This window comes from Sphingomonas sp. P3_C5 (genome assembly GCF_056402635.1).
Map to the genome: position 1 here is coordinate 1 of NZ_JBFUHA010000010.1, position 55,997 is coordinate 55,997.

Below are 55,997 nucleotides of genomic sequence, written 5' to 3' on the forward strand. Positions count from 1 at the left end.
ATCGTCCGCCGCAACGACGTGCTTCGACATCTTCTCCCCGCCACCCGGCGACAGGCTCGTCACCAGCCATTTCGAGCGCGACAGTTCCAACGACACGAAAATTGCGCCAAGATCATAACGGATAGTGGTCGCCGGCTCGGCCCGGCATTCTGCTCGCTGCATGATCGCCTCCAGAGATTGGTCTGCAACCTCACTCTGGCAGAGCGGCGGTCGCTATCCACTCCCCATGGGATCTTGTTCCGGCATCCACCGTTCCGCAAACCCTCAGCGATCCGATTTGCGGAATGGTGGACCGCGGGAACAAATCCGGGGTGACGCCTTGCTTTAGATGGCCCCCATCCGCGCTTCGAGGTTTACGCGGACCTGTTCGAAGAACTGTTCGGTCGTCATCCAGGGCTGATCAGGGCCGATCAGGATCGCGAGGTCCTTGGTCATGTGGCCGCTCTCGACCGTGTCGACGCAGACTTTTTCGAGCAGTTCGGCGAACTCGGTCACCTCAGGCGTGCCGTCGAACTTGCCGCGATATTTCAGGCCGCCAGTCCAGGCGAAGATCGAGGCGATCGGGTTGGTCGAGGTTGCCTTGCCCTGCTCGTGCATGCGGAAGTGGCGGGTCACGGTGCCGTGCGCCGCCTCAGCTTCGACCGTCTTGCCGTCGGGGGTGAGCAGCACCGAGGTCATCAGGCCGAGCGAGCCGAAGCCCTGCGCGACCTGGTCCGACTGGACGTCGCCGTCGTAATTCTTGCAGGCCCAGACGAATTCGCCATGCCATTTGAGCGCGCTCGCGACCATGTCGTCGATCAGGCGATGCTCATAGACAATGCCTGCTTCCTTGAATTTGTCCTTGAATTCGCTCTCGAAAACTTCCTGAAACAGGTCCTTGAAGCGGCCGTCATAGGCCTTGAGAATGGTGTTCTTGGTCGAGAGATAGACCGGCCATTTCAGGTTCAGGCCATAATGCATCGAGGCGCGGGCGAAATCGCGGATCGAATCGTCGAGATTGTACATCGCCATCGCGACGCCGGCGCTCGGGAACTGGAACACCTCCTCGTCGATCACGGTGCCGTCATCGCCTTCGAACACCAGGCGGAGCTTGCCGGGGCCGGGGACGCGGTAATCGGTTGCGCGGTACTGGTCGCCGAATGCGTGGCGGCCGACGACGATCGGGTGAGTCCAGCCAGGGATCAGGCGGGGAACGTTCTTCATCACAATCGGCTCGCGGAAGACGACGCCGCCAAGGATGTTGCGGATCGTGCCGTTGGGCGACTTCCACATCTTCTTGAGGCCGAATTCCTCGACGCGCGCCTCGTCGGGCGTGATCGTCGCGCATTTCACGCCGACGCCATATTTCTGGATCGCCTTGGCGCTGTCGACGGTGATCTTGTCGTCAGTCTCGTCGCGCTTGGCGATGCCGAGATCATAATAATCGAGATCGATGTCGAGATAAGGGAGGATGAGGCGCTCGCGAATCCACTGCCAGATGATCCGCGTCATCTCGTCGCCGTCGATCTCCACGACGGGCGTCTTCACCTTGATCTTCGCCATTGATATTCCGCTTTCCGAAAGGGAGGTTTGGCGACGCGTCTAGGAGGAAGATTTGCAGGGATCAACATGGCGCGGGAAGATTGATCTCGCCGCTTCGACGCCTGCCGACATTGTCTTGGCCGTGCGCAGGGGATAGACGGCGGCGATGGCTTCACTCGATCCGCCGCCGATCGGCATTCCAACTATCAAATGGCGCGTTCCGGACATGCACCCTGAGGGGCGCAAATATGTCTTCATCTCGGGCGTCATCACGGTGGTCGCCTATTTTTTGTGGACCAGCTGGTTCCTTACCTGGCCGTTGATCGGGCTGACGCTCTGGATAGCCTTGTTCTTCCGCGATCCGATCCGGGTCACGCCGCAGGGCGAGGGGCTGGTCGTCGCCCCGGCCGACGGTTTGATCACGATGATTGAACGTGTGCCCGTGCCGCGCGAGCTGGCCGGGCCGGACGGGCTCGGCGATGCGCCACTCGTTCGCGTCTCGATTTTCATGTCGGTGTTCGACGTCCATATCAACCGCACGCCGATTGCGGGGACAATCAGGCAGGTGGTCTATATCTCGGGCAAGTTTCTGAGCGCCGATCTCGATAAGGCGAGCGAGGAGAATGAGCGCCAGCATATCGTCGTCGAGGGCAGAAACGGGCGCCGGGTCGGCTTCACCCAGATTGCCGGCCTCGTCGCGCGGCGGATCGTGCCGTTCGTCAAGCCGGGCGACATGGTCGCGGCCGGTCAGCGCATCGGGCTGATCCGCTTCGGCAGCCGAGTCGATGTCTATCTTCCGGACGATATCGCCCCGCAGGTCACGCTCGGCCAGCGCAGCGTCGCCGGCGAAACGGTGCTTGGCCGGCCGGACGTGGGTGCGGTGACCGGTGTCGCCCAATAATGGCGGAGATTCGATGAGACGACCGCTCCCCCAACGAGCGCAACGCGGCCTTCCGCTCCGCGCTGTCGCCCCCAATGCCGTCACCGCGCTCGCTTTGTGCTTTGGCTTGACCGGCATCCGCTATGCCATCTCGGCGAGCAGCGGCCTGGCCGGAACGGCCGGCGACTGGGAAATAGCGGTAACGATGATCATGATCGCCGGCGTGCTCGATGGCCTCGATGGCACCGTCGCCCGGCTGGTCCGCGGCGAGAGCCGTTTCGGGGCTGAGCTCGATTCGCTGTCGGATGCGATCTCGTTTGGCGTTTCGCCGGCGCTGATCGTCTATCTCTGGTCGCTCAAGGGAATTCCGCGCCTGGGGTGGCTCATAGCCCTTGTGTTCGCTGTGTTCTGTGCGCTGCGGCTCGCGCGCTTCAACGCCAATATCGATGTCAGCGAGCAGCCGCATAAATCTGCCGGGTTCCTCACCGGCATTCCGGCACCAGCCGGGGCCGGGCTGGCGATGCTGCCGCTCTATCTGTCGTTCGTGACCGCAGCACCCGTCTTGCGTTCGCCCTGGCTGGTCGCGCCGTGGATGGCCTTCATCGCCTCATTGATGGTTTCCAGCGTTGCGACTTTCAGCTGGTCGTCGCTGAAGCTCCGCCACAATATCCGCTTCGAGGCGATTGTCGTTGTAGTCCTGCTGGGCGCCGCGCTGATTTCGGCGCCATGGTATGCGCTGTCGGCGATCTGCATCACCTATCTCGCGCTGATCCCCTTCAGCATCCGCAGCTATCGCCGGGTCAGGCGGCTGCGCGGAGCGGTTGGTGGCGCAACGGCAGAGGCTGGGGCCGAGGCGCCACTCCTCGCATCGCAATCGGACGCAACCCCGTCCGAATCCGAGTCCGAACCTGGCGATCGCTGAGGATCAGCGCCGGCCGGATGATGTGAGCGGGATCGCCTTCGCCACGGAGCAGGGCGGCGATTCGCGGAAGGGCGGGCACCAGGGTGAAAGCGAATACCCCAACCACCGCGGCGAAGGCGGCAGCGAAAACCAGGCTTTCCAACATTGCCAACATGCCCAACTCCTTGATCCGATAGGCAGAAGTGGAACCGTTAAAACCCGAAAGGGTCAGGTTCCGTTCCATAATCCCGTTAAGGACACTATATGTTCTCTTGGTGTTCCAGTTGTCAACGCCTGATTTGCCGGACTGTCGCGCGGCTTGATTTTGCGGAACACGTCCGCTAGAGGGCGCGCCTTCACACCGCATGGGAAGCACACATAGCCGGTGTCGGGGCTCGTCTCCGATTACTCGCTTCCCAGAGGCACAACCGGAAAGGAACTATCTTATGGCGGCTCCAGTCGTCACCATGCAGCAATTGCTCGAAACGGGCGCGCATTTCGGCCACCAGACTCACCGCTGGAACCCGAAGATGAAGCCCTACATCTTTGGCGACCGCAACGGCGTCCATATCCTCGATCTCTCGCAGACCGTGCCGCTGTTCGCGCGCGCTCTCGAATTCGTGAATGCTAGCGTAGCGGCCGGTGGCAAGGTGCTGTTCGTCGGCACCAAGCGCCAGGCGCAGGAGCCAGTCGCTGACGCGGCCCGCCGTTCAGGCCAGCATTTCGTCAACCATCGCTGGCTGGGCGGCATGCTCACCAACTGGAAGACCATCTCGAACTCGATCAAGCGCCTCAAGACGCTTGAAGAGCAGCTTTCGGGCGACACGCACGGCCTCACCAAGAAGGAAGTGCTCCAGCTCACCCGCGAGAAGGACAAGCTTGAGCTCTCGCTCGGCGGCATCCGCGACATGGGCGGCATCCCGGACGTGATGTTCGTGATCGACGCCAACAAGGAAGAGCTGGCGATCAAGGAAGCCAACACGCTCGGTATTCCGGTCGTCGCGATCCTCGATTCGAACGTCTCGCCGGACGGCATCGCTTTCCCGGTGCCCGCCAATGACGACGCCAGCCGCGCCATCCGCCTCTATTGCGAAGCGATCGCGATCGCAGCGACCCGTGGCGGCAACGAGCAGATGGCTCGCCGCGTCGATGTCGGCGCGATGGAAGCGCCGCCCGTCGAGGAAGCGCTGACCGTCGAGCCGGCACCTGCCGCTGCCGAGCCGGTCGAGGCAATCGACTTCACGCCGGCGGCTGAAGCTGCCGCTCCTGAAGCTGCCCCGGCAGCTGACGAAGCCGTCGCTCCCGAAGCGGCCGCCGAGGAAGAGCGTCAGCTCGACGCCTGAGCGTCGCTGAACTGAAATACGGACGGGGTAGGGCGAAGGCCTTCCCCCGTCCGCAACCATATCCGAAGCACAAGAGGACTAGAGACATGGCCGAGATCACGGCAGCAGCGGTGAAGGACCTGCGCGAGCAGAGCGGCGCCGGCATGATGGATTGCAAGAAGGCACTGACCGAGACCGGTGGCGACATGACCGCTGCGATCGATTGGCTGCGCACCAAGGGCCTCGCGGCCGCCGCCAAGAAGTCCAGCCGTACCGCAGCCGAGGGCCTGGTCGGCATCGAGGTTTCCGGCACGAAGGGCGCCGCCGTCGAGGTCAATTCCGAGACCGATTTCGTCGCGAAGAACATTCAGTTCCAGACTTTTGTCCGTGACGTGACCTCGGTCGCGCTCGAGCTCGGCGATTCAATCGAGACGATCAAGGGCGCCGCGCTCGGCGGCAAGACCGTCGAGGAAGTGCTGACCAACAACATCGCCACGATCGGCGAGAACCAGACGATTCGTCGCGCCAAGCGCCTCGAAGTGACCTCGGGCGCGATCGTGCCTTATGTCCACAACGCGGCGGCCCCCGGCCTCGGCAAGATCGGCGTGCTGGTCGCGCTCGAAAGCGATGCCGGCGCTGACGTGCTCGAGCCGCTCGGCAAGCAGATCGCGATGCACATCGCTGCCGCTTTCCCGCTGGCGCTGAACGAGGATGGCCTCGACCCAGAGATCGTCGCCCGCGAGCGCGCGATCGCGACGGAAAAGGCTGCGGAATCCGGCAAGCCCGCCGATATCGTCGCCAAGATGGTTGATGGCGCGATCGCCAAGTACCGCAAGGAAAACGCCCTGGTCAGCCAGCTGCTGGTGATGGACGGCAAGACCAAGATCTCGGACGTCGTCGCCAACGCAGCCAAGGCGGCCGGCAAGACGATCGTGCTGAAGGACTATGTCCGCTTCCAGCTCGGTGAAGGCATCGAGAAGGAAGTCTCGGACTTTGCTGCGGAAGTTGCCGCGGCAGCCGGCGTCTGAGCTTATCTCCCTCTTCCCTTCGGGGGAGAGGGAAGGGGCCCATCGCGTAGCGTTGGGAAGGGTGAGGGAGACACTTGTTGAGTGTCGCGAACCTCACTTCCCCTCATCATTCCGTCGCTTCGCTCCTCCCTCCTTCTCCCCTGGAGGGAGAAGGATTATCGGTGCTCGCATTTTCTCGGCGGCTGGACCACGAAATCTGCACGGTTTCCGCGCTTCCAATCGCTCACCGCGCCTACTAAGGTCCGCGCCGCCCCGCCCTCAGCTTGTCGGAACCATGATCATTCCACGCTTCAAACGCATTCTGCTGAAATTGTCGGGCGAGGTCCTGATGGGGCCGGGCCAGTTCGGCATCGATCCTGCAACCGTTGACCGGGTCGCGGGTGAGGTCGCAGCGGCCAAGGCAGCGGGGCACGAGCTGTGCCTCGTCGTCGGCGGCGGCAATATCTTCCGCGGGCTTTCAGCCGCAGCGGCGGGTTTCGACCGCACCAGCGCTGATTATATGGGCATGCTCGCCACGGTAATGAACGCGCTGGCGGTCCAGAATGCGCTCGAGAAGCTCGATGTCGAGACCCGGGTCCAGTCGGCCATCCCGATGTCCAGCGTCTGCGAGCCCTATATCAGGCGCCGCGCTGAACGGCATATCGAGAAGGGCCGGATCGTGATCTTCGCGGCAGGCACAGGCAATCCGTTCTTCACCACCGATACCGCGGCGGCACTTCGCGCGGCCGAGATGAATTGCGACGCCCTGCTCAAGGGCACCAGCGTCGATGGCGTCTATGATGCCGATCCGAAAAAAGTGCCGGGCGCCACGCGCTATCAGAGCCTGAGCTACGACCGCGTCCTTGCCGACAATCTCAAGGTGATGGATGCAGCAGCCATCGCCTTATGCCGTGATAATGACATTCCCATCGTGGTGTTCAATATTCGCGGCGAGGGCAATCTCGCAGCGGTCCTGCGCGGCGAGGGCACCTCGACGACCGTTACGAACAGAGAAATGGAGGAGCAGCATGGCCGCATATGACAAGGCCGATCTCGAACGCCGCATGGCCGGCAGTGTCGAGGCGCTCAAGCATGATCTTGGCGGGCTTCGCACCGGCCGCGCATCGACCTCACTGCTCGATCCGGTGACGGTCGAGGTTTATGGCGCGCATATGCCGCTCAACCAGATCGCCACCGTCTCCGCGCCCGAGCCGCGGATGCTTTCCGTGCAGGTGTGGGACAAATCGAATGTCGGCCCGGCCGACAAGGCGATCCGGTCGGCAGGGCTCGGCCTCAACCCGATCGTCGATGGTACCACGCTGCGCCTGCCGATCCCGGACTTGACCGAGGAGCGCCGCAAGGAACTCGCCAAGCTGGCCGGGCAATATGCGGAAAAAGCCCGCATCGCCGCGCGCAATGTGCGTCGCGACGGCATGGACAGCCTCAAGACCGACGAGAAAAAGGGTCTGTTCGGCGAAGACGAGCGCAAGCGTCACGAAACCGAGGTGCAGAAGCTGACTGACAGCACGATCGCCGATATCGATGCGACAGCCAGCGCCAAGGAAAAGGAAATCCTGGGCAAGTGAGCTCGCGGCCCGCCACGGCACCTGTTTCGGCCGGCGGCGCGGCGCTGTTGCCGCGCCATGTCGCCATCATCATGGACGGCAATGGCCGCTGGGCGAAGAAGCGGCATCTCCCGCGCGTCGCCGGGCACCGCCAGGGTGTGGAGGCGGTTCGCCGCGTCACCCGCGCCGCGCGTGCGATGGGGATCGAGGCGCTGACGCTCTACGCCTTCTCCTCGGAGAACTGGCGCCGCCCGCAGGACGAAGTCAGTGATCTGATGGGCCTGTTGCGGCTGTTCATCCGCACCGACCTCGACGAACTGGTTCGCGAAAATGTGCGGTTGCGCGTGATCGGCGATTTTCGGCGCTTCTCGCCCGATCTCGTCGCGCTGGTCGAGGATGCGATCGCCCGCACCGCGGCCAATGACGGGCCGATCCTGGTGATCGCGCTCAACTACGGCGCCCAGGCGGAAATCGCCGCGGCGGCACGGCGCCTTGCCGAAAAGGCGCGCGATGGCACGCTCGATCCCGCAACGATCGACGAGGCCGCGATCGAGGCCGAGCTCGACACCAGCGATTTGCCGCCGCTCGACCTGCTGATCCGGACGTCGGGCGAGGTCCGGCTTTCCAATTTCCTGCTCTGGCAGGCAGCCTATGCCGAGTTGTTATTCGTCGACACTTTGTGGCCCGATTTCGATGCGGCTACTTTCGCTGAGGCAGTCTCGACCTTCGCCAGCCGTCAGCGCCGCTTCGGGGGCCTGTGAGCAGCGACTCACCGCCGAAGCGTTCGTCCGATCTGGCAGTCCGATCGGTCGCTGGGATCGGTATGGTCGTGGTCGCGGTAGCGACCTTGTGGTCGGGCGGAATCGTCTTCTGGATGTTCTGCACAACCCTCGGGCTGTTGATGATCGGCGAATGGGCTGATCTCCACGGCGTACCGGCGGCGCAAAAGCGGCTGGCGCGCTTCGCCCTCGTCGTGCCGCTCGCGATCATGGCGCCGGCACCGCTCGCAGCCGGGCCTGGTTTCCTGGCGCTCGGCCTGGTTGCCGCGGCGGGCTTCTTCACCGTCATCATCACGAAGCGGCCGATGCTGGCGGCGGGTGCCGTCTATATCGGTCTGCCGATCCTCTCCCTGCTGCTGATCCGCCACCAGAAGGAGGGCGTTGTCTTCACCCTCTGGGCGCTCGCTTTGGTATGGGCGTGCGATATCGGCGCCTATTTCGCCGGCCGCACGATCGGCGGCCCCAAGCTTGCGCCGGCGATCAGCCCCAACAAGACCTGGGCCGGGCTGATCGGCGGTGTCGTGGCGGCAAGCGCATTCGGCGCGCTGATGCATTCGGCTTATGGCCTGCCCTGGCGCCTCACGCTCGCCACACCGTTTCTCGCTGTGCTGGCGCAAGGCGGCGACCTGTTCGAAAGCTGGCTGAAACGCCAGGCCGGGGTTAAAGACAGCGGCAATATCCTGCCGGGACATGGCGGCATTCTGGACCGGCTCGACGGGCTGGTTCCGGTGGCGCCGGTAGCGGCTTTCCTCGTGGTCTTGCCCTCGCTCATAACACTGCCGAAGATCCTGCCATGAAGACGATCACCATCCTCGGCGCGACCGGCTCAGTCGGTAGTTCAACCCTCGATCTGGTCGAGCGCGAGCCGGAACGCTTCCAGGTGCTGGCGCTCACCGCCAATTGCGATGCCGACAAGCTCGCAAAGGCAGCGATCCGCACCAACGCGAAGCGCGCGGTGGTGGCGGACGAAGCCTGCCTTGGCGATCTGCGTGCGGCACTTGCCGGCACTGGAATCGAGGCGGCGGGCGGACGCTCTGCGCTGCTCGAGGCAGCGGCGATGGGTGCCGACTGGACGATGGCGGCGATCGTCGGTTGTGCCGGGCTCGAGCCGGTGATGGCCGCGGTCGCCGAGGGCGGCACAGTCGTGCTGGCCAACAAGGAGCCGCTGGTGTCAGCGGGCGACGTCGTCCTCGCTGCGGCGGCGCGGCACGGCGCGACGTTGCTGCCCGCCGATTCCGAACACAATGCGATCTTCCAGTGCTTCGATCCGGCACGGGTCGAGCGGGTGCGCAGGATCATCCTGACGGCGAGCGGCGGGCCTTTTCGCGACTGGCCAACCGAAAAGATGCGGGCCGTCACTGTCGAACAGGCGGTGGCGCATCCCAACTGGTCGATGGGCGCCAAGATCTCGGTCGATTCGGCGACCATGATGAACAAGGGCCTCGAGCTGATCGAGGCGGCCCGGCTGTTTCCGGTTCCGCATGACCGAATCGAGATCATCCTGCACCGCCAGTCAGTGATCCATTCGATGGTCGAATATGTGGACGGATCAGTGCTTGCCCAGCTTGGCCCGCCGGACATGCGCACCCCGATCGCGCATTGCCTCGCCTGGCCCGACCGGATGGAGACGCCGATGGCGCCGCTCGATCTGGTGGCGATCGGCCGGCTCGATTTCGAGGCGCCCGATCCGGTGCGCTTCCCCGCACTGGCACTTGCACGCCGGGCGCTGGACGCGGGCGGCGCACGCCCCGCCATCCTCAACGCGGCGAACGAGATTGCGGTCGCCGCTTTCCTTGAGCGGCGCATCGGCTTCCTCGAAATTGCCGCAATCGTCGCCGATACCCTTGATCGCTACGACCCACCCGCTCCAGTGACACTTGATGACGTCCTTCTGGTGGACGCTGAAACGCGGAGGCTGGCGGGCGAGCGTGTAAAGGACTGCCTCGTTTGATCCATAGCCCCGGCCTGCTGCTCACCATCCTCGCCTTTGCGCTCGTCATCGGGCCGCTCGTGTTCCTGCACGAACTCGGCCATTATCTGGCCGGCCGCCTGTTCGGCGTGAAGGCCGAGGTGTTTTCGATCGGCTTCGGCAAGGAGCTGTTCGGCGTCACCGACAAGCGCGGCACGCGCTGGAAATTCTGCGCGCTGCCACTTGGCGGCTATGTGAAATTTGCCGGCGACATGAACGCGGCGAGCCAGCCCGATGCCGAATGGCTGATGCTGCCGCCCGAACAACGCGCGCAAGCCTTTCCTGGGAAGCCGGTCTGGCAACGCGCGATCATCGTCGCGGCAGGGCCGGTGATGAACTTCGTCGTCGCGATCACGATACTCGCTGGGTTCGCCGTCCTTTACGGCGAAAATCGCACCCCAACGGTGGTCGGGTCGGTCGTGGCCGGCAGTGCCGCCGCCTCTGCGGGTCTCGCACCGGGGGATGTGATCACGGCGCTCGGCGGACAGCAGGTCGAAACCTTTCCCGATATGATCATGTTCGTCCAGCCGCGAAGCGGTGAGCATCTACGGGTCGATTTCCTCCACGCCGGCAAGGCGCAGAGCCGCGATGTCGTGATCGGCGAACAGGTGCTCAAGGACAAGTTCGGCAATGTCGAGAAGGTCGGCCTGCTCGGCATCGGGCCGAGCGCACCGATCGTCGCGCCGGTCTCGATCCTTCGGGCCCCTGGCGTCGCGGTTCGCCAGACTCGCGACATTTTGCGCTTCATGGTCGAGTCGATCCGAAAGATCGTGGTTGGCGAGCGGCCGCTCAAAGATCTTCACGGTCCACTCGGAACCGCCAAGATTGCCGGGGAGCGGCTTGTCCTGGGACCAGTCGAGTTCGTATTCCTGATCGCGCTGGTCTCCATTAATCTGGGATTCATCAACTTGTTGCCAGTCCCTATGCTGGATGGCGGTCATTTGTTTTTCTACGCAATCGAGGCGGTGCGGCGTAAGCCTGTCGAACCGCAGGTCCAGGAATGGGCGTTCCGTGGCGGACTCGCGGCGTTGCTCGCGCTGATGCTGCTGGTTACGTTCAACGATCTGGGTTCGTTTGGCCTATGGAACAGCTTGACCGGCTTGATCGGCTGACGTGGTTGAGGCAGGGCAGGCGCGTAATAGCGGCCCGCATAAAATTCTCCGATTTGGGGTGGGATAGTGACAGCGATCAAGGTTAACAATTTCGGCGCCCGCGCCACCGCCCTGCTCCTCGCGGGAACGATGCTGTCGGGTGTGCCGGTTGCCGTGAGTGCCCAGACCGCGCCCGCAGCCAATACGCCTGCGCCTGCCGCGACTCCGGCGGCTGCAGCGCCCCAGGCGGCAGCGCCTGTGGCCGCGCCTGTCGCTCGGACGATCAAGAGCCTGCGTGTCGAGGGCTCGCAGCGCATCGAAGCCGATACCGTGCTTTCCTACACCAAGCTGCGCGTCGGCCAGGCCTATTCCAACGAGACGCTCGATCAGGCGATCAAGGACCTCTACGCGAGCGACCTGTTTGCCGATGTCAGCATCAGCGGTGCCGAATCGGGCGATATCGTCCTGCGTATCCGCGAGAACCCGGTGATCAACCGCGTGCTGTATGAGGGCAACAAGCGGCTGAAGGAAGACAAGCTCAGGAAGGAAGTGAAGCTCGCGCCACGGCAGATCTTCACCCGCACCGCGGTCCGCCAGGATGTCGCTCGAATCATCGAGCTCTATCGCCGGCAGGGCCGCTTCGCCGCTTCGGTCGAGCCGAAGATGGTCGCTCTCGACCAGAACCGCGTCGACGTCGTGTTCGAGGTCACCGAGGGCCCGAAATCCAAAGTCCGTCAGATCAACATCCTCGGCAACGAGGTATATTCCGACAACAAGCTGCGCGGAGAGATGGCGACCAAGCAGGCGCGCCTGACGACGATGCTGAGCTCGAACACGAGCTACGATCAGGACCGCATGGCCTATGACCAGCAGAAGCTGCGCCAATTCTACCTGACGAACGGCTATGCCGACTTCCGGGTGACCTCGGCGGTGGCGGAGCTGACGCCCGACAAGAAGGACTTCATCATCACCTATGTGGTGGAGGAGGGCCCCCGCTATAAGTTCGGTGAGGTCACGGTCGACAGCGATATCCGCGATTTCGACAACAAGAAGCTGGCCCAGACGCTGCCGATGCATCCGGGCGACTGGTACAACGCCAAGCAGGTCGAAGACTCGGTCGATAGCCTGAGCGAATCGACCGGCCTGTTCGGCTATGCCTTTACCGACGTGAATCCCGAATTCGACCGCGACAAAGAAAAGCTGACGATGGGGATCAACTTCCACATCGCCCAGGCCCAGCGCACCTATGTCGAGCGGGTCGAGATCAACGGCAACACCCAGACCCAGGAAAAGGTGATCCGGCGCGAGATCCGCCTGTCAGAGGGCGATGCGTTCAACAGCTTCCAGGTCAAGCGCTCGCAAGACCGCATCAACTCGCTCGGCTTCTTCCAGGAGAAGTTCGAGATCAAGAAGAACCAGGGCTCGGCGCCCGACCGGGTGGTGCTCGAAGCCAATCTGGAAGAGAAATCGACCGGCGAGCTCTCGCTGTCGGCTGGCTATTCGAGTCTTGAAAAGTTCATCATCCAGGCGTCGGTCAAGCAGCGCAATTTCCGCGGCAAGGGCCAGGAGCTGCGCGCCAGCGTCAACTGGTCGAGCTATTCCAAGTCGGTCGAGCTTGGCTTCACCGAGCCTTATCTGTTCGACAAGAATATCGCCATTGGCGGTGATATCTTCCGCCGCGATTACAATGCGTTCAACTATATCGGCGACCAGCGCCAAACGACCTATACACAGGTGTCGACCGGCTTCCAGGTTCGCGCAGGTGTGCCGCTGACGGAATATTGGTCGCTCTCAGGCCGCTACGGCCTGTCCTATGAACAGGTCGGGCTCGACAAGGCGTCCTATTTCACGGGCAGTGTTTGCGACCCACTCAAGGCTGGCCGTTACCTCTGCGACGCCATCGGCAACCGCGTGACCTCGTCGGTCGGCTATTCGCTGGTTTATGACAGCCTGAACAACCGCCTGCGCCCGACCCGCGGCCAACGCGGCGTGTTCAGCCAGGATTTCGCCGGCCTTGGCGGTGACGTCCGCTATATCCGCACCCGTTTCGAGGGCGCGAAATATTGGGGCCTTGGCCATAGCGGCTTCGTTCTCTCGGCGAATGCGGAGGGCGGCTATATCATGTCGCTTGAAAAGAGCCGCGGTGCGGGCATCGACAGGGTGCGCATTACCGATCGCTTCTATCTGGGCGAGCCCGATTTCCGCGGCTTCGACATCCGCGGCGTTGGCCCGCGCGTGCAGCGTATTCAGTATCAGGGCGGGCTCGGGAACCAGACGCTCGTTACCGATCGCACGCAGTTCGTCGATGATGCGCTGGGTGGCCGCGCTTATTACCTGGGGCGGCTGGAGCTCGAGATTCCGCTCGGCGCAGGCGTGCGTGAGCTTGGCCTGAGGCCGTCTATCTACATTCAGGCCGGCGCGCTGTTCGGCATTACGCACCCGGTCATAAACGCCACGCCGTTCCCGGTGTATGAGGATCCGATCACACACGTGAAAACGGTCCTGCCTCTGACGACCCAGGCGCTCGATGGCAGTGGCAACAAGCTATATACCGTCGCGGGAACCGATGCGGCGCATGCCCAGGCTCTCACAACCTGCTCGGTCGGCTATTCCGCCACACTGGGGGGAACCTGTGCCGGCAGCTCGATCAACGACCCGTATCTGACATCGACAGCACCGTTCAAGGAGTTCTTCGGCGGCGATTCGCCGAGGCCGCGCCTCTCGGTCGGGGCCGGCTTCAACTGGAATTCGCCCTTTGGCCCGCTTCGCATCGACGTTGCCTATGCGCTGCTCAAGGATCCGAGTGACGACACCAAATTAGTTACATTCAACGTAGGGACACAGTTCTAATGAAGACGTTCACCAAGTTTCTGCTCGCTTCGACGCTCGCACCGGCGGCGTTCGTGGCAGCGCAGGCTAATGCCCAGGTCGCCGGCCTCGCCGTCAGCGACACGACGGGTGCGATCCTCAATGCGAAGGCGCTCGGCGTCGCGCACGACCAGATCGTGACTGCCCACAAGGTCGAGCTCGACCAGATCGGGCCCAAGATCACGGCACTTCAGGCCCAGGTCGATGCCCTGACCGCGCCGCTCGCCAAGGGTGCCAACCATAAGGTGACGCCGGCTGAATTCAACGCTGCGGTCGCGGCGAAGAACCCGATCGTCGACAAGGTGCGCGCGGTGCAGCAGACTGCCCAGACCGAAGTTGCCAAGCTGAACGAACCGACGTTCATGGCGCAGGCATGGGCGATCCAGCAGGTCGCGGCGAAATATGACGAAGCCGTCAGGTCAGTAGCGACCGCCAAGGGCATCAATTTGGTGATGACGGCGGAATCACTGCAATATTCCAAACCCGAGGCTGACATCACCTCGGCGGTGACGGCACAGCTCAATATCTCCGTACCGACGGTCACGATCACGCCGCAGCAGGGATGGCAACCTTCGCAGTCGATCCTGCAGCTGACCCAGGTCTATTTCGAGGCGCTGCAGCGCCAGGGTGCAGCCGCCGCTCAGGCCGGCCCCGCACCTGCCGCCGGCCCCGCGCCTGCCGCCGGCACGCCGCCGAAGAAGCCGACCGGTCGGTGAACGACACGGTGACGACGGGGGCGCTCGGCCCGCTCGATATCGGGCGGGTCATGGCGGCGCTCCCCCATCGTTACCCGATGCTGCTGGTCGATCGTGTCGAGGAGCTTATCCTCGACCGGTCGATCGCTGCGATCAAGGCGGTGACGATCAACGAGGGCTTTTTCCAGGGGCATTTCCCCGGGCGGCCGATCATGCCCGGCGTGCTGATCGTCGAGGCAATGGCACAGGCCGCGGGGATTCTCGCAGTCGAATCGCTTGGACTCGCCGGCTCGGGCAAGCTCGTCTATTTCATGTCGATCGATGAGGTTAAGTTCCGCAAGCCGGTCGAACCCGGCGTGCTGCTCCGCCTCGAGGTCGAGATCGTCCAGAAGAGCGCGCGCGCCACGAAATTCGCCGGCCGCGCGACGGTGGATGGCAAGCTGGCCGCTGAAGCCAAGTTCATGGCGATGATCAGCGATCCACCAAAGGCCTGAGCGGCTCGCTTGCATATCGGGCGTGCGGCGTGTAGTGCGCCGCCCTTCGCTGCTGGTCGGAAACCAGCGGCTTTTCCGGAGATAGAAGACGTGAAGAAAGACACTCATCCCGATTATCACACCATCAAGGTGCAGATGACCGACGGCACGCAGTTCGAGACGCGTTCGACCTGGGGCAAGGAAGGCGATCTGATGACGCTCGACATCGATCCGCTCGCGCATCCGGCATGGACCGGGGGTCGCGGCACGATGCTCGACTCAGGTGGCCAGGTTGCGCGCTTCAACAAGCGCTTCGGTGGGTTGACCCTCAACAAGAAATAAGGCGCCGACGCGCCGCTGCGGGCGGCGCTTCAGCGATCAGAGGCCGGACATTCCCTTTGCCGCTTGCGGGAAAAGGGGTGCGCCGGCTTTTCTGTCTTAACCCCTTAAATATCCTGAAAAAGTGGTTCACCACCACCATTTGCCTGCCGTGCGATTCACGGGCAGGTAGTGCGAACTCGCGGGGGGCGACGACGCAATGGGGTGGCTTTCACGCGCAACGGGATGCGTATTCCTGCTGACGGTGCCGGCACAGGCCAGTGCCGGCACGCGGATCGCCTATCCGACGCCGAGCCAGATGTACGCCCTCCTCGGCAGCGATGTTGGGGTGACTTTCGGCTCGGTGCTGCCGAACGCCCCGATCCCCGAGCCGTCCACCGACACAAAAGAAGCCATGCCGGTGCTGATACCATCGCGTTACGGCTTTCCCTCCACGGAAGCGGGCTTTGCGCCGAGCGTTCGGGATTATGGCATGTCGCCGCTGGATGCCGCCGCGCCCTTGCCGGAGCTGGACGCGCGGATCGACGGTTTCTGGAACATCCGGCAAAATATATTTCCGGAGCAACAGCGCACCAGGCTGCATTCGCCGACGGACACGATGCTGACTCTTTCCATCGGCGGATCGCAAGCCCCCAATGCAAGCCTCAACATCGACGGCGGCGTCGCCGGAGCGCTATGGACGATAGCGCAGCGCCAACAGGCGAAATAGCGGCCCCGTCAATAAGGAGCGGGGTCAATAAGGAAGGGGGTCAATAAGGAGCGGGCGATGACGGTCTCGGTCTTCATCGGCGTCAGCGTCGACGGTTTCATCGCGCGCGGCGATGGCGGGCTCGACTGGCTGCCGGAAGGCGGCGGCGAGCCGCATGGCTATGTCGAGTTCATGGCGAGCGTCGATGCGCTGGTGATCGGCCGCAACACCTTTGAGATCGTGCTCGGCTTCGACGCATGGCCCTATGGCGACAAACGCGTGGTGGTCCTGGCGAGCAAGCCAGTCGATCTTTCGGCAGTGAAAGGCGGGAGAGTCGAGCAGATGGCGGGGACGCCCGCCGAGATCGTGGCGCGGCTGGCGGCGAGCGGGGCGCACCACCTCTATGTCGATGGCGGGATCACGATCCAGCGTTTCCTCAGCGCCGGCCTGATCGACCACCTGATTATCACCCGCGTACCGGTGCTTATCGGCGAGGGCATCCCGCTGTTCGGTGCGCTGCCGCATGATGTGCGGCTCGAGCATGTCGCGACTCACTCCTATCCGAGTGGCCTCGTGCAGAGCGAGTATCGGGTGGAACGCGCGCCCTGAGGCGCGTTGGCGGAGAGGGTGGGATTCGAACCCACGGTGAGCTTGCACCCACGGCGGTTTTCAAGACCGCTGCCTTAAACCACTCGGCCACCTCTCCGCGCGATTTGCGCCTAGAGCAGTCACGATCATTTGTGCAAGCCTTGCGACTATTGGGGTTCATGTCGCCGGGTCGCTGTGCCAAAGTCCGGTGATGCGGGGATTTTGGAAAGCATCGCCAGGAATAGCGCGTTTCGCGGTGACAATGGCGGCGTGCCTTGCGCTCGGCACCTCAGCCGGGGCGCAGGATGAGGCCGGCTTCCAGAGCTATCTCGGCACGTTGCGAGCGCAGGCACAGGCGGAAGGCGTCTCGCGCGCAACGCTCGACGCGGTGATCCCGACCCTCACGCTCAACACCCGCGTCATCGAACTCGATCGCGCCCAGCCGGGCGGCGACCCCAATGCCGCACCGCCGCCGTTCGCACCCTATCGGATCCAGCATGTCGATGCGGCGCGGATCAGCCGGGGGCGGCAGGCCTATCAGGCACAGCGCTGGCGGTTGCAGAAGATCGAGCAGCAGACGGGCGTGCCCGAATCGATCATGGTCGCGATCTGGGGCAATGAGACCAATTACGGCAAGGTGATGGGCGGCTTCGATCTGCCCCGCGCGCTTGCGACGCTTGCCTATGAGGGGCGGCGGCGCGACCTGTTCGCCGATGAATTCATCGCCTCGCTCAAGATGATGGATCGCGGCGTTTCGAGGTCGCAGCTGGTGGGGAGCTGGGCAGGGGCGACCGGCGGGCCGCAATTTCTGCCCTCAATCTATCTGCGCCTCGCCCGTGATGGCGACGGCGATGGCCGTGCCGATATCTGGACGAGCGAGGCTGACACGCTTGCCTCGATCGGCGCCTATTTCGCCAATGCCGGCTGGCGACCGGGCCAGCCCTGGGGGCTGGCGGTGAGCGTGCCGACGGTGTTCGATCGCAGCCAGATCACCAACCGGACACTTTCGCCACGCTGCCCAAGGGTGTTCGCGCGGCACAGCGGCTGGAAGACCATGGCTGAATGGCGCGCGATGGGGCTGGTGCCGCAATCGCGCCGCTGGCCGGGCGACGATGTGCTGGCGACGCTGCTCGAGCCCGATGGCCCGGGCAAGACTGCCTATCTGCTGACCGGCAATTACCGGGTGATCCTCGATTATAACTGCTCCAATTTCTACGCGCTTTCGGTGGGATTGCTGGCCGATGCGGTTGAACAATAAGGTGCTGGTGCTGGCAGTGCTGCTTGCAGGGAGCGGCGGTGGACACGCTTTTGCGCATGCGCCTCAGCCGATCGACGCGCAGCGGCAATCGCCGGGGTCAGCCAATGGACCGATGATCCGCGGCATCGAATCTCCGCGCGCGCAGATGCCCGTCTGGTCGATCGACCAGAATGCGCCTGCCGATCTGCCCCAGGGCTCCGGCCCGCGCGGGACTTCCGGGGAGCTGCGTTACGACACGGTCGGCTATGCGAGTGTCCTGGATTACCGCCCGACCGGTGCCTTTGCCGCGGCTACGATCACGATCGCCCATTCGACGCTGCCCGTGGGCAGCTTTGTCGAGCTGACGTCGCTCGACAGCGGGCGGACGATCGTCGCGGTGGTCGGCGCGCAAAGCTATGATGGGGCGGCTTTCACGCTTTCGCCCGGTGCTGCCCAATTGCTTGGGGTCGGCGATCATGCGGCCGTGCGCGTGCGGCTGGTCACGCCGTCGGGGCCTGACCAGATGGCGCTGCGATCGGGGCGCTCCGCCTCGCCGCGGATCGATGCGCCCGAAGGCCTGCTGAAGGCGCTCCGCAAGCGCCTGCCCGACGAAATGGTGCTTACACCGCCGCCACCGCGACGCATGCCGCCTGTAATGCGGCGCCCTCCGGTTCCCCGCCCAGTGCCGGCGCCGGAGCCCGGTGCCCGCTACGTGCCGCCACCGGAGACCGTCGTCGCACGCGGCGGTCGCTTCATGGTGCAGGTGGCGGCCTTTTCGACACGCGACCGGGCGCAGATCGCGGCGCGGCAGGTCGGGGGCAGGATCGTCGTCGCGGGTAGCGTGTTTCGCGTTCAGCTCGGCCCGTTCCCTGACACCATCAGCGCCAAGCGGGCGCGTGACGAGGCTGCCCGGCATGGCTATGGCGATGCCCGTGTGATCCATATCGAGTAACCCCAAGCGTACGGATTCGTGACATGAAGAAACTCCTCGCCGCCTCCGCCCTTGCGATCGTCGCATCATGGCCAGCTGCCGCCGCAGCTCCCGATTTCCAGACGCCGGCGCCGATCGCCTATATGATCGATATGTCATCGGGCGCGGTGCTCTATTCCAAGGATCCGGATCGCCGCATGCCGCCCGCCTCGATGGCGAAGATGATGACGGTCTATGTCGCCTTCGGCCTGCTCAAGAGCGGGCAGATCAAGGCGAACCAGCTGTTCGACGTGCGGCCCGAGACCTGGCAGCAATGGCACGGCCCCAAAGCGGGTTCGACGATGTTCCTCTCAACCGGTGAGAAGGTGAGCGTCGACAATCTGCTGAAGGGAATCGTCACGCTTTCGGGCAATGACGCCTGCGTCGTGCTCGCCGAGGGCATTTCCGGCACCGAGCAGGGCTTCGCGAGCCTGATGAACCAGCAGGCGGCGAAGATCGGCCTGACCAACAGCCATTTCGGCAATTCGAACGGTTGGCCCGACAATGGCGTGACCTATGTGACGGCGCGCGATCTGGCCAAGCTCGCCCAGGCGACAATCCGCGACTATCCGGACCTCTACAAGCGCTATTATTCGCTGCCGCACTTCACCTGGGGCAAGACGCTCGGTGCTGGGGAGGACATCACTCAGGCCAATCGCGATCCCCTGCTTGGTCATGTCGCCGGCGCCGATGGCCTCAAGACCGGGCATACCGATGAAGCGGGCTATGGCTTTACCGGCTCGGCGATCCAGAACGGGCGTCGGCTGGTGATGGTGCTGGCGGGGCTCGACACCTATAATCACCGCGCCGAGGAATCGATCAAGTTCATGGACTGGGGCTTCCGCGCCTGGCAGGCCAAGCCGATCGTCTCCAAGGGCCGCAAGGTCGAGACGGCTGAGGTCCAGCTCGGCAGCGCGAACAGCGTCGGGCTGGTTGCGCCGAGCGACCTGACCGCGACCCTGCCTGCGGGCGCCGCGCCCGACCTGCAGCTCCGCGTCGTCTATAACGGGCCGATCAAGGCCCCGATCAAGGCCGGCCAGCATATCGCCGACCTCGAGGTGATCAGCCCGGACATGCCAAAGCAGATCCTGCCGCTGGTTGCCGAGACCGATGTGGCCGAGGCCGGCTTTTTCGGGCGCGCCTGGGCCGGGCTCAAAGGCCTGTTCGGCGGGTGATCGGCAGGTTCATCTCGCTCGAGGGCGGGGAGGGCGCCGGAAAATCGACTCAGGCAACCCGGCTGGCTGAAGCGCTGGCCGCGCGCGGCGTGGAGACGCTCGTCACCCGCGAACCCGGCGGGAGCGAGGGCGCCGAGGCCATACGGGGCCTGCTGATGCAAGGCTCAGTCTCGCGCTGGAGCCCGCATAGCGAGGCGCTGCTGTTCGCCGCCGCCCGCGCCGACCATGTCGAGAAGCGCATCCGGCCGGCGATCGGTGCCGGGACCTGGGTGATCTGCGATCGCTTCATCGACTCCAGCCGCGCCTATCAGGGCGTGGCTGGCGGGATCGACGATGCGGCAGTGCTGGCGCTGCACGCCTTCGGTTCGCGCGGACTACTGCCTGACCGGACCTTCGTGCTCGAAGTGCCCGCCGACCAGGGCCGCGCCCGGGCCGAGGTCCGCGATGGGGCGGCGGCCGATCGCTTCGCGGCGCGTGGCGATGCTTTCCATGCTGACGTCGCGGCCGCCTTTCGCCGCTTCGCCGAGCATGAGCCCGAGCGGGTACGGCTGATCGATGCCTCAGGATCGCCAGAAGCAGTGACGGGCAAGCTGCTGGCTGAGCTGGCCGATCTGCTGCCATGAGCCTGCCGGTCGGCAACGAGACCGCGCATGCTGCCTTTGCTTCGGCAATGGAAAGCGGGGCGCTTCACCATGCCTGGCTGTTCGCCGGCCCCGAAGGGGTGGGCAAGGCGAGCTTCGCGCGGGCGGCTGCCCTGAGGCTGCTCGCCGAGGGTGCATCGCCGGGCACGCTGCAGCCCGGCTTCGACGTGCCTGAAGGCGACCGCACAAGGTCGCTGATCGCGGCCGGATCGCACCCCGATTATCGCGAACTGACCCGCCAGCCAAAGGATGCCGACAAGCCCGGTGTGGATCTCGCGCGGAGCATACCGATCGCGCAGGTCCGAGCGCTCCAGCCGATGTTCATGACGACGCCCTCGATGTCGTCGCGCCGCGTCGTGCTGATCGACGCGATCGACGATCTCGAGCGGGGCGGCGCCAACGCCTTGCTCAAGAACCTCGAAGAGCCGCCGGCGGGCACGATCTTCCTGCTGATCAGCCATGCGCCGGGCCGTCTCCTGCCGACGATCAGGTCGCGCTGCCGGCTGCTGCGCTTCGATCCGCTCGATGATGCGGCGATGACAGGCGTGCTCCGCGACGCGCTGCCCGAATGCGACGCCGCCGAGATCGCGGCGCTGGTAAAGGCAGGGCAGGGGTCCCCCGGCCGCGCGCTTGGCTTTGCCGGTCTTGAACTCGCCAAGCTCGATGAGGCAATGGCGGCAATCGCCCGTGATGGCGACCCCGGCAATGCGCGGCGATCGAAGCTCGCCAAACTGCTCGCCCCCAAGGCAGCGCAACCGCGCTACGAGGCGTTCCTGGATCGCGCGCCCGCCTTCATCGCCGCCGCCGCGCCGGCCCGCCAGGGGGAAAGGTTGCGAACTGCGCTCGACAGCTATGATGCAGCCCGATCGCTGGCGGCAAGCGCGCGCGGCCTGTCGCTCGATTCACAGGCGACGGTGTACGAGATGGCCGGGCTGGTGGCCAAGCTGGCGGAGGCTTAGCGAGAGGGGCAGCAGACACAGTGCGGGACGGGACGGACGGCCGCGCAGCGTACGCTCACTATACTTAATCTGCGGCGTCGTATTCGCCTTGCGGTTTTAGCGGTTCCCAGCGGTATTAACTGGCCCAACAGGAGTCATTACCGCCCTAATTTCTACAGTCTTTATTACGCTGCCTCCCGGACTGTCGCCTCCTTCTTGGCGTTGCAAAAGTAAATCCGTAAGACGCTTATAATGACGTAGGGATTCATCATCACCAGCTATCGACATCGGACCGCTTTTAATCGCACTCTTGTCTACAATCTCGATTGGCGAGCCTTGATCGAGAGCGGCACTGCGAATGGCCAAGGCCATATTTTCATTCACGGAATCTCCAGCGGTCGATACGTGAACGTCAGCGACTCCTCGTGTTGGCCGCGGCTGCCGGCTAGGTGCGCCGGGCGCTTTCGCAACCTCTACCTTGCGAATCTTGAAGCTGTACCCGTAACTATTCTCAAGACGCTGCAGACGTTGATCCAACTTTGTAAGGTCGTGCGGTGAATAGGCTAGAACAGCCAACAGGATTAGCGCTGCCCGTGTATCGCTCCCCTTTCCTCCCCAAGTGGCAAGCGGCTCGCTTCGAACGATTTTGAAACGTATAGGCGAGTGCTGAAGAGTTTGCAGATTGCGAGCTGTCGCGGAGATAGACGCCGCGTCCGTCGTCCATGTATCGTTCGCCACCCCAGCAACCGGCGCAGTTTTTGTTCCCATCAAGGGTGCAAATGACTGCTTCTTAGCCGCAACCTGCACGTTAACCGCGCCTATCGAATCGTACCGATTTGGAAATTGTGCTTGGACCGATAGCGCTGCTAGCACGCTAAGTGCGGCAAAACAGGCGATATAAGATTCGGTTCGTCCACGCCTTGCCCAACTATATGTGGCAACAACTGGCGTAAAGAAAGTCCTCACCGCGTCGGTAATCTCTTGTGCGATGAATTCGGATGTGGCTCGAGTGGCTCGGACTCGTTTAGTCATCATCCAGATCCTTTCGATCTTTCCATATCTGACGACAGAAGCGATAGCTAGCAATGCCTACCAGGAAGGTAAAGCACACGCCGTCCGCCAAAATCAGCATGAGCTCGATGCCTCGCATCGGGATACCCAAAATAGCAGGCAGATTCCAATAGCTCACAAGCTCGCCAGTACCGATATAAATTCCTGCCCCCATGATGGCGAGGAGACTGAAAAGCGCTCCGGCCACTAGGACATGAAGCGCAAAGGTAACCGACGCGCGAAGCAATGGGTCGCTATCTCTGCTCAATTAAATCCCCCCAAAAGGCGCACGGTCACAAGCAGCTAACGCGGAGGCCGAACCAGGCGGACTCGCTTTGCCGCCAGCCTCATGGTGTGGCCAATCAAACTATTAGTTCCCCCACTTCTTCGGTTTTCCTGTCGAAGAAGCAATGTGACATTTCATGCACATCTTCTGGTCCAGTGCAATACACTAGGGCGCGAAAGGTTTAATAGGTTAGGGTGGACCCTTCGAAACACACACCGCTTCGGTTCTATCTCTGGATTTCATCACTAGCTCAAAATCGAAAGCGAAGTCTGTAGCGCTTTGAGAAAAACTCCTCAGGTGATCAATTGCCCCGCGCAATCTCAGCGAGTTCAACAACGCGATGGCCGCGATCGCCCGCGACGGTGATTGCTCGCCCCCAAGCAGCGCAGCTGTGCTATGAGGTGTTCTTGGACGGCGCGCGCGGAACCAGCCCGAAATGGGGAGCAGCTACGGACAGCGCTTGTCAGCTATGACGTAGGCCGATCGCGAGGGCCGTCGCTAAATTCGCAGGCGACGGTGTATGAAATGGCCGGGCTGGTGGCCAAGCTGGGCGAGTAGCAAAAAGCTGGCTGTTCCTGGCTGTTTTTTCGGATTATTTTTTGCTGGCTGTTAATTTTAGCTCGATTTGACACTATATTGTTGTTTTACAAACAGATACATTCCATTCCTCTGTTGGAAATAACAGCCAGCTAACAGCCAGCTTCCACCGCCGAACAGCCAGGAACAGCCAGCTTGGCCGTACCGACGCGAATGGCGGCCAGCGGATCGATCAATTTTTCGGTCATGTGAAAGAGCGGGGCGGGACGATAGTCGCCCCTGCTGCCGCCATTGCGCCGGTTCGAGCATGTGTTGAATCACGTTCACCACAGGTCAGTGCGACGGTCATTATCACCAAGATTGCTGGCCATGCGGCCGGAAGCGCTGCACAGAGGATCTCGCCGCTGCCTAGCCGGGAGACCCCTATGTGTTTTTCGGCCACCGCAAGCTTCACCGCCGCAGGCGTGCTCGGAACGATCGGCGTGGCGACGCTCCGCCATGTCCGCGAGCCGCGTTCGCTGCTCTTCGCCTCGGTGCCGATGCTCTTCGCCGTCCACCAATTCGCCGAAGGGATGGTCTGGCTCGGCCTCGACGGGCAGATCGGCAAGATCGGGCTTGATCATTTCTCCTTCCTGTTCACGCTCTATGCCCAGGGAATCCTGCCCTTTCTGATGCCATTGGCGGTCGCGCTGATGGAGCCGCCCGGTTGGCGTCGTGCCGTCATCCTCAGCCTGACCGCTATCGGCGCGTTCGTGTGCCTTTGGGATGCGACAGGGCTGATCTTCTATCCGAGCCGTGTCTTTATCGACCATCATTCAGTCGCATATCGCAATCCGCTGACCGCCAGCTTGCCCGTATCCCTGCTGTTCATCCTCGCCACCTGTGGCGCCCTGATCCTGTCGTCGCACCGCGTCGTCCGAGTTTATGGCGTGCTGAACATCATCGGACTGTCGGTCGTCGAGCTGGTCAAGGACTACGCCTTTGCCTCGGTCTGGTGCTTCTACGCCGCTGCCTTGAGCGTGATGATCTACTGGCAATTCAGCTGCCGGACCTTCGATGTCGAGACGCCCACCGGCGCGTCCCCGATCCGTCTCGATGGATGAAGGTCTAACGCACTGAACTGCAAGAAATTGGCACCGGCATCCGCTCGATCTATCATGAAGCATGGATAGCCAAGTCGAACCGATATTGGAGAGCCTCGGCCTGGGTGGCGACGGCGACGAGATCGCCGCGATCGAGGAGGTGGAACAGACGTTCGGCGTGCTCCTCGATGTCAGCGGCGCTGGCAGTTGGCGCACAGTCGGAGATGTGTATTCGGCGCTGCTGTCAGCGCTCCCTCCGGAACAGCGCGAATCGGAGGATGTTTGGCCTCGCTTCGCGCAAGCCATCTCATGGGAGACTGGCGTCGATCCGACCAGAATTGGGCCCGCAACGGTTTTGCTCTCTAAGGACATAGGCTGTTCGGCCTGGCTCGTCTTCATCTCGCTGATCGCGGTTGGCGCGGCAATCGCTGTCGCCACCCATTTGCGGTGAAGAGCCCGCTGGCATGACTCGACAGCCTGCCGCATCACATGACGAACAGGGGCTAGTCTTCCGCAAGCAGGCAGGACAGTAGAGATGCCTGCCCAGTCCCCACAGGGAAGGACCGATATGAGTATCGAAGCAAACAAGGCATCGATGGAGCGCTTCCTCGAATTCATCAACACCGCCAGCCCGACGCTCGCCGACGAGCTCGTGTCGCCCGGTGCGGTCTTCCACGTTCCGGGACAGCCGGAGCCGATGTCGGGCCCGCAAGGCTATCTGACGATCATCGCGATGATGCGCTCCGGTTTTCCCGACATTCAATGGACGCTCGAGCAGATGGTCGCTGAGGGCGACACGGTGGCGGCTCGTTTCATCATGCGTGGAACCCATCAGGGCAGCTTCTTCGGCGCCCCGGCAACCGGCCGCAAGATCGAGGTCCCGGCGTTGAATTTCTATCGCTGGGTCAATGGACAGATCATCGAGGAGTTCGGGCAGCCCGACATGATGGGCCTCCTGCAACAGATCGGCGCGCTTCCGGGCGCCTGATCTGGAAAGTCTCGCTGCAGCGCCAGGATCAGGCCCGGCATGATCAAGAAAAGCCCGATCACCACAATGGCGGGGAATGCCAAGGCGATGAACGCACCGATGCCGATTGGGACCAGATAGAGCTTGAGCATGTGCGCCATGGTAGCTTGCTCCTACCAGCGGCGGATCAACGTCAGGTTACTGGCGCTGGAGGTTGAAGGGCAAGAGGGCGCCCGGAGCGATCCCCTCCCGCTTGCGGGAGGGGTAGGGGTGGGCTCGCGCTATCCGCTGGCCGGACCGCTTATGGAAGCCGGCAGCCCACCCCCGACCCCTCCCGCAAGCGGGAGGGGAGAAGAAGGGGCTACTACCCCGGACTGCGCACCAGCCGTGCCAACTCCGCCAGGCTGGGCCGGCCGCCGCCAGACAAAAGGCTGGCACGGAAAATCCGCCCCAACGCCACAATCTCGACGACAATGAAGATCAGCAGCGTTGCCCCAGACCCAAGCATCTCCCAGGTCGGTATCCCCGAGCCGAGCCGCGCCAGCACAGCGAAGGGCGTGTAGAGCGGGATCCAGGTGAGCGCCTCGATGATTGGGCCACCCGTGTCACTGAGCACCGCCTGCACCAGCAGTGTCACCGGCAGCATGATCACCAGCAGCACCGGCGTCAGGAAGCCCTGAGCCTCGCGCATCGAATCGCTCATCGTGCCGATCACCAGGAAGATCATCGATACCATCAGATAGCCGGCGACGAAGAAGAACAGGATCGCGGCAATGCTGCCTGGCGTCGAAACCGGCTCCAGCGCCGGCCTGATCAGGTCGGCGATCGCGCCGTGGGTCGCAAAGGCGGCGAACAGCCCACACACCACCCAGGTCGCGACCATCGACAGCCCGATCGCGACCGTTCCGACCAGCTTGCCGTACATCAGCTCGTTCGGGGTGATACAGGCAAGCACGGTCTCGATCAGCTTGTTGCTGCGTTCCTCGATCGCGCCCTGCAACATCCAGCTGCCCGAGAGGACCAGCGACATCAGCAGGATGTAGGCGCTGATCAGCGGCAGGATCGAGCGGATCACCACACGCTCGCGCCCGCTGCCTTCAGGCGGCGTCGTGACCCCGATGGCGGGGGCGAGCGACGCAGCTGCGGCTGCGGTCGGCGCAGCGACGCCATTGGCGAGCAGATAGCGGGTCCGCAGCTGACTGGTGAGCACGCCCTGCAAAGTCGTCACGAAAGATGCGCGCGGCACGCCGTTCGCCCAGAGCCGCACGACAGGAGATGTCCCGAAATCATGCGGGATCAGCATGACATAGCCGATCGGTTTATGGCCGGATTTGTCGGCCGGGCGGAGCAACGGCTGGAGCAGTCCATCGATCGCACCAGCCGGCGCGGTGGCGATCGCCGCCGGTGTTTCGACGATCCGGTAATCCCGGGCGGGAGCGACGAACGCATCGGCATCGGATTTTGAGACGGCGGAGATCCGCCGGATTGCAGCCTTTTGCCCGCCAGCGGCGATGAACGACGCCACGTCGGAGTCGCTGTACCAGCGGCTCTTGCTCGCCCAGGGCGCATCGGGCGCAGCGCGTTGAAGAGCGTGCCGATCGACATAATGCGCCAGCGCATCCATCACCCGGCGCTGGTAATCGATCTCGATCCGTTGGCGGATCGCCGACGCGACACCACCCCCCGACTGATCGACCAACATCACGGTCTCTTCATGCGGCTTATCAGCGAACCGCGACAACAGCGGCCCCGCGGCGAAGGCGAGCGGGATGATCAGCAGGGTCAGCCAGAAGCTGCGGGTGCTGGCGATCTGGCGATATTCGCGCGCGGCGACGAGCAGGATGTGCTTGATCATGACCGGACCTCCGCGCCGCCGATGATATGCAGGAAAACATCGTGCATGCTCGCACGGCGCTGTTCGAAGCGGCGGAGCGGAAAGCCGTTTGCGGTGCATAGCTCAAGCAGCCGGCCCGGATCGCAGCCGGGATCGAGCCGGACTTCCCAATCTCGCCAGCCATCTTCCCGAGCACCGATCTCCCGCACCTCGGCTACGCCTTCGAGCGTGGCGGGGGATCGGCTCGCGGTAAGCGTCAACTGGACGGGGAGGGCAGCGCGCGCCTCGTCCTGTGTGCCTTCGAATTGCTTGCGCCCATGCGCGAGGAACAGCAGGCGATCGCACAGCCGCTCGGCATGCTGCATGACATGGGTGGAGAAGACCACCGCCGCTCCGTCGCGGGCGGCATCCAGGATCATCTCCTCAAGCAAGGCCTGGTTGACCGGGTCGAGCCCCGAAAAGGGTTCGTCGAGCAACAGCAACTTCGGCTTGTTGACGATCGCAGTGGCCAGCTGGACCTTCTGCGCCATGCCTTTGGACAGCTTCTCGATCGACGTGCGGGCGAATGCGGACAGGCCGAACCGGTCGAGCAGCGCCATGCCCTCGCGCCGGGCCGCGCCGGCGGCCATGCCCTTCAGGCGGCCAAGATAGACGATCGTGTCGATCGCGGTCATCGAGCGATAGAGGCCGCGTTCTTCGGGCAGGAAGCCGAGATCCGGGCTCGCCGAACGTCCCGGCGGGCGGCCCATCACCGATATGGTGCCGGCATCGGGCCGCAGGATATCGAGCACCATGCGCAGCGACGTGGTCTTGCCCGCGCCGTTCCCGCCGAGAAAGCCGAACACCTCGCCGGGTGCGACGGCGAAGCTCAGATCATCGACCGCCGTAAAGTCACCGAAGCGCTTGACGACGCCTGCCAGCTTCAGCGCTTCCATGCGATTCCTCCCCTTTATGCAATGGGATATAGCGGGGTGTGGCGTGGTTCCACAACGGTCGATGGCTTCAGGACTACCCCGAGCGCGCGGCCATCCCTGTTGGCGCCGTTAACCTTATTCGCCGCGAATGCATAAACCCGCACTGTGGCAACAAGATGTGTTGGGGGGAGGGAATCATGCTTCACGATATATTGGGCTTTGGCGGCCGGATGGGCCGGCTGGAATATTTCCTCGCCTCCATGGCGCTCGGATTGCTGTTGACGATGCTGGTGGTCGCTCTCGTGGTCGGCTTCATGCCGCATCTCGGCCATGGTGAAAACGGACCGATGCCGCGAGGGCTAATGATCCTTTTGCTTGGGCTCGTCCTGCCGATCTATCTCTGGTTCGGGCTGGCCTTCCAGGCCAAGCGGTTCCGGGACATGGGCTGGAACCCGATATATTGGATTCCGGGCTCAATCGGCGTGCTCGGAATCATCACGCTCCTCTCGCCGTTCGTGCCGGGGCTCTCACTGATTGGAGCGCTTTTCAACATCCTCCTGTGCCTATGCCTGTTGTTCTGGCCGAGCGCACCCACGGGTAATGGCGACTGGTATGGCGGCTCCTCTTATGATGGTCCAGCCGATCGCCGGCCCGAGATTGACCGTACGCCGGTCCTCGCACCTCGCCGTCCCTCCACGGTGCGCAGCTCTGCTCCGCCTCCCGTATTTACGCCCGCGCCGTCAGGGTTCGGACGCCGCAGACTATAGGTAGCGCCGTAAATATCGGCAAAATCCCGAACATTCATCCCGCGCGAAGTGCGGCCTGGCGACACCCGTTGCTGCAGTGCGGCAAGTTGAGGAACCCCGCTTTAATCATCGGGTTGATCGCTGACCTATCAAGCGGAGGAATGAAAATGCAATTTAGACTCTTGTCCGTTGCCATCGCCGGCGGCGCGCTGGCACTCGCCATCCCGGCAACGGCTCAGTCGACACCGAGCACTCTGCCCGGACAGACGGCCCCGGGCAGCACGACTACCACGACAGTCCCCCCGAGCACGGCTCCGGCCCCGACCACACCGGACACGGCGACGACCGCCGGGACCACATCGTCGGACGCTTCAACGCCAGCGCCGGACGCTTCGGCCACACCAGCGCCCGACGCCTCGGCCACAACCACGGCGACGACGCCCGATACGTCGGCAACGACAACGACCACCACGACCAAGAAGAAGAAGCACAAGTCGGAGTGATCTGACGTGAGGGCGGCGCGCGGAATTCCGCGCGCCGCCCTTTCTTTTTGTTCTTTATCCGTTGCTTATAGCGTCATTCTCAAACATGTTTTACCGTCATGCCGGACCTGTTCCGGCATCCACGGTGCCGCATACTCACCAAGGCCTTGGTTTGCGGCGCAGTGGACCCCGGAACAAGTCCGGGGTGACGTTTGGGTTTGGTCGAATTCGATTCCAGCTCTCGGCGGAGCCTGAGGAAGAGAAGGACGGGCGCCCCGCCTACAAGCTCGGGTCGATCAGGTATTTCTCGCCGGTCGTCTTGCGCTGATACGCAGCAACGACGTCCGGCCTGAGCGTGTCCGCCAGGCTGATCGTTGCCGTATAATGGCTGGCGAAGGTCGTGGTCAGTTCGTCGACGACGCGCTGGCGCATGCGAGCGTTTACCTCAGCGCCGGCCTTCATCAGGAACGGCGTCAGCAGCCAGCCGCTGACGCTCCATGACAAGCCGAAGCTGCGATCGAGCAGGATCGGGCCGAAATCCAGCGCACCGTAGATATAGACCTGCTTGAAAACGCTCGAGCCGTAACGGCTATAGGTCGCCGCGGTGCGGTTGGCGGCGACTTCCATCGCGCTCAGGATCTGGCCGGCGAGCTTGCCGCCGCCGATCGCGTCGAACCCGATGGTCGCGCCCGTCTCGGCGATCGCATCGGTGAGGGCCGCCATGAAATCGGGCGCAGTGCTGTCGACGATATAGGTCGCACCGATGGCGCGCAGGATCGCGGCCTGTTCGGCGCTGCGGACGATGTTCACCAGTGGGATGCCGTCAGCGAGGCAGATCTTGTTCAGCATCTGGCCGAGATTGGAGGCAGCGGCGGTGTGGACGATCGCCTTGTGGCCCTCGGCCTTCATCGTCTCGGTAAAGGCGAGCGCCGTCAGCGGGTTGACGAACATCGAGGCGCCGTCCGCCGCGGTCGCGCCTTCGGGGAGCGGTACGCAGTCGCTTGCGCGGAGCTTGCGATACTGGGTGTACATGGCGCCGCCGATCATCCCGACCTTGCGGCCAAGCAGATGCGCGGCATTCTCGCCCGTCTGCACCACAGTGCCGGCGCCTTCATTGCCGACCGGCATCGATTGACCGAGCCGTGCCGCCAGCATCGCCATGCGCTGTGGCGGAATGCTCACGGTAAGGGTCGGGCGATCGGAGGTGCCACCGGCCTGCATGGTCGAAAGGTCGGCCGGCCCAAGCAACAGGCCGAGATCGGAAGGGTTGATCGGCGAGGCCTCGACCTGGACGATCACCTCGTCGGGCCCCGGCGCGTCGAGCGTGACGTCAACCAGGTCCAGCTTCAGGCTGCCGTCGGTAACCGTCGACCGCAATTCCAGCCCGGTCAGTGCTTCGCCCATGATCGCTCTCCTATGGTGTTTGCGATTGTAGTGTTTGAGATTCTCTGGGCCGGTGAGTGGCGGCTGGTCAACTGCGCGCGGTTGCGATTGGCGCCGCATGGCGCAATAAGTTGCGTTACCGTTTCGATTCCCGGGGAAATCGCCATGGCCAACTCTATCACGCGTCGTGTCGCGCTCAGCGCCGCTGCGAGCATTGCACTCGCCACTGCGGCAGGTGCGCTTGCCGAAACCATCACCATCAGTGGCCGCTTTCCGGCGCAGAATCGCGAGGCGAGCTATTTGAGGAAGCTAGCGATCGACCGCTTCGGCGGCCGCGACGGGGAGCAGCTCGCCAATGCGATTACCAGCGCGCTCGCTGGGGCAAGCAATGGCAGTGGGCCGCATTTCACCCTGCTCGGCGGCGGCGGGGTCGGGCCGGCGCGCGCTCAGGGCATGCTGAGCGGATCGGCCAATTCGGATTGGGAGGAGCACAGGGTCCAGCTTACGCGCAACCGGTGCGTCGAACGCGCTGCGCCGAAGGAAGGCGAGCGGGAAGGGGAGTGCATCAAGAAAGCCGATGTCCCCGTGCCCTGCACTGAGCGGACGACCAGCCTGACTGCATCGTTGCGCATCGTGCGCATCGCGGACGGCGCGATCGTCTACAGCACGAACAAGCCAAGGAGCGAGACCGTGAGCTGGTGCCCCGGCGAAAGCCCGCCAAGCACCGCCGAGGCGACGATCGCGGGGATGATCTCGGGTATCGCCAATGAGGTGCGCGGCGAGATCGCGCCGCATGGCGATACCTACCGCATCCGCTTTCGCGAGGACCGGGCGGGCCTCTCCAAGGAGGTCGGCGCGCGGTTCAAGGACGTGGTCAAGCTGTCGCAACGCGACGTCGTGGCGGCATGCACCGCCTGGGGAGAGATCGACCGCGAGCAGCCGGGGCAGCTTTCGACCGTCTTCAACCTCGGCCTCTGCGCCGAACAGCGCGGGGATTATCCCGGCGCGCTTGCACTCTATCAGCGAGCGGCGACGATGAAGCGGGCCGACGATATCAACACAGCGGTCGGGCGCGCCCAGGCGCTGATCGCCGGCGCCGAGGACGAGGCGCGGTTCCGGGGTAAGAGATAGCGTCGCTTCCGGCCGTCAAAGGGATAATACGGGTACCCCTGGTCGGATTCGATTAACCCTTTCGACGCTACCCGAAAGGGGATGGACAGGCGCCAGGAATTCAAGCCGGGTAGCCGGCACCTTCTCGATCGCTTTCGATCCGCCACGCCATTACCCGATGCCGTATATCGCGAGCTGGTCGACATGTTGTTCAGCATGGCGATTCCGGTCGTCTATATGGGCGCCGTCTTTGTCGGGGTGACCGCGCTTGTCGCATGGGAATGGCACGACCCGGTCGTCATCGCCCTGTCAGCGCTCGGCGCGATCGTGACTGCGCTGCGTCTGTTCGTGATCCGTGGTTATCGCCGCCGCACCGTGGCTGACGGCGATCTCGCCATCATCAGGCAGTGGGAGCGGCGCTATGCGATCGGCAATTATGCCTTTGCGCTGCTGCTTGGCCTGTTCAACGCGCGGATGCTGATGTTCCATTATCCGCTGGTCCACATGGTCGCGGTGAGCCTCATATTCGGCTTTGGCGCCGGCGTGGTGGCCCGTATCTCGATCCGGCCGGTGATCTGCGTAACCAGCCTGTTGCTGGCAGTGGTGCCGACCGTGATTGGCCTGGGGCTGCATGCGCTGACGGACAATGGCAGCCTGCTCCACGCCGAGTTCTTCACGATCGAGGCGCTGCTGGTGGCGACTACCGCGCTTCTCAGCCTGCACAGCCTCGACCATCTCTATCGCAATATGGTCGCGCACCTCACCGCCAAGCATGATCTGAGTTCGCTGGCGAGGCGCGACGCACTCACCAATTTGCCCAACCGCCTATGGCTGCGCGAGGCCTTCCAGCGCGACTTCGCCATTCTGGCGAAGGCCAATTGCCATCTCGCTGTGCACTTCCTCGATCTCGACGGCTTCAAGGCAGTCAATGACGTGCATGGCCATCCCGCCGGCGATGCAGTGCTGCGCGAGGTGGCGGACCGGTTGCTGGCGACGGTTCGCACGGGCGACACCGTGTCGCGGCTCGGCGGCGACGAGTTTGTCATACTCCAGACCATGATCGCTGAGGACAGCGAAGCGGAAATGCTCGCACGGCGGATCATCAAGAAGCTGAGCCTGCCCTATCTGTTCGAGGGCAAGGAATTGCGGATATCGGTGAGCGTCGGGATCGCGATCGCGCCGCAGGATGGGTCGGACCTCGAACGTCTCATCACCTGCGCTGACACTGCGCTCTACCGGGCAAAAGGGCGCGGCAAGGGGCAGTTGTTCTTCTATACGGGCGAGGCACCGGAGAGCGCGAAACAGACTGTTGGGAAGGCTGCGGGATAGAGCGCTTCCCGGCCGTGCATCCGCCGTGTACCAGCTTGCGTGATGAAAGCGCTGGTCGATCCCGATAACGTCCTGGGGCAAGGCCTCGCGGCCATCCGCACCCAGTTTCAGGTGCCTGCATCCTTTCCCGCCGAGGTCCTCGCCGCTGCCGAGGCTGCCGCGAAGCGCGCGCCTACAGAGCATGCCGATCGCACCGCCTTGCCGTTCGTCACGCTCGATCCGGCCAGCTCGACTGATCTCGACCAGGCCTTCACGATCGATCGCAGCGGCGACGATCTATTGTTGCACTATGCGATCGCCGATGTGGCTTGGTTCGTCGATGATGGCGGCACAATCGATGCTGAGGCATGGCGTCGTGGCACCACCCTGTATCTGCCCGACGGCAAGGCGGGGCTCTATCCCCGCGCGCTGAGCGAGGGCGCGGCCAGCCTGTTGCCGGATGGGCCGCGGCCCGCGGTGATCTTCACGGTTCGGGTGGCGCCGGACGGCGGCGTGAAGCTCGAGGGCGCCGAGCGTGCGATCATCCGCAGTACCGCCAAGCTCGCCTATGACAGCGTGCGTGACAGCGATCTGCCGGCCGGCTTTGCCGATCTCGCCGACCGCATCCAGGCTGCCGAGGACCGACGCGGTGCGGCGCGGGTCGATCCGCCGCAGCAGGAAGTCGATGCCGTCACCGGCGGCGGCTATCAGCTCGCCTTCAGCCCGCGGCTGCAGTCGGAGGACCGCAACGCTGCGCTCTCGCTGGCGACCAACCTCGCCGTCGCCGATGCGCTCGCGGCCCATCATACCGGGCTGTTCCGGGTCATGGCGTCACCTGATGCGCATGCGGTCCAGCGCCTGCGGCACACGGCACGTGCCTTCGGGCTGACATGGCCTGATGGCGAGACGCTCGAAGCCTATGCGCGGACGCTCGATGCGACCATTCCCAAACAGGCGGCCTTCATGCTCGCGATCCGACGGGCGGGGCAGGGCGCGTCCTATGTGCCCTGGCGCGAGGGTGTCGTGCCCTGGCACGCGGCGATGGCAGCAACCTATGCCCATGCCACAGCACCGCTACGCCGCCTCGCGGACCGCTATGTGGTGCGTGCGACGCTTGCGATCGCCAATGGCCAGCCAGTGCCTGACGTCGTGACGTCCGCCTTTGCCCAACTCCCGCAGGTGATGGCGCACGCTGACAGCCTGGGTGGGCAGATCGACCGCGCGGTGATCGATCTGGCTGAGGCGGTGATGCTGAAGGACAGCGTCGGGCAGATCATTCCGGCGGTCGTCACTGATGTCGATGAGCGGGGCGCGCGGATTCAATTGCGCGATCTGCCCGTCGTGGCGCGGGTCGATGCGCATGGCGTCACGCCCGGCGATGGCGTTCAGGTCAGGCTGACGGCAGTCGATGCGAGCCAGAGAAGTATAAGTTTTCAGCGGATTAGCTGATCTTATTCTCCGCCTTTATGAAGTCGACAAAGGCGCGGAGCGGCGCCGGCAGATGGCGCCGGCCGGGATAGTATAGGAACGGGCCCGAAAAGGACTGCCACCAGGGTTCGAGCACTGGCTCCAGCGCGCCGCTGTCGAGATGCGGGCGCAACCACTCCTCGAACAGATAAATAATGCCAAGGCCATCGATCGCCGCGCTGACCTTGAGATCGGCGCCCGCGCCGCTGCGCACCGTCAGCGGCCCGGCGGGGTCGATTTTCACCATTTCGCCATCGCGCTCGAACTCCCAGCTTGGCGTCATGCCACTGGCGAAGCGGATGCTGAGGCAGGCGTGTTCCAGCAGATCGCGCGGGTGTTGCGGGCGGCCGTGCAGATCGAGATAGGCGGGGGAGGCGGCGGTGGCAAAGCGCTGGGTGCGGGGGCCGATCGGTACTGCGATCATGTCCTGCTCGAGCCGCTCATCGTAGCGAATGCCCGCATCGCAGCCTGCCGCGAGTATATCGACGAAACTGTCCTCAACCGTCACTTCGAGCTTGATGTCGGGATAGGCCTTCAGGAAGGGCGGCACGATAGCGGGCAGCACGAGGCGGGATACGGCCCCGGGAACGTTGAGCCTGAGCGTACCGGTCGGCCGATCACGGAAGTCATTCACCACGTCGAGCGCTGCTTCGAGTTCGCCGAGCACAGGCGCCAGGCGCTCGAGCAGCCGCGCGCCGGCCTCAGTCGTGGCGACGCTGCGGGTGGTGCGGTTGAGCAGGCGAACGCCGAGCCTTGCCTCGAGCCGCCGCACCGCCTCGCTCAGTCCCGACGCTGACGTTGCGCTTGCCCGCGCTCCCTCGCGAAAGCCGCCGGCGCGGGCGACCGCGACAAAGGCGGCAAGATCATCGAGTTCCATCTTCATTGTACGTTTTCCAGCACGACGCGTACCGATTAACATGGCTTATCGCGCAACGCCAGCGCCGCCATATCCGCATCTCATCACAGGAGACAGATTATGAGCCACATCGCAGCCGCGGGAACCTTCACGCTCGGCACGCATCAGGTGAACCGCCTCGGCTATGGCGCAATGCAGCTTGCCGGGCCCGGCGTATTCGGCCCGCCCCGCGACCATGACGCCGCGATCGCCGTGCTGCGCGCGGCGGTGGCGGCCGGGGTCAACCATATCGACACAAGCGACTTTTACGGCCCGCATATCACGAACCAGCTTATCCGCGAGGCGCTGCAGCCCTATCCCGAGGACCTGGTGATCGTGACCAAGGTCGGCGCGCGGCGTGGCGAGGACGCATCTTGGCTTCCGGCGCTCAGCGCGGACGAGCTCACCAGTGCGGTCCACGACAATCTGCGCAATCTTGGCGTGGAGGCGCTCGATGTGGTCAATCTGCGCGTCGGCGAGGTCCACGGGCCAAGTGAAGCTTCTATTGGCGCGCAGTTTGAGACTCTCGCGGAGCTGCAGCGGCAAGGGCTGATCCGCCATCTCGGGGTAAGCAATGTGACGCCGGACCAGGTCGCCGAAGCGCGCGGCATCGCCGAAATCGTCTGCGTCCAGAACCATTATAACCTCGTCCACCGCAACGATGACGCCCTGATCGACGAACTGGCAGGGCAGGGCATCGCCTATGTGCCCTTCTTCCCGCTCGGCGGCTTCACCCCACTGCAATCCTCGACCTTGTCCGACGTCGCGGGGCGGCTCGGCGCGACCGCGATGCAGGTGGCGCTCGCCTGGCTGCTCCACCGCGCGCCGAACATCCTGCTGATCCCCGGCACCTCGTCTGTGAGCCATCTGCAGCAGAATCTCGCTGCGGCGGGGCTGGCGTTGTCGGCGGATATATTGGCCGAGCTCAATGCCATAGGAACCGTGGCGTCTTGACGTCACTCCGGGCGTTGTTATGATAGTAATGAGATAACGTATCTTTTTACTTGACTCAGTGTCGTCGTGCTTTCAGCCTGCCCCCAAGGAGAAAAGGCATGGCTGACACCGAGATCTGGTTTCCGGCACCCTGTCACGAAGACTGGGAGGCTATGCACGCCGATGGGCACGCGGATGGCCGCGCCCGACTGTGCGATGCCTGTGACAAGCAAGTCCATGATCTCAGCCACTATACGCCTGAAGAGGCGGACACGCTGCTCCTCGGCAATCGGGAACCGGCCTGCATACGCGCGACGATCCTGCCTGATGGCAGCGTCGCCACCCTGCCGGGGCGCACAAGGAAGATGCTGATGGCGGCAATCATCACGCCGGCGCTGTTGTTTGCAACTGCGGGTGCCGCGACCGGGCCGCGCACAGGAGCGATCGTCGGATCGGTCTCGACCGCCGGAAAGGCGGTGCGGGTTACCGTAGAAGCCCCGGGCCTGAGGCGCTCGGCCGCGATCCACAATGACGGCACCTATCGCTTCGAGGGGCTTCCACCCGGCGAATACCGGCTCGTCTTCTCGGCCGGCCCATCCCGACGGTGGACGATTGCGCGGGTCGCGGTGCGCCCCAACCATGTCACCGTACGCAACAGCTATGATCCTGCACTGCCGGTGTTCGTAACGGCGGGAATCGTGGCGCCGCTTCCGCAACCGGCGGCACCGAAGAAACAGGCGGGAAGCTAGGCCCAGGTTGGCGATCGCCCCCGCAGCGCATAAGACGCGCTCGCCGACAAGGGAGCAGGGCCGATACATGCGACTTCTCGTGGTCGAAAACGATGCGCGCGAGGCGGAGCGCCTGGTCTCCGGGCTCGCCGGTTTCGGCCATGACGCCATGGTCGCGCCGGACGGGCGGGCGGCACTCGCGATGGCCAGCGACGGCGCGTTCGATGCCATATTGCTCGACAGGCTCGCCCCCTATGTCGATGGAATCGAGGTCACCAGACGCCTGCGCGAGCGGGGCATCGAAGTGCCGATCATCATGCTCAGCCTGCTTGGCGAGGTGGAACAGCGCGTGGCCGGCCTGGACGCAGGGGCTGACGATTATCTGATCAAACCCGCCGCCGCGCTGGAAATCGACGCCCGGCTGCGCGCCATCCTGCGCCGCGCCGCGAGGAGCAACGAGTCAGGCGTGATGCGGATCGGCGACATCGCCGTGAACGAAGTGAAGCACCGCGCCACCCGCGCGGGGCGGGCGCTCGAGCTGCGGAAGCTCGAGTTCCAGCTGCTCTGCGAGCTCATCCGCAACGCGAACGCGACCGTCACCAGGGAAATGCTCTACCGCAACGTCTGGAACTATGACGCCATACCGGCAACCAATATCGTCGAATCCTATGTCCGCCGTCTGCGCGCCCAGCTCAACCACCCCGGCGAGCGCGATCCGATCGTCACGATCCGCGGCGTCGGCTACATGATCACCGACCGGAGCTGAGCCAAAAAAATCCCGGCCCGCGGACGAACCGCGAACCGGGAGGTTGGGGGCCGGGCACGACCAGCGCGAACGCTGGCCGTGCCGGAGAAAAATCAGAACTTCGCGCTGATCTCGGCACCAAAGGTACGCGGCGCATTGAAGTTGCCGTAATCGCCCAGGATGTTGTTCAGCGAACCGACAAAAACATTGCCGGTCTGGACAGCCGGCAGGCTGTTCGACGGGTCGCGACGGAAGACATATTGCTTGTCGAACATGTTGCGGACCCAGACGCTGAAGGTCACCTTGGAGTAGGCCGTGTGAATGTCCGCCAGCGAGAAGCGGCCGTTCACGATGAACGATGCATCGTTGTGGGTCGCGAACTGGTCGAACGACTGAGTCGATTGTGAGTAGTTCGCGTCGAGGTGCAGTTTCGCCGCGGTGCCGCCATCGCCGATCGGCAAGCTGTAATCGATCGAGCCGCTCGCCGCATTGCGCGGCGTGAACACGATGTAGAACTTCTGCAGCACCGTGGTCGAATTGCCGGTCGGAACGCCCGCCGACGTGTATTCCGTGTACTTGATCGGAACCGCTGGGATGTCGGTATAGGTATAGGCATAGGACGCGTTCAGCGTCAGCCCGGTGATCGGCTGCACCGTCAGGTCAGCCTCGATGCCGCGGATCTTGGTCGTGCCCGGGGCATTGAAGGTGACCAGATTGTTGAAGTTGCCGGTCGCGGTCGGCTGGATGGTGCTGAGGTCGACCTGGCTGCCCTTGCGCTCCATGATATAGGCGGCAAGGTTGAAACGCGCCTTGTGATCCCAGAAATCACTCTTCAGGCCGATTTCATAGGATTTGACGTCTTCGGGGTCGAAGGCGCGGTAGTCTGACGTGCGCGAGCTGGCGCCGCCGGCACGATAGCCGGTCGAATATTTTGCATAGGCGTGGATGTTCTCGCTGAAATCATAGGCGATGGTCGCCATCGGATTGAAGCGGTTCCAGGTCTTGTCGAGCGGCGCATAGTTCTGGAGGGCAAGTGTGGCCGCGGGCGCGGTGTCGTAGTTGATGTTGCGCGAGAAATGCAGGACGCCGCGCTTCTCGTCCTTGGTGTAGCGTCCGCCGACCGTCACATGGAGCTTGTTGTCGAGGAAATTGCCGGTGAGCTGGCCGTAAGCGGCATAGCTCTTCGACCAGACTTCCGATGCGCGGTCGATCGAGCAGCCGTTGACCGCCTTGCCGACGAAGAGGGGCGTGCTGGCGGTGCAGTAGGGGATCCCCACATAATTTGCGCCTGTCACCACGCCGCCGTTCACGATCGCAATAGCGCCGACGGAATTGGGCGTTGCCGCATCGTCGCTGACATGCTCGTTGAAATAATAGAGGCCAGCGACATAATCGAAGTTCGCGATCGAGCCGACTGCCTGGAATTCCTGGCTGAACTGATGCTGATCGAGATCGGCAAGGCTATAGCGGCTGAAGGCGCACGGCGCCGCCGTGGTGCACGAAGCCGTCAGGTTGACGAGCGGCACACGGTGCGCGCCGCCGGAGTTATCCCACTGAGTCGCCGAGACGCCGCGCCATGCCGTGATCGAGCGCAGCTCGAGCTCGGGAGCGACCTTCCATTTGAGGGTGTTGGTGAAGCCGTGAGTCTTGTCGACGCTGACCTGCTGCGGCACGCCGATATCGGCGACGTCCATGCGCGTGGTTCCGTTGACGACTTCGCCTGGCAGGAGCGGACGAACCGCCGTCTGCGATCCGGTAAAGGCGAGGCCGGTGAAAGCCGTCCCGGGCAACACGCAGTTTGGAGAGGCGGACTGCGCTCCGGCAGCGCAATTGTAGGGGTTCACGCCCGTCAGCAGCTGGCTGTAGAACGGCGTGTTCTTGTCGGTCGCCACGTCGTACGAGAAATCGTCCGTGATGCCGTCGGTCGGCTGCCAGCGTACAGCGGCGCGGAAGCCCTGGCGGTCATAATAATTCCAGCCGACCGAATCGAGCATCGGATCCTTGGTGGTCGCGTTCTGGTGCTGGATGATGCCGTCGAGCTTCACGCTGAAGCCCTTGAACTCGGGCAGGTCGATATGGCCGTCCAGATTATAGGCGCCGAAATTACCGTAGCCGGCGCTGAAGCGGCCGTCGAACTTGCCGCTCGGCGCCTTGGCGACGATGCTCAGCGCGCCGCCTTCGGTATTGCGGCCGAACAGGGTACCCTGCGGGCCCTTCAGGACTTCGATTCGCTCGATGTCGAACAGGCCGGCGTTCAGGCCGTGCTGGCGGCCGAGATACACGCCGTCGATATAGATGCCGACGCCCTGCTCGCGGGCGGGCTGGTTGGCGTCGAGTGGGACGATGCCGCGGATGCCGACGGTCAGCGCCGACTGGCGCGCCTCGAAGGTCGCGACGCGCAGCGACGGAACGCCGCCGTCAGCAAGGTCATACAGGCTCTGCACATGGCGATCGGCCAGCGACTTGGAGCTCATCACCGAGATGGCGATCGGGGTGGACTGAAGATTGGTCTCGCGCTTGGTGGCGGTGACGACGATGTCCTGGATCTGGGCGCCCTCAGTCGACTGGGGTTCGGCGGCGGCCGGCTGTGCAGCGGCGGCGTCCTCCGCAACTGGAGCTGCCGGCGGCGTGACTTCCGCGAGAGCCGGCGAAATCGTGGTAGCCAGCAGCGCGGTGCCGACGAGCAGCCGCAGCTTGGAGGCCGATAGATAGTGCATGAGTCATACCCCTTGGGAACGGACGTTTTTGTCCTGCCGAGGAGGCCGCTACAGGGGAAAGAGGACAGTAATGTTACAGCTTCTGTAACATTATTGGCATCGTACGATCATTTTCGCGTCATTATCGCTTAATCAGCGTCAGATTATCGACTGAGTCCAGATATCTACCAATATAAGAACGATAGGGTTCGTGTAAAATATATGACGATATTGTCATATAAATTATTATTGCCCTGTAATATTTCGGGGCGCAGCGATGAAGCGCGAATCTCTTCGCTGCCTCACCCCCATACTCTCACGACATGCACCTGGCTTTCAAAGCACAGCGCCGGACAACGGATATCGTGCGCCGCGATCTCGAGAGAAGGCTGTTCAGGAGAGCAGGGCGCTCTCGTCGTCAGCCATGAATGCTTCTCATGGCTCGTTCGAGATTTGATGCTTTGTGTCGCCCGCTGATCGCGTCGATCCTTGCCGCACTGAAGCGGAGATCGACGATGAAGCAAAGACGAACACTGGCCATTTCCCTCGCTACAGCCACGCTGTTCGGCGCAATCCAGACGCCGTCAGCGGCCGCGGACGATCCGCTGACCCGCCCGATCATGCCGGAAGCAGCCACGCGCTGGCTGACGCCGCAGCCGCCCGCGCGCATCTATGGCAATGCTTATCTTGTGGGCTTTGGCGGGCTCAATGTCGCACTCATCCGCACCGATGCCGGCCTGATCCTGATTGACGGCGCGGTGCCCCAGGCGGTTGGGTCCGTCGAAGCAAATATCCGCAAGCTCGGCTTCCGGGTGCGCGACATCAAGCTGATCCTCAGCACCGAGCCGCATGCCGACCATGCCGGCGGTCTTGCCGCGCTCGCCCGGGACAGCGGCGCGACCGTCGTGGCGAGCGGCCCGGCCGCGCGCGTGCTCCGCCAGGGGCATAGCGACGCTGACGATCCCCAGGCCGGCCTCGTCCCAGGCTTTTCGCCCGTCGCGAAGATCCGCGTGGTCGAGGATGGCGAGATGATCCTGCTCGGCAAGACAGCGATCACCGCGCGGGCGACGCCAGGCCACACGCCCGGCAGCATGAGCTGGACCTGGCGCTCCTGCGAGGGGTCGAAATGCCTCAACATGGTCTTCGCCTCGAGCCTGAACCCTATTTCAGCCGACGCCTATCGCTTCTCCGCACCAGCCAACGCACCGACCCGCGCTGCCTTCACCCGCACCTTTGCCGTAATGCGTCACATGCCGTGCGACATCCTGCTGACTGCACATCCCAACCAGTCGGGCGGAGACGTCAAATTCCGGCAGCTGCAACGCCACGCGGCGTCGAATCCCTTCATCGATCCCGGAGCATGCCGCGCTTATGCCGACAAATTCGCCGGGCTTTTCGCGGCAAGGCTCGCTGACGAAGCCAGGCAAAAGAACTGAACCGCAAAGCGGCAGCCGGTGGTTCCAGTCGCGAAAGAACCGCGCTAACAGGCCCGGCATGGGCGAACCTTATTATATCACCACCGCGATCAGCTATCCGAACGGACGCCCGCATATCGGCCATGCCTATGAGGCGATCGCGACCGATGCGATCGCGCGCTATCATCGCCAGGCGGGGCGCGATGTGCGGTTCCAGACCGGAACTGACGAGCATGGCCTGAAGATGGTCCAGACAGCGCGCGACCGCGGCGTTGAAACGCGCGCGCTTGCTGATGAAATGTCATCCTATTTCAAAGCTATGGATGACAGACTGAATATCTCCTATGATCGTTTCATCCGCACCGTCGAGCCGGCGCATCATGCCGCCAGCGCCGCCATCTGGGAGGCAATGGCGGCATCGGGCGATCTCTATATGGATCGCTACGAAGGCTGGTATTCAGTCCGCGACGAGGCGTTTTACGACGAGAAGGAGCTGGTAGACGGGGAAGGGGGGAAGCTTTCCCCGCAGGGCACGCCGGTCGAATGGACTGCCGAGGAGACCTGGTTCTTCAAGCTGTCGAAATATCAGCAGCCCTTGCTCGATCTCTATGCGGCCCAGCCTGATTTCATCCTGCCCGAGGCGCGGCGCAACGAAGTGATGCGCTTCGTCGAGGGCGGGCTGTCCGATCTGTCGGTTTCGCGGACCAGCTTCGACTGGGGGGTGAAGGTGCCCGGCAGCCCGGGACATGTGATGTATGTCTGGGTCGACGCGCTGACCAATTATCTGACCGGCGCCGGCTATCCCGACCAGCCGGACGAGGTCGCGCGCTGGTGGCCGGCCGATCTGCACGTGATCGGCAAGGATATCGTGCGCTTCCACGCGGTCTATTGGCCTGCATTCCTCATGTCGGCAAAGCTTGCGCTGCCGAAACGGGTGTTCGGGCATGGCTTCCTGCTCAACCGCGGCGAGAAGATGTCGAAGTCGGTCGGCAACGTCACTGATCCGATCGAGCTGGTCGAACGTTTCGGCGTCGATGCCCTGCGCTATTTCCTCCTGCGCGAAGTCAGCTTCGGCCAGGACGGGAGCTATTCGGAAGAGGCGATCGTCACCCGCTGCAATGCCGATCTCGCGAACAATCTCGGTAATCTGGCGCAACGCTGCCTCTCCATCGTCGCGAAGAATTGTGGTGGTGTCGTGCCGCCAGCAAGCGCGCCGTCCGAAGCGGATGAAGCCTTGATGGCCAGCATCTCCGCCGCGGAAGCCGGCCTGCACGCTGCAATGGGCGATCTCGCCATCCACAACGCGCTTGAGGCAGTGTGGTCGGCTGCGCGCGATGCGAACCAGTATTTCGCCGACGCAGCGCCGTGGAGCGTGCGCAAGACCGATCCCGAGCGCGCCGACACCATCCTGCACTTCACGATCGAGGCAGTGCGCCGGATCGCGATCATGGCACGCTGGGCGATCCCGGACGGTGCCGACCGCCTGCTCGATCTGCTCGGCCAGAGTGCTGACGCACGAAACTTCGACGCGCTCGCCCGGCCGGTCGCTGCGGGCACAATATTGCCGGCGCCCAGCGGGGTGTTCCCGCGGCTCGAGCTCGAGGCGGAGCCGAGCTGATGTTCGCTGACAGCCATTGCCACCTCAACTATAAGGGCCTGGGCGAGCAACAGCCCGAGGTCCTGGCCCGGGCCCGGGCACGCGGCGTCACCGCGATGCTCAACATTTCGACCCGCGAAAGCGAATGGGACGCGGTGATCGCCACAGCCGAGCGCGAGCCCGATGTCTGGGCCACGGTCGGCATCCACCCGCATGAAGCCGATCAACATCCCGATGTCGGCACGCAGCGGCTGATCGAGCGTGCACAGCATCCCCGTGTCGTCGGCATCGGCGAGAGTGGGCTCGATTATTATTACGATCACAGCGACCGAGACCGGCAGCGCGCGAGCTTCCGCGCCCATATCGCCGCGTCACGCGAGACCGGGCTGCCGATCGTCGTCCACACCCGCGATGCCGAGGATGACACGGCGGACATCCTGCGCGAGGAAATGGGGAAGGGGGCCTATCCCGGCGTCATCCACTGTTTCACCGCGAGCGGGGCCTTTGCCGATATCGCGCTTGAGCTCGGCTTCTATATCTCGATCTCGGGCATCGTGACCTTCAAGAACGCGAAGGACCTGCAGGAAACCGCCGCCAGGCTGCCCCTCGACCGCCTGCTGATCGAGACCGACGCACCCTTTCTCGCCCCGGTACCGCATCGGGGCAAGACCGGTGAGCCGGCCTATGTCGCTGATACGGCTGAGTTCCTGGCGAAGCTGCGCGGCGAGGATCTCGCCACGCTGGCCGAGGTGACGTCAGCCAATTTCCGCCGTCTGTTCGCCAAGACGTCAGTATGAGAAGCGCCGCGTGAAGATCCGCATCCTCGGCTCGGGCACGTCGTCAGGCATACCGCGGATCGGCAATAACTGGGGCGATTGCGACCCGACCGAGCCGCGCAACCGCCGCACCCGCACCTCGGCGCTGGTCGAGACCGCAACCACGCGCATCCTTATCGATACTGGCCCGGATATGCGGGAGCAGCTGCTGGCGGCTGACGTCGGCACGGTCGATGCGGTGATCTGGACGCACGACCATGCCGACCACACCCATGGTATCGACGATCTGCGCCAGATCTACCACACGCTCCGCGGTCCGGTGCGTGGGTTGGCGCGACCGGCGACGCGTGCGGTGCTCGAGGAGCGCTTCGATTATGTCTTCCAGGGCCGCGACGGCTATCCGCCGACGGTGATAATCGAGGATCTGCCGGCAGAAATCATGATCGGTGACGTCATGATCCGCTCGGTCGGCCAGCCGCACGGCAATATCGAATCCGCCGGGCTGCGCTTCGAGCATGCCGGAAAATCGATTGGTTACGCTACCGATTTCAATATCTTAACCGACGATATGATAAGTCTGTATCAGCAACTTGACGTCTGGGTGGTCGATGCGCTGCGCTATCGTCCGCATCCGACGCATCCCGATGTGCCGACCGTGCTCGGCTGGATCGAACAATTGCGGCCACGCCGGGCCGCGCTGATCCATATGGACCAGTCGATGGACTATGGGACGCTGGTCGGCGAGCTTCCGGCTGGTGTCGAACCCGGTTATGACGGGCTCGAGGTGACGCCATGAACGATCGCTACGCTGACTTTCTCTATTACGGGCTGTGGCTGATCCTGCCGATATCGGCATTGGTGGCGCGGCGGATCCCGATGAAGGACAGCTTCAAGATGGCGCTGGCGTGGGTGGCGATCTTCAGCGTGCTGTTCGTGCTGGTGGTGCTCTGGCAGCAGGCTTTTGGCGCCGGCGCCGGGCTGAGAGGGTTTTTCGGTGGATAGGGGGCTTCGATCGGGCCCTGAGCCTACCTCGAAGTCCACATCTGAATTTAACATAATGTGTATTATCAAACTGACCGATGCAGCTGCTGGGAGACTCCCCCTCCAATCCCTACCGTCGCCCCGGACTTGTTCCGGGGTCCACCGGGCCACACTCTCAACGGCTGCGACACCAGCGGCACGGTGGATGCCGGAACAAGTCCGGCATGACGTCAGCTTTGGGCGCACCGCCGCATGATCGACCGCCTCGTCACCATCATGGCCCGCCTGCGCGATCCGGAAACCGGCTGCGACTGGGACGTTGCCCAGAATTTCTCGACAATCGCGCCGTACACGATCGAGGAAGCCTATGAGGTCGCCGACGCGATCGCCCGCAACGACATGGCCGATCTCAAGGACGAGCTCGGCGATCTGCTCCTCCAGGTCGTCTTCCACAGCCGCATGGCCGAGGAAGCCGGCCTGTTCGCGCTGCCTGACGTCGTGGCGGCCATCAGCGACAAGATGGAGCGCCGCCACCCGCACGTCTTCGGCGACAGCCCCGGCGGCCACGCCCAGCATTGGGAACGGCTAAAGGCCGACGAGCGCGAGGCAAAGGGTGACAGCGGCGCGCTCGACGGCGTCGCGATCGGCCTGCCCGCCCTGCTCCGCGCCGAAAAACTCCAGAAGCGCGCGGCACGCACCGGCTTCGACTGGCCCGATGCCGAAGGGCCGCGCGCGAAAGTCTTCGAGGAAATCGCTGAAATCGACGCCGCCTCCCCCGCCGAACGCGAAGAAGAGATCGGCGACCTGCTGTTCGCGGTGGTCAACTGGGCCCGGCACCTGGGGGTCGACGCCGAGGCGGCCTTGCGGAGTGCGAACGCGAAATTCGAGCGGCGCTTCAAGGCGATGGAGGCTGAGGCAGGCGACGCGTTCGTGGGGTTGGATCTGGAAGGCAAGGAAGCGCTCTGGGAGAATGCGAAAACAGACGAACGGCTCCGCACTTAATAACCCAACGGGATGGAGATATCAGAATGATGCCAATTCCCTCCCATCTGCGCGGGCTGGCGGTTCCTCTCGATAGCGCAATCGATGAGAAGCCTCTGGTCGCCGCAGTTCAATGCGCATGCAGCGAGCGACGTTTTCAATTTTTGTATCCTGGCCAAACCCATCTCTACAATGGTCAGAAGGTTCCCTGCACCGCCGAGATCAACGGGAGATATTTCTTCCTGGTCGCTGCGCGCTGCATCACCTGCTCGACAGACAATCTACTCCTCGACGTCGATTTCCACGGGTGGAACGGCTTCATATGCCATGACGATGAACAGGCGGCTCTTCCTCGCCCGACCCTGACGGCATGGCCGTGTGAGGCATGCGGCTATCTCGCCCACACAGGTTTCATCACGATCCAGACCGAGGGGCGGCACGACTTCATCGCCGAGGTAGGTGACGAATTCGACTCCGAACGATGGCCCGATGGGTTCGGCTGGTTCTCGATGTCCCTTACCTGCTGCCGCTGCAACCTGACGAGCGTCGAACTCGTGTCGTGCGAAACGATGTAAGCTTGTCTCCGTCCTATGCAGCTCGGTTCTCCTGCTGGCGACTCTCATCACCGAGGCCCCTCCGCTGAACGACACCGCGGAGCAAGCTTTCGAGCATCTCCCGCTCCGTCACACTCAGATGCCCAAAATATTCAGCATCGTTGGCGTCGGCCAACGCCGCCAGCTCAGGCACCAGCGCGCGCCCGGCAGGCGTGAGCCACACATCCTGATGCCGGCGATCCGACGTCATCGGCGCCTTGCTCGCCAGCCCCTTCCCCGCCAGCCGATCGACCAGTTTCGAGATCGCCCCCTTGGTCATCCCGAGATCCCGCGCCAGCCGCTTCGGCGCGCCGACGTCATGAGCGTAAATCATCCGCAGCAGCACCCATTCAGCTGCAGTCACGTCCCGCGCCGCCAGCTTCTGGCTCAAGCCGTGCCAGACCTGGTTCGACGCGGAGCGTAGCCAATGGCCGAGACTGGCTTCGAGAGGGCTCGGGTCGGGCATTCGCGTCATAAGTCACCCATTAGTTGACTAGGAAACTAACCCATAATGGTTTCCTAGTCAACTACCTCGCCTCCATACTCAAGCAAAAGGGCGTGAGTGCCCCGCCCTTGCATGATACGATGGCGTAACGATCGGGGAGGACATCATGGCACTTTCAGTTATCGGATCCGGTTTCGGCCGTACGGGCACCCGGTCGTTGAAGGATGCACTCGAGTTGCTCGGCCATGGCCCCTGCCACCATATGGAGGAGGTGTTCCCGAGCCAGGAGCAGATCACGCTCTGGTCGGCCTTTGCCGAGCACGGGACGCTCGATCACGACCGCGTCTTCAAAGGCTTCTCGTCACAGGTCGACTGGCCCGGCGCGCATGTCTGGCAGGAGCTCGCCGCCGCCTATCCCGACGCGAAGGTCATCCACAGCGTTCGGCCCGAGGAATCCTGGTGGAAGAGCTTCTCGGCCACCATCGGCAAATTCCTGGCGATCTATCCCGAGATGGAGCTGCCGCCGCACATCCGCATGATGAGCGACACGATAATGGAAATGATCGGGGTGCAGACCTTCGCCGGCGATTTCGGCGCCAGGGACAAGGCGATCGCCACCTATCGTCGGCGCGAGGCCGAGGTCCGCGCAGCGATCCCGGCGAACCGCCTGCTCGTGTTCGACGTGGCCGAGGGCTGGGAGCCGCTGTGCCGCTTTCTCGAGGTCGATGTGCCAGACACCCCCTTCCCGCGCACTAACGACCGGGGCGATTTCTGGGCGAAGCTTGGGGGCGAGCCGGCCTGATCATGGTGGCGTGCGTCCGGTAATCAGCCGGCTTTCGCGTTCGATCCGTCCCGTTGGTTCGGCTGTGTTATCGTCTACGGCAGTGCCTGCCCCAGCCGGATTCGAATATGCGTATCCGGCGCTAATCTGCCGAAGAATCCCTCATGTCCGATCGAATTGCCGCAAAGAACAAGTGTCGGCGCGTCCCGTCCGCTTGGAAATTGCGACCCGCCCAGGACGGACGCACCGCCCTCCAGAATCGCCACATGGCAAATGCCGCGAGCGCGTAAGTCACGAATAGATAGAATGAATTGCTTATAGCTTGGCGCGCTCACCAGCGTGATTTGTCTCGGCGCCCCTGTCTGGGTGACCGCAGCCAAATGCACCCTCGAGTCTGAAACGGGATCAGGATTCCAGCCATTGCGCCGCAGGATTGCAGCAGGCTGGCCTTTGCCGACTTCGATGACCAAGGAATCTATTCCCACATGGGTGATGATCGCTTCCGCAGACGCCGTGCGGGGCTGCCACCATGTGAAGAATGCGATATTGCCCAACAGCAACAGAGCGACAATAGCCATCAATGTGGTGCGTCTTCGGGTCACGGGCGGAGCGTAGCAGCCCGGCTTGAGGCGGGATATGGCCGCTGCGACGCCGCTCCCGACGTTCGCGCTCCAGCACGATGATCGCATCTCAAGCTGACGGACCGCCGAACCGGTATTTGCCGCAATCGATTAACGCCTGTTCGATAGGCCGCTGATATGACGTCGACCGCAGCAAGAACCCTGGCCAGCCGCTTCGCGCCGGATCAGCCCGAACGGGCGCTGAGTGTCGCGCGAGCGATAGAGGCGCCCTGGTTCAGATGTCAGGCACTGTCTCAGGTCGCACGTTACTGGCCTGACGAGAAATATCATCGGATCCTGAAGGAAGCAGTGCGTGCGGCGGACTTGCAGGATCAGGTCTTCAATCAGGTCGCGGTATCCGCGTGGCCGATCAGAGCCTATCTCGAACGCGGTGACGCGCCTCGCGCCAAAAAGCTGCTCGTGAAAGGCACCCAGGCTTCGCGCGCGATCGACAATATGGGCAGCCGTTCGGAGGCCCTTTTCTCAATCTTCCAGGCAGCAAAGCCATTCGCCATCGACTTGTGGCAGCCGGTATTCTGGGCGCTGGTGGAAGCGGCGGAGCCTGCGCTTTCGTGGCGTCAGCTTAGAAACCTGAAATACGCGGTCGCGATGGTGGCTTCGGACAACCCCTGCCTCGCTCATCAGGTGCTCGAGAAGCTTGTCGAACCCAAAAATCTTTCGACCGTCAGGCGGTATCTCGACACCCCTCTTAATATTCAGCCGCGCCCGTATTTCTGGATTCAGGGTAGCTGAGTTCCAGGCGAGGCGGTGGCCCGACCAACCAGGGAATCAGTTGCCCGAAGGCCGGATGCCTATCTGAGGTTTTGTCCACTCTCGCCCGGTGCAGCTTAGGGCGACCAAACCCAGGGCAGCCAGCATTCCGGACAGAATGCTCCATGCAAGACCATGGTCTGCCTCCGGCAACATCGCGGTGAAGAAGAACACCGGCGCATTGATCGATCCATGAGCAAAGGCCGGAACAAGCGCGCTTCCGCCGAACCAACGCCACAAGAGCGAAAACAGGATCGAAAGGCCGCCGATCGTCAGGGCGAACCAAAACGCATCGGCCATCCCGCCCAGCAAGATCGGCAAATGCCAGAAATACCAGATCATGCCCGTTATTGCGGTAGCGCGTGCCAGGCTGTGTCTGGAAGTCAGAGTGGGAATGAGCCATCCCCGCCACCCCAACTCCTCCCCCACGCCGACGATCAGGATCTGCAGGGCCAGATGCACCAGCAGCAGAGGCCAGGCTTTAACCACCGCCCCGGCGCAAGCTTCAAGCGGCAATTCGGCTGCAACATATGCGACCGTGACAATCGCGATGCCAATCAGGGGCAGCAGGAACATCACCCACCAGGAGACTGGCGGGGACAAGCGTTGGCGGAGGAATGGCAGGATCGCGGAGCGGCCGGATGTGGCGGCGACGGCGGTGATGGCGCCACATGTCGGCCCGACCACCACGAAGAACCTGCCCAGGTAAAGTTTCGCTACCTCGTTTATCCCCGAGCCCCCGGCGCCCACGATGAACAGGGTCAGCATCCCAAGACCATAGGACACCAGAAAGGTAACGATCACGAAGACGAGAACTGGTCGCCGCTGGATTGAAGCCCAGCGAGACAGGCGAACCGGCGGATCTGCATTCGGCAATAAGGGATCCATTCTCACCTCGCCTGGTGTTGTAAGGGCTTGTCGCTCGTGGCAGCAAGGGGCGCGAACAGCCGCTTTGGGTCGGTACCACCGACCCGCTTGATGTGATTAAAGCCTGCTGGAACCGCTCATAATCCCGCGGCGCCGTCCGCACGTCGTAGACGCGTTGTTGCCCTCGCGCGCCCTGCCCGATCACCTCGCCATGCGCGTGTTTGCTACGCCACAGTAGTGGCATCAAAAATCGATTGTGGCGACCAGCTGTCGCGCTTGGCCTAACTCCTCCACCATATCGGGCTCGCCTGAAGCCGACGATGTGTAGGTGACGAGAACTATGTCGCGACCGTTCGATAGGTACCACGCCGCCACCAACTCATCTGCTGCTGCCGTGACACATCCCACGGTCGTGATCGGGCCGATTGTCTCTTCCAGCTCCCCGGCATTCAACGAGCGACGAGAGCAAAGGTCGGCGATGAGCTGCCGCAGACCTTCAAGCGTGACTTCCGGCTTGGCACCGCTGCTGTAGCGCGCAGTCGAAAACTGAATGACTCCGATCCCAAAGGGCCGGGATAATGTCGGCGGGGAACCCTCAGGCAAATCACCCGTGATATCTGCCCATTCGGGGGGCAGATCAAACCGCAGCCCGTGAAATTGCACGCGCATATCTTCCCCATACTCGGCCCCGGCGAGCGCGCTCGCGATCCAGACCGTAAAACTGCAAGACCGGCGGAGCAGTCATCTCAAAGGTCGGGGAACCATTCGTCAACTGCCGACTGGTTCAGGCCGCAAGACCCATTCCACCACTGGACTGGGTAAGGCCAGTCATCTTTGCTCCAGGGAGTGTGCTCGCGTTCTGCACTAGGTACGAAGCGTCTCCGAAAGTCTGGTCGACCGGGATCGGCGAGGATGCCCGCATATCCCAAGATACCTATCAGGGTGCGCCGTTCCGCGTTGTTGGACGGCAATAACTTGGAGAGCGCCTGCGCCAGATCGCTTAATCGCGCTGTCGAGGGCAATGATTTTGCCGCCTCAAAAATGGAGCGCAGGATCCGATAATCGTCCTTTGACGGCACGACATTCTCAAGCGAAGCAAATAGCCCGAGGTCGAAGGCGATATATTGGGGATGGTCGTGACGGACGCCTCCCCACTTGAACCGTTCAAAGTTGAGGATATTCGGGTCAGCATTCGCCTTGTCATATGTGCCGCAATAGGCGCAACCAATCCCGCCGGCGGCGACCCTCGAGTGCGCCTTCATATGGTGGCCCACCGCATAGCTTCCCAGCGCTGAGCGAAGGTCGAGGCGGCGTGATCCAAGGCTCGACGTGAAGGCGCGAGCAATTGATTCCTGACTGGTTCGGCGCACGGCATCAATCGCTGCGGCGACTGCCTCATCATGGGTGAGTGCAATTGGATCGAACATCAATCCTTTCGCTTTGGCATAGGCGAAGTCCTCGGGGGACACGGTCGGATCGCGCTTCCAGCCCGCAGATGACCAGAACATGTCAGTCAAGATTTTGAGCGCGCGCTTATCTGGAACCATGATGGATCGTTGCGTACTTCACGTCGCAATACAATGTCCGCTGCCGGGTCGGCTAGCTGCCCGAGCGCTTATGCGTCTACGCACTACCCCGCCCGCTGCTGGACCCGCTCATAATCCCGCGGCGCCGTCCGCACGTCATACACCGCGCCGCCCTCGACCTCCTGCCCGATCACTTCGCCATGCGCGTACAGCCGTGCCGCGCCGGCGCCATCTCAGGCATCCAGCGTGATCGAATAGAGGCGATGCCGCCGGTTCAACAGGCGCTCGAGATACTTGTAGAACCCAAAAATCTTTCGACCGCGAGGCGGTATCTCGACAACCCCCTCAACATTCCAGCCGCGCCCCTACTTCTGGATTCAAGGTAACCGAGCAATATTTCCGACCGCCCGCTTTCGGCATTGTCGGGTAGAAATCCGAGCGCTGGCTGGTTAGATTCAATCACAGGCGATATCTATCGGATATAAAATGACACCTGACGAAAGCACGCTCCTCGCGAGACGCAAAACCCAGTTTGACGATTTCTATCAAGAAATGATGCCAGTCTTGGTGTATTTTATCCAGAGACTTGGGCAGGAGCAAGCTCATACCGTCTTGAATGAAGCTTCACGCTTTTTAGGCGTAGTCGACGACATGTTTAAATCCGCGCCCATATCAGCGGAAGACCGGTCATGGGTCGTGACCAGAATTATGTATTTCGTCGGCGAGTATTTTGTTCAGAAATTTGGCGGCCACTGGTTTGTAAACGACATACCCGGCTCAAGATTCTTTGCTCGATACGTAGTTGGAGGCTTCGGGAGCAAGGCCATACCAAACGGTCAGATTGATCCGTTGGAGGTCGCCACCGCTTATGCCGACTCACCTATTCCTCGAGACCTGATCGGCCTGATTGCTTCGGTCGAGCGTGAGCTGACTGGCGTTTGCTAGGGTCAGCGATCGAGTCGCCATGCTTTCGAGTTGCTCACGGCTGATCCGCTGCAACGCGTGCGTCAGGCCATGTCCCTTCTTCATTGCGGCAGCATAGATCGCCGGGAAATGACCGCAACCAGGCCGTTCGCAGCCCGTGCGCACTATGGGGGATCAGCCTTGCTGGCTCGCTGTTTGGGCGGTGCCGCCTCAAAGCACGATATCTTGTGTACCCACTTCGCTTAGGCGCTCGTCTATAAACTTCACCGCCAATCCTAAGCTCGTATCCCAAGTGCATTGAAAAAGCAGGCCTATAATTCTCTCGGGTGGATCTCTGAACGATTGCTGGACTATGACCCCCTCTGGAGTCACCAAGGAAGCCAGTTCCCCTAATGTTTTAACTTCAGGGGCCCATTCATCAGCAAATTGCCCGAACCGTTCACGATACTCTGGAAGGATTTTTCGATAATATCGAAAAATCGCTTCTTCAGCGAGCTCCCCGAACAAACCTTTGCGCTGCTCAAATGCAGCAAAGGCATCCCGTTGATACTTCTCAACCTCGTCGGGCTCATGGAATGGAATGTCCAAGCGAGTGACCACCTCACGGCCGAAGATCGACCATGAGCATTTTCCCGTCCACCCATATTCCTGTTCAACCTCACCGAATAGCGCGTCTTTCATGCGTCCTCCCGAAGCATTCCGCTGGACGTGAGCAATCTTCTAACGGCTGCAGACGCGTCGGTAGCTGCCCGAGCGCTTATGCTACAATCACTCGCCCCGCTGCTGGAACCGCTCATAATCCCGCGGCGCCATGCGCACATCATACACCGCGCTGTCGCCCTCGACCTCCTGGCCGATCACCTCGCCATGCGCATGAAGCCATGCCGCGCCCGCGCCATCCGACGCATCAAGCGTGATCGAATAGCGCCTATGCCCCTGGGTCAGCAAAGCGGCGACTGTCTCGATCAGGGTATCAACCCCCTCCCCGGTCACCGCCGAGATCGCCACCACATCCTGGCGACGCCCCGCCTCAACGATCATCTCGTCGCGCGCATCGCCTTCGAGCAGGTCGAGTTTGTTCCACGCCTCGATGCGCGGCGTCGTGGCGGCAACGCCGATCTCCGTCAGCACCGCCTCGACATCGGCGCGCTGGGCAGCGCTATCGGGATGCGCGATGTCGCGGACATGGATCAGCAGGTCGGCCGAGATCACTTCCTCGAGCGTCGCCTTGAACGCAGCGACGAGCTGGGTCGGCAGTTCGGAGACGAAGCCGACCGTGTCGGACAGGATCGCCTTGTCGATGCCCGGCAGCGAAATCTGCCGCAGCGTCGGGTCCAGCGTCGCGAACAACAGGTTTTCCGCCATGACGTCAGCGCCCGTCAGGCGGTTGAAAAGCGTTGATTTTCCGGCGTTGGTATAGCCCACCAACGCAATCACCGGCCAGGGCGCGCGCTGGCGGCGGTCGCGGTGCAGGCCGCGGGTGCGCGTCACCTGGTCGAGCTCCTTGCGGAGCCGCGCCATGCGGTCGCGGATCAGGCGGCGGTCAGCCTCGATCTGGGTTTCGCCCGGGCCGCCGAGAAAGCCGAAGCCGCCGCGCTGGCGTTCGAGATGGGTCCAGCTCCGCACCAGCCGGCCCGCCTGATAATCGAGATGGGCGAGTTCGACCTGCAGCCGCCCCTCGGCGGTCGCGGCACGTTCGCCGAAGATTTCGAGGATCAGGCCGGTCCGATCGATTACCTTGGCCTCGAGCGCGGTCTCGAGATTGCGCTGCTGGACCGGCGACAGGGCAGCGTCGAACACGACGAGCCCCGCCTCCTCCATCCGCACCGTCGCGGCGAGCTGTTCGACCTGGCCGCTGCCGATCAGGGTCGCAGGCTTGGCCTGCCGCACCCGGATCGCGACCTTGTCCGCCACGACCACGCCGATTGCCTCGGCGAGCCCGGCGGTTTCGTTCAGCCGAGCCTCGGCGTCCCGCGAGGAGACGCCGTGCTCGGGATAGACGATGACGGCCCGCGCACCACGCGCGAACTCGTCCCGGTCCCGCTCAAAACCGCCACGTTCAAATCCTGTGGTCAATCTTCGTCCGTAGTCGCTGTTTCATCAGCCAAATTCAGCGGATGCGCCGGCTGGATGGTCGAGACGGCGTGCTTGTAGACGAGCTGTGACATGCCATCGCGCTGCAGCAGCATGCAGAACAGGTCGAAGGCAGCGATCTGGCCTTGGAGCATCACCCCATTGACGAGGAACATCGTCACATTGTCGTCGGACTTGCGCACTGCGTTCAGGAAGATCTCCTGGAGCAGCGGCTGCTTCTTCTGCGCTTCGCCAACCGCGTTGACGATCGCCGCTACATCGACTGCAGCGGACGGCATGATCGTCGAGATCGCATGCTTGTAGATGAGCTGGGACTGGCCATCGCGGCGCAGCAGCACCGAGAAATTGTCGAACCAGGTGACGATCCCCTGAAGCTTGACGCCCTTGACGAGGAACATCGTCACCGGCGTCTTCGAACGGCGCAGCGCGTTGAGGAACAGATCCTGGAGGGAAGTTTGCTTGTCGGCCATCGGTCGATCCTTTGTTATTGGCGGGCTGTTCGCCCGCGGTGCACCGGCTCCCGGTGTCGGAAACGCGCCTTACAAAGGCGCGACATGGTCAATCTAGGCACACGCGTGCGCGGCGTCCACTGTTCGTCGCCGAAATCGGCAGGCGATCGCTCCGTAGCGCGATTCAACGGTGCTCCGAAATCACCTATGATGGGGTGCCGGAACTCCGCACCGTCACCTGTCAGGTCCAGAACCCCCCGATAGGCATGACAAAATGATCCAACAGGACAGGCCGGATTTCACGCGTCTTCTCTCGTGAAATTCCAACATTCGGGTCGGATCGGAGCTCGAATTATGTCACAGGCCA

At 63.1% G+C, this 55,997-nt stretch carries 56 protein-coding genes, 1 tRNA gene and 1 pseudogene; 42 read left to right on the forward strand and 16 right to left on the reverse strand.

Translation table 11 applies throughout. From position 1 onward, the window contains the following. Positions 1-324 precede the first annotated feature (324 nt). Complete coding sequence (locus AC1DVS_RS21200) at positions 325-1,542, reverse strand: NADP-dependent isocitrate dehydrogenase (RefSeq protein ID WP_478026135.1); 1,218 nt, start codon at positions 1,540-1,542, stop codon at positions 325-327. A 145-nt stretch (positions 1,543-1,687) separates the two neighbouring features. On the opposite strand from AC1DVS_RS21200, the gene AC1DVS_RS21205 reads away from it, so the two are divergent. The 16 genes from AC1DVS_RS21205 (at position 1,688) to AC1DVS_RS21280 (ending at position 16,707) form a co-directional block, all read left to right on the forward strand. Continuing rightward, positions 1,688-2,422, forward strand: a complete 735-nt coding sequence (locus AC1DVS_RS21205; RefSeq protein WP_478026136.1) for a phosphatidylserine decarboxylase — start codon at positions 1,688-1,690, stop codon at positions 2,420-2,422. 13 nt (positions 2,423-2,435) lie between these two features. After that, positions 2,436-3,323, forward strand: a complete 888-nt coding sequence (locus tag AC1DVS_RS21210; RefSeq protein ID WP_478026138.1) for a CDP-alcohol phosphatidyltransferase family protein — start codon at positions 2,436-2,438, stop codon at positions 3,321-3,323. A gap of 425 nt (positions 3,324-3,748) precedes the next feature. Next, on the forward strand, positions 3,749-4,645 hold the full coding sequence (gene rpsB, locus AC1DVS_RS21215) for a 30S ribosomal protein S2 (RefSeq protein ID WP_478026140.1): 897 nt from the start codon (positions 3,749-3,751) through the stop codon (positions 4,643-4,645). Between the two features lie 86 nt (positions 4,646-4,731). Then, the gene (gene tsf, locus AC1DVS_RS21220; RefSeq protein WP_478026142.1) at positions 4,732-5,652 is read left to right on the forward strand and encodes a translation elongation factor Ts; all 921 of its coding nucleotides are present in this window, start codon (positions 4,732-4,734) and stop codon (positions 5,650-5,652) included. Between the two features lie 274 nt (positions 5,653-5,926). Continuing rightward, on the forward strand, positions 5,927-6,673 hold the full coding sequence (gene pyrH, locus AC1DVS_RS21225; protein ID WP_478026143.1) for a UMP kinase: 747 nt from the start codon (positions 5,927-5,929) through the stop codon (positions 6,671-6,673). Further along, positions 6,660-7,217, forward strand: coding sequence for a ribosome recycling factor (gene frr / locus AC1DVS_RS21230; protein WP_478026145.1), 558 nt, complete (start codon positions 6,660-6,662; stop codon positions 7,215-7,217). Before pyrH ends, frr begins: the two co-directional genes overlap by 14 nt. Then, positions 7,214-7,957 (forward strand): isoprenyl transferase, encoded by a 744-nt coding sequence (locus AC1DVS_RS21235; RefSeq protein WP_478026147.1) that lies wholly within the window; start codon positions 7,214-7,216, stop codon positions 7,955-7,957. Before frr ends, AC1DVS_RS21235 begins: the two co-directional genes overlap by 4 nt. Next, complete coding sequence (locus AC1DVS_RS21240) at positions 7,954-8,772, forward strand: phosphatidate cytidylyltransferase (protein ID WP_478026149.1); 819 nt, start codon at positions 7,954-7,956, stop codon at positions 8,770-8,772. The genes AC1DVS_RS21235 and AC1DVS_RS21240 overlap by 4 nt, the downstream gene beginning before the upstream one ends. Beyond that, positions 8,769-9,926 (forward strand): 1-deoxy-D-xylulose-5-phosphate reductoisomerase, encoded by a 1,158-nt coding sequence (locus AC1DVS_RS21245; protein ID WP_478026150.1) that lies wholly within the window; start codon positions 8,769-8,771, stop codon positions 9,924-9,926. Before AC1DVS_RS21240 ends, AC1DVS_RS21245 begins: the two co-directional genes overlap by 4 nt. Beyond that, positions 9,923-11,056: a M50 family metallopeptidase gene (locus AC1DVS_RS21250; protein WP_478026151.1), complete on the forward strand. Its 1,134-nt coding sequence runs from the start codon at positions 9,923-9,925 to the stop codon at positions 11,054-11,056. The genes AC1DVS_RS21245 and AC1DVS_RS21250 overlap by 4 nt, the downstream gene beginning before the upstream one ends. 66 nt (positions 11,057-11,122) lie before the next feature. Then, positions 11,123-13,885, forward strand: a complete 2,763-nt coding sequence (gene bamA / locus AC1DVS_RS21255; protein WP_478026152.1) for an outer membrane protein assembly factor BamA — start codon at positions 11,123-11,125, stop codon at positions 13,883-13,885. Continuing rightward, entirely contained in the window at positions 13,885-14,619 is a 735-nt protein-coding gene (locus AC1DVS_RS21260) for an OmpH family outer membrane protein (protein WP_478026154.1), read from the forward strand. Before bamA ends, AC1DVS_RS21260 begins: the two co-directional genes overlap by 1 nt. Continuing rightward, a complete protein-coding gene (fabZ, locus tag AC1DVS_RS21265; RefSeq protein ID WP_478026155.1) occupies positions 14,616-15,092 on the forward strand; it encodes a 3-hydroxyacyl-ACP dehydratase FabZ in 477 nt (158 codons plus the stop codon). Before AC1DVS_RS21260 ends, fabZ begins: the two co-directional genes overlap by 4 nt. Positions 15,093-15,182: 90 nt before the next feature. Continuing rightward, on the forward strand, positions 15,183-15,413 hold the full coding sequence (gene rpmE / locus AC1DVS_RS21270) for a 50S ribosomal protein L31 (RefSeq protein ID WP_465173366.1): 231 nt from the start codon (positions 15,183-15,185) through the stop codon (positions 15,411-15,413). Positions 15,414-15,609: 196 nt separating this feature from the next. Beyond that, the gene (locus AC1DVS_RS21275; protein ID WP_478026156.1) at positions 15,610-16,119 is read left to right on the forward strand and encodes a hypothetical protein; all 510 of its coding nucleotides are present in this window, start codon (positions 15,610-15,612) and stop codon (positions 16,117-16,119) included. A gap of 57 nt (positions 16,120-16,176) precedes the next feature. Further along, positions 16,177-16,707, forward strand: a complete 531-nt coding sequence (locus tag AC1DVS_RS21280) for a dihydrofolate reductase family protein (protein ID WP_478026157.1) — start codon at positions 16,177-16,179, stop codon at positions 16,705-16,707. A gap of 7 nt (positions 16,708-16,714) precedes the next feature. Here the strand turns inward: AC1DVS_RS21280 and AC1DVS_RS21285 are convergent. Further along, a tRNA-Ser gene (locus tag AC1DVS_RS21285) sits at positions 16,715-16,804 on the reverse strand. Between the two features lie 144 nt (positions 16,805-16,948). Between AC1DVS_RS21285 and AC1DVS_RS21290 the strand changes: the two genes are divergently transcribed. From AC1DVS_RS21290 to AC1DVS_RS21310, 5 genes are read left to right on the forward strand one after another with little or no spacing between them, the layout of a single operon-like run. Further along, positions 16,949-17,944: a lytic murein transglycosylase gene (locus AC1DVS_RS21290; protein WP_478026159.1), complete on the forward strand. Its 996-nt coding sequence runs from the start codon at positions 16,949-16,951 to the stop codon at positions 17,942-17,944. Continuing rightward, entirely contained in the window at positions 17,928-18,875 is a 948-nt protein-coding gene (locus AC1DVS_RS21295) for an SPOR domain-containing protein (RefSeq protein ID WP_478026160.1), read from the forward strand. The genes AC1DVS_RS21290 and AC1DVS_RS21295 overlap by 17 nt, the downstream gene beginning before the upstream one ends. A 23-nt stretch (positions 18,876-18,898) precedes the next feature. Beyond that, positions 18,899-20,068, forward strand: coding sequence for a D-alanyl-D-alanine carboxypeptidase family protein (locus AC1DVS_RS21300; protein WP_478026161.1), 1,170 nt, complete (start codon positions 18,899-18,901; stop codon positions 20,066-20,068). Next, positions 20,065-20,691 (forward strand): dTMP kinase, encoded by a 627-nt coding sequence (tmk, locus tag AC1DVS_RS21305; protein WP_478026163.1) that lies wholly within the window; start codon positions 20,065-20,067, stop codon positions 20,689-20,691. The genes AC1DVS_RS21300 and tmk overlap by 4 nt, the downstream gene beginning before the upstream one ends. After that, positions 20,688-21,668, forward strand: a complete 981-nt coding sequence (locus AC1DVS_RS21310; protein WP_478026165.1) for an AAA family ATPase — start codon at positions 20,688-20,690, stop codon at positions 21,666-21,668. Before tmk ends, AC1DVS_RS21310 begins: the two co-directional genes overlap by 4 nt. A 1,003-nt stretch (positions 21,669-22,671) precedes the next feature. Here the strand turns inward: AC1DVS_RS21310 and AC1DVS_RS21315 are convergent. Continuing rightward, positions 22,672-22,965 (reverse strand): hypothetical protein, encoded by a 294-nt coding sequence (locus AC1DVS_RS21315; protein WP_478026166.1) that lies wholly within the window; start codon positions 22,963-22,965, stop codon positions 22,672-22,674. A 980-nt stretch (positions 22,966-23,945) separates the two neighbouring features. Here AC1DVS_RS21315 and AC1DVS_RS21320 point away from each other — a divergent pair. The 3 genes from AC1DVS_RS21320 (at position 23,946) to AC1DVS_RS21330 (ending at position 25,590) form a co-directional block, all read left to right on the forward strand. Continuing rightward, complete coding sequence (locus tag AC1DVS_RS21320) at positions 23,946-24,623, forward strand: DUF6629 family protein (RefSeq protein ID WP_478026168.1); 678 nt, start codon at positions 23,946-23,948, stop codon at positions 24,621-24,623. 61 nt (positions 24,624-24,684) lie between these two features. Next, positions 24,685-25,053, forward strand: a complete 369-nt coding sequence (locus AC1DVS_RS21325) for a hypothetical protein (RefSeq protein ID WP_478026169.1) — start codon at positions 24,685-24,687, stop codon at positions 25,051-25,053. Positions 25,054-25,170: 117 nt separating this feature from the next. Continuing rightward, positions 25,171-25,590, forward strand: coding sequence for an ester cyclase (locus AC1DVS_RS21330; RefSeq protein ID WP_478026171.1), 420 nt, complete (start codon positions 25,171-25,173; stop codon positions 25,588-25,590). Positions 25,591-25,933: 343 nt separating this feature from the next. Here the strand turns inward: AC1DVS_RS21330 and AC1DVS_RS21335 are convergent, their stop codons facing one another. Together AC1DVS_RS21335 and AC1DVS_RS21340 are read right to left on the reverse strand one after the other, a co-directional pair. Further along, positions 25,934-27,424: an ABC transporter permease gene (locus tag AC1DVS_RS21335; RefSeq protein ID WP_478026173.1), complete on the reverse strand. Its 1,491-nt coding sequence runs from the start codon at positions 27,422-27,424 to the stop codon at positions 25,934-25,936. After that, positions 27,421-28,338 (reverse strand): ABC transporter ATP-binding protein, encoded by a 918-nt coding sequence (locus AC1DVS_RS21340; RefSeq protein WP_478026175.1) that lies wholly within the window; start codon positions 28,336-28,338, stop codon positions 27,421-27,423. The genes AC1DVS_RS21335 and AC1DVS_RS21340 overlap by 4 nt, the downstream gene beginning before the upstream one ends. Positions 28,339-28,514: 176 nt before the next feature. Between AC1DVS_RS21340 and AC1DVS_RS21345 the strand changes: the two genes are divergently transcribed. After that, a complete protein-coding gene (locus AC1DVS_RS21345; RefSeq protein ID WP_478026177.1) occupies positions 28,515-29,084 on the forward strand; it encodes a DUF805 domain-containing protein in 570 nt (189 codons plus the stop codon). A 146-nt stretch (positions 29,085-29,230) separates the two neighbouring features. Further along, positions 29,231-29,566: a hypothetical protein gene (locus AC1DVS_RS21350; RefSeq protein WP_478026179.1), complete on the forward strand. Its 336-nt coding sequence runs from the start codon at positions 29,231-29,233 to the stop codon at positions 29,564-29,566. 258 nt (positions 29,567-29,824) lie between these two features. Here the strand turns inward: AC1DVS_RS21350 and AC1DVS_RS21355 are convergent, their stop codons facing one another. Next, positions 29,825-30,949, reverse strand: coding sequence for a zinc-binding dehydrogenase (locus AC1DVS_RS21355; RefSeq protein WP_478026181.1), 1,125 nt, complete (start codon positions 30,947-30,949; stop codon positions 29,825-29,827). Positions 30,950-31,093: 144 nt separating this feature from the next. On the opposite strand from AC1DVS_RS21355, the gene AC1DVS_RS21360 reads away from it, so the two are divergent. The 3 genes from AC1DVS_RS21360 to AC1DVS_RS21370 all read left to right on the forward strand — a co-directional run bounded on the left by AC1DVS_RS21360 (position 31,094) and on the right by AC1DVS_RS21370 (position 34,795). Continuing rightward, positions 31,094-32,059: a tetratricopeptide repeat protein gene (locus tag AC1DVS_RS21360; RefSeq protein ID WP_478026183.1), complete on the forward strand. Its 966-nt coding sequence runs from the start codon at positions 31,094-31,096 to the stop codon at positions 32,057-32,059. Positions 32,060-32,140: 81 nt separating this feature from the next. Beyond that, entirely contained in the window at positions 32,141-33,367 is a 1,227-nt protein-coding gene (locus AC1DVS_RS21365) for a diguanylate cyclase domain-containing protein (RefSeq protein WP_478026184.1), read from the forward strand. A 42-nt stretch (positions 33,368-33,409) separates the two neighbouring features. Next, positions 33,410-34,795 carry an RNB domain-containing ribonuclease gene (locus tag AC1DVS_RS21370; RefSeq protein WP_478026186.1) on the forward strand — a complete coding sequence of 462 codons (1,386 nt, stop codon included), beginning with the start codon at positions 33,410-33,412 and terminating at the stop codon, positions 34,793-34,795. On the opposite strand, the gene AC1DVS_RS21375 is transcribed toward AC1DVS_RS21370, so the two are convergent. Then, on the reverse strand, positions 34,788-35,696 hold the full coding sequence (locus tag AC1DVS_RS21375; protein WP_478026188.1) for a LysR family transcriptional regulator: 909 nt from the start codon (positions 35,694-35,696) through the stop codon (positions 34,788-34,790). The two genes, AC1DVS_RS21370 and AC1DVS_RS21375, sit on opposite strands and share 8 nt — an antisense overlap. A gap of 93 nt (positions 35,697-35,789) precedes the next feature. On the opposite strand from AC1DVS_RS21375, the gene AC1DVS_RS21380 reads away from it, so the two are divergent. The 3 genes from AC1DVS_RS21380 to AC1DVS_RS21390 all read left to right on the forward strand — a co-directional run bounded on the left by AC1DVS_RS21380 (position 35,790) and on the right by AC1DVS_RS21390 (position 38,135). Then, complete coding sequence (locus tag AC1DVS_RS21380) at positions 35,790-36,662, forward strand: aldo/keto reductase family oxidoreductase (RefSeq protein WP_478026190.1); 873 nt, start codon at positions 35,790-35,792, stop codon at positions 36,660-36,662. Between the two features lie 98 nt (positions 36,663-36,760). Beyond that, a complete protein-coding gene (locus tag AC1DVS_RS21385) occupies positions 36,761-37,390 on the forward strand; it encodes a carboxypeptidase-like regulatory domain-containing protein (RefSeq protein WP_478026192.1) in 630 nt (209 codons plus the stop codon). Between the two features lie 67 nt (positions 37,391-37,457). Further along, a complete protein-coding gene (locus AC1DVS_RS21390; RefSeq protein WP_478026194.1) occupies positions 37,458-38,135 on the forward strand; it encodes a response regulator transcription factor in 678 nt (225 codons plus the stop codon). 92 nt (positions 38,136-38,227) lie between these two features. Here AC1DVS_RS21390 and AC1DVS_RS21395 read toward each other — a convergent pair whose 3' ends face one another. Next, positions 38,228-40,831 (reverse strand): TonB-dependent receptor, encoded by a 2,604-nt coding sequence (locus AC1DVS_RS21395; protein WP_478026195.1) that lies wholly within the window; start codon positions 40,829-40,831, stop codon positions 38,228-38,230. Positions 40,832-41,325: 494 nt separating this feature from the next. Between AC1DVS_RS21395 and bla the strand changes: the two genes are divergently transcribed. The 7 genes from bla to AC1DVS_RS21430 all read left to right on the forward strand — a co-directional run bounded on the left by bla (position 41,326) and on the right by AC1DVS_RS21430 (position 47,135). Continuing rightward, positions 41,326-42,246: a subclass B3 metallo-beta-lactamase gene (gene bla / locus AC1DVS_RS21400; RefSeq protein WP_478026197.1), complete on the forward strand. Its 921-nt coding sequence runs from the start codon at positions 41,326-41,328 to the stop codon at positions 42,244-42,246. A gap of 58 nt (positions 42,247-42,304) precedes the next feature. Next, entirely contained in the window at positions 42,305-43,843 is a 1,539-nt protein-coding gene (gene metG / locus AC1DVS_RS21405) for a methionine--tRNA ligase (RefSeq protein WP_478026199.1), read from the forward strand. Then, complete coding sequence (locus AC1DVS_RS21410) at positions 43,843-44,619, forward strand: TatD family hydrolase (protein ID WP_478026200.1); 777 nt, start codon at positions 43,843-43,845, stop codon at positions 44,617-44,619. Before metG ends, AC1DVS_RS21410 begins: the two co-directional genes overlap by 1 nt. Before the next feature lie 10 nt (positions 44,620-44,629). Then, positions 44,630-45,394 (forward strand): MBL fold metallo-hydrolase, encoded by a 765-nt coding sequence (locus AC1DVS_RS21415; RefSeq protein WP_478026201.1) that lies wholly within the window; start codon positions 44,630-44,632, stop codon positions 45,392-45,394. Continuing rightward, positions 45,391-45,600 (forward strand): hypothetical protein, encoded by a 210-nt coding sequence (locus AC1DVS_RS21420; RefSeq protein WP_478026203.1) that lies wholly within the window; start codon positions 45,391-45,393, stop codon positions 45,598-45,600. The genes AC1DVS_RS21415 and AC1DVS_RS21420 overlap by 4 nt, the downstream gene beginning before the upstream one ends. A 231-nt stretch (positions 45,601-45,831) precedes the next feature. Beyond that, entirely contained in the window at positions 45,832-46,581 is a 750-nt protein-coding gene (gene mazG / locus AC1DVS_RS21425) for a nucleoside triphosphate pyrophosphohydrolase (RefSeq protein ID WP_478026204.1), read from the forward strand. A 143-nt stretch (positions 46,582-46,724) separates the two neighbouring features. Continuing rightward, a complete protein-coding gene (locus tag AC1DVS_RS21430) occupies positions 46,725-47,135 on the forward strand; it encodes a hypothetical protein (RefSeq protein ID WP_478026206.1) in 411 nt (136 codons plus the stop codon). 13 nt (positions 47,136-47,148) lie between these two features. On the opposite strand, the gene AC1DVS_RS21435 is transcribed toward AC1DVS_RS21430, so the two are convergent. Next, positions 47,149-47,619 carry a MarR family winged helix-turn-helix transcriptional regulator gene (locus AC1DVS_RS21435; RefSeq protein ID WP_478026208.1) on the reverse strand — a complete coding sequence of 157 codons (471 nt, stop codon included), beginning with the start codon at positions 47,617-47,619 and terminating at the stop codon, positions 47,149-47,151. Between the two features lie 145 nt (positions 47,620-47,764). Here AC1DVS_RS21435 and AC1DVS_RS21440 point away from each other — a divergent pair, with 145 nt between their 5' ends. Beyond that, the gene (locus AC1DVS_RS21440) at positions 47,765-48,400 is read left to right on the forward strand and encodes a sulfotransferase family protein (RefSeq protein ID WP_478026210.1); all 636 of its coding nucleotides are present in this window, start codon (positions 47,765-47,767) and stop codon (positions 48,398-48,400) included. Positions 48,401-48,474: 74 nt separating this feature from the next. On the opposite strand, the gene AC1DVS_RS21445 is transcribed toward AC1DVS_RS21440, so the two are convergent. Beyond that, positions 48,475-48,957, reverse strand: coding sequence for a hypothetical protein (locus AC1DVS_RS21445; protein ID WP_478026211.1), 483 nt, complete (start codon positions 48,955-48,957; stop codon positions 48,475-48,477). Positions 48,958-49,308: 351 nt separating this feature from the next. On the opposite strand from AC1DVS_RS21445, the gene AC1DVS_RS21450 reads away from it, so the two are divergent. Then, a complete protein-coding gene (locus tag AC1DVS_RS21450; RefSeq protein ID WP_478026213.1) occupies positions 49,309-49,752 on the forward strand; it encodes a hypothetical protein in 444 nt (147 codons plus the stop codon). A gap of 36 nt (positions 49,753-49,788) precedes the next feature. Here the strand turns inward: AC1DVS_RS21450 and AC1DVS_RS21455 are convergent, their stop codons facing one another. From AC1DVS_RS21455 to AC1DVS_RS21465, 3 genes are all read right to left on the reverse strand, one after another. Continuing rightward, on the reverse strand, positions 49,789-50,658 hold the full coding sequence (locus AC1DVS_RS21455) for a CPBP family intramembrane glutamic endopeptidase (protein ID WP_478026215.1): 870 nt from the start codon (positions 50,656-50,658) through the stop codon (positions 49,789-49,791). A 222-nt stretch (positions 50,659-50,880) separates the two neighbouring features. Beyond that, positions 50,881-51,306, reverse strand: a complete 426-nt coding sequence (locus tag AC1DVS_RS21460; protein ID WP_478026217.1) for a hypothetical protein — start codon at positions 51,304-51,306, stop codon at positions 50,881-50,883. Positions 51,307-51,383: 77 nt separating this feature from the next. Further along, entirely contained in the window at positions 51,384-52,184 is an 801-nt protein-coding gene (locus AC1DVS_RS21465; protein WP_478026218.1) for a hypothetical protein, read from the reverse strand. A 465-nt stretch (positions 52,185-52,649) separates the two neighbouring features. Here AC1DVS_RS21465 and AC1DVS_RS21470 point away from each other — a divergent pair, with 465 nt between their 5' ends. Further along, on the forward strand, positions 52,650-53,108 hold the full coding sequence (locus tag AC1DVS_RS21470; RefSeq protein ID WP_478026219.1) for a hypothetical protein: 459 nt from the start codon (positions 52,650-52,652) through the stop codon (positions 53,106-53,108). 189 nt (positions 53,109-53,297) lie between these two features. On the opposite strand, the gene AC1DVS_RS21475 is transcribed toward AC1DVS_RS21470, so the two are convergent. From AC1DVS_RS21475 to hfq, 3 genes and pseudogenes are all read right to left on the reverse strand, one after another. Continuing rightward, the gene (locus AC1DVS_RS21475; protein WP_478026221.1) at positions 53,298-53,768 is read right to left on the reverse strand and encodes a DUF6985 domain-containing protein; all 471 of its coding nucleotides are present in this window, start codon (positions 53,766-53,768) and stop codon (positions 53,298-53,300) included. An 87-nt stretch (positions 53,769-53,855) separates the two neighbouring features. Then, the gene (hflX, locus tag AC1DVS_RS21480; RefSeq protein ID WP_478026223.1) at positions 53,856-55,163 is read right to left on the reverse strand and encodes a GTPase HflX; all 1,308 of its coding nucleotides are present in this window, start codon (positions 55,161-55,163) and stop codon (positions 53,856-53,858) included. Further along, positions 55,160-55,711 (reverse strand): annotated as a pseudogene (gene hfq, locus AC1DVS_RS21485) (RNA chaperone Hfq); the annotation flags it as partial. The gene hflX and the pseudogene hfq, both read right to left, overlap by 4 nt. Positions 55,712-55,997 lie beyond the last annotated feature (286 nt).

Excerpts from the sequence above, each read along its gene's own strand:
- AC1DVS_RS21200 (WP_478026135.1), bottom strand. The coding sequence starts at position 1,542 with ATGGCGAAGATCAAGGTGAAGACGCCCGTCGTGGAGATCGACGGCGAC.
- AC1DVS_RS21205 (WP_478026136.1), top strand. The coding sequence starts at position 1,688 with ATGGCTTCACTCGATCCGCCGCCGATCGGCATTCCAACTATCAAATGG.
- AC1DVS_RS21210 (WP_478026138.1), top strand. The coding sequence starts at position 2,436 with ATGAGACGACCGCTCCCCCAACGAGCGCAACGCGGCCTTCCGCTCCGC.
- rpsB (WP_478026140.1), top strand. The coding sequence starts at position 3,749 with ATGGCGGCTCCAGTCGTCACCATGCAGCAATTGCTCGAAACGGGCGCG.
- tsf (WP_478026142.1), top strand. The coding sequence starts at position 4,732 with ATGGCCGAGATCACGGCAGCAGCGGTGAAGGACCTGCGCGAGCAGAGC.
- pyrH (WP_478026143.1), top strand. The coding sequence starts at position 5,927 with ATGATCATTCCACGCTTCAAACGCATTCTGCTGAAATTGTCGGGCGAG.
- frr (WP_478026145.1), top strand. The coding sequence starts at position 6,660 with ATGGCCGCATATGACAAGGCCGATCTCGAACGCCGCATGGCCGGCAGT.
- AC1DVS_RS21245 (WP_478026150.1), top strand. The coding sequence starts at position 8,769 with ATGAAGACGATCACCATCCTCGGCGCGACCGGCTCAGTCGGTAGTTCA.
- AC1DVS_RS21260 (WP_478026154.1), top strand. The coding sequence starts at position 13,885 with ATGAAGACGTTCACCAAGTTTCTGCTCGCTTCGACGCTCGCACCGGCG.
- AC1DVS_RS21275 (WP_478026156.1), top strand. The coding sequence starts at position 15,610 with ATGGGGTGGCTTTCACGCGCAACGGGATGCGTATTCCTGCTGACGGTG.
- AC1DVS_RS21280 (WP_478026157.1), top strand. The coding sequence starts at position 16,177 with ATGACGGTCTCGGTCTTCATCGGCGTCAGCGTCGACGGTTTCATCGCG.
- AC1DVS_RS21290 (WP_478026159.1), top strand. The coding sequence starts at position 16,949 with ATGGCGGCGTGCCTTGCGCTCGGCACCTCAGCCGGGGCGCAGGATGAG.
- AC1DVS_RS21295 (WP_478026160.1), top strand. The coding sequence starts at position 17,928 with ATGCGGTTGAACAATAAGGTGCTGGTGCTGGCAGTGCTGCTTGCAGGG.
- AC1DVS_RS21300 (WP_478026161.1), top strand. The coding sequence starts at position 18,899 with ATGAAGAAACTCCTCGCCGCCTCCGCCCTTGCGATCGTCGCATCATGG.
- AC1DVS_RS21310 (WP_478026165.1), top strand. The coding sequence starts at position 20,688 with ATGAGCCTGCCGGTCGGCAACGAGACCGCGCATGCTGCCTTTGCTTCG.
- AC1DVS_RS21320 (WP_478026168.1), top strand. The coding sequence starts at position 23,946 with ATGTGTTTTTCGGCCACCGCAAGCTTCACCGCCGCAGGCGTGCTCGGA.
- AC1DVS_RS21325 (WP_478026169.1), top strand. The coding sequence starts at position 24,685 with ATGGATAGCCAAGTCGAACCGATATTGGAGAGCCTCGGCCTGGGTGGC.
- AC1DVS_RS21330 (WP_478026171.1), top strand. The coding sequence starts at position 25,171 with ATGAGTATCGAAGCAAACAAGGCATCGATGGAGCGCTTCCTCGAATTC.
- AC1DVS_RS21335 (WP_478026173.1), bottom strand. The coding sequence starts at position 27,424 with ATGATCAAGCACATCCTGCTCGTCGCCGCGCGCGAATATCGCCAGATC.
- AC1DVS_RS21340 (WP_478026175.1), bottom strand. The coding sequence starts at position 28,338 with ATGGAAGCGCTGAAGCTGGCAGGCGTCGTCAAGCGCTTCGGTGACTTT.
- AC1DVS_RS21345 (WP_478026177.1), top strand. The coding sequence starts at position 28,515 with ATGCTTCACGATATATTGGGCTTTGGCGGCCGGATGGGCCGGCTGGAA.
- AC1DVS_RS21350 (WP_478026179.1), top strand. The coding sequence starts at position 29,231 with ATGCAATTTAGACTCTTGTCCGTTGCCATCGCCGGCGGCGCGCTGGCA.
- AC1DVS_RS21355 (WP_478026181.1), bottom strand. The coding sequence starts at position 30,949 with ATGGGCGAAGCACTGACCGGGCTGGAATTGCGGTCGACGGTTACCGAC.
- AC1DVS_RS21360 (WP_478026183.1), top strand. The coding sequence starts at position 31,094 with ATGGCCAACTCTATCACGCGTCGTGTCGCGCTCAGCGCCGCTGCGAGC.
- AC1DVS_RS21365 (WP_478026184.1), top strand. The coding sequence starts at position 32,141 with ATGGACAGGCGCCAGGAATTCAAGCCGGGTAGCCGGCACCTTCTCGAT.
- AC1DVS_RS21370 (WP_478026186.1), top strand. The coding sequence starts at position 33,410 with ATGAAAGCGCTGGTCGATCCCGATAACGTCCTGGGGCAAGGCCTCGCG.
- AC1DVS_RS21375 (WP_478026188.1), bottom strand. The coding sequence starts at position 35,696 with ATGAAGATGGAACTCGATGATCTTGCCGCCTTTGTCGCGGTCGCCCGC.
- AC1DVS_RS21380 (WP_478026190.1), top strand. The coding sequence starts at position 35,790 with ATGAGCCACATCGCAGCCGCGGGAACCTTCACGCTCGGCACGCATCAG.
- AC1DVS_RS21385 (WP_478026192.1), top strand. The coding sequence starts at position 36,761 with ATGGCTGACACCGAGATCTGGTTTCCGGCACCCTGTCACGAAGACTGG.
- AC1DVS_RS21390 (WP_478026194.1), top strand. The coding sequence starts at position 37,458 with ATGCGACTTCTCGTGGTCGAAAACGATGCGCGCGAGGCGGAGCGCCTG.
- AC1DVS_RS21395 (WP_478026195.1), bottom strand. The coding sequence starts at position 40,831 with ATGCACTATCTATCGGCCTCCAAGCTGCGGCTGCTCGTCGGCACCGCG.
- bla (WP_478026197.1), top strand. The coding sequence starts at position 41,326 with ATGAAGCAAAGACGAACACTGGCCATTTCCCTCGCTACAGCCACGCTG.
- metG (WP_478026199.1), top strand. The coding sequence starts at position 42,305 with ATGGGCGAACCTTATTATATCACCACCGCGATCAGCTATCCGAACGGA.
- AC1DVS_RS21410 (WP_478026200.1), top strand. The coding sequence starts at position 43,843 with ATGTTCGCTGACAGCCATTGCCACCTCAACTATAAGGGCCTGGGCGAG.
- AC1DVS_RS21420 (WP_478026203.1), top strand. The coding sequence starts at position 45,391 with ATGAACGATCGCTACGCTGACTTTCTCTATTACGGGCTGTGGCTGATC.
- mazG (WP_478026204.1), top strand. The coding sequence starts at position 45,832 with ATGATCGACCGCCTCGTCACCATCATGGCCCGCCTGCGCGATCCGGAA.
- AC1DVS_RS21435 (WP_478026208.1), bottom strand. The coding sequence starts at position 47,619 with ATGCCCGACCCGAGCCCTCTCGAAGCCAGTCTCGGCCATTGGCTACGC.
- AC1DVS_RS21440 (WP_478026210.1), top strand. The coding sequence starts at position 47,765 with ATGGCACTTTCAGTTATCGGATCCGGTTTCGGCCGTACGGGCACCCGG.
- AC1DVS_RS21445 (WP_478026211.1), bottom strand. The coding sequence starts at position 48,957 with ATGGCTATTGTCGCTCTGTTGCTGTTGGGCAATATCGCATTCTTCACA.
- AC1DVS_RS21455 (WP_478026215.1), bottom strand. The coding sequence starts at position 50,658 with ATGGATCCCTTATTGCCGAATGCAGATCCGCCGGTTCGCCTGTCTCGC.
- AC1DVS_RS21460 (WP_478026217.1), bottom strand. The coding sequence starts at position 51,306 with ATGCGCGTGCAATTTCACGGGCTGCGGTTTGATCTGCCCCCCGAATGG.
- AC1DVS_RS21465 (WP_478026218.1), bottom strand. The coding sequence starts at position 52,184 with ATGGTTCCAGATAAGCGCGCGCTCAAAATCTTGACTGACATGTTCTGG.
- AC1DVS_RS21470 (WP_478026219.1), top strand. The coding sequence starts at position 52,650 with ATGACACCTGACGAAAGCACGCTCCTCGCGAGACGCAAAACCCAGTTT.
- AC1DVS_RS21475 (WP_478026221.1), bottom strand. The coding sequence starts at position 53,768 with ATGAAAGACGCGCTATTCGGTGAGGTTGAACAGGAATATGGGTGGACG.